Source organism: Streptomyces sp. NRRL WC-3742 (assembly GCF_000720635.1).
Lineage (GTDB): Bacteria > Actinomycetota > Actinomycetes > Streptomycetales > Streptomycetaceae > Kitasatospora.
The window spans coordinates 1-44,050 of the sequence record NZ_JOCF01000086.1 but is presented as its reverse complement, the minus strand read 5'-3'; the positions used below and the strand labels follow the sequence as shown (position 1 = coordinate 44,050).

At 72.8% G+C, this 44,050-nt stretch carries 35 protein-coding genes; 19 read left to right on the top strand and 16 right to left on the bottom strand.

Annotation, left to right across the window (positions count from 1 at the left end; all coding sequences use genetic code 11):
* Nucleotides 1-447 precede the first annotated feature (447 nt).
* Nucleotides 448-1,533, top strand: coding sequence for a peptidoglycan-binding protein (locus IH61_RS43485; protein WP_031077392.1), 1,086 nt, complete (start codon nucleotides 448-450; stop codon nucleotides 1,531-1,533).
* 62 nt (nucleotides 1,534-1,595) lie between these two features.
* Nucleotides 1,596-2,543, top strand: coding sequence for a DUF4331 family protein (locus tag IH61_RS0134790; protein WP_031077389.1), 948 nt, complete (start codon nucleotides 1,596-1,598; stop codon nucleotides 2,541-2,543).
* 73 nt (nucleotides 2,544-2,616) lie between these two features.
* On the opposite strand, the gene IH61_RS0134785 is transcribed toward IH61_RS0134790, so the two are convergent.
* Nucleotides 2,617-3,177: a carboxymuconolactone decarboxylase family protein gene (locus tag IH61_RS0134785; protein WP_031077387.1), complete on the bottom strand. Its 561-nt coding sequence runs from the start codon at nucleotides 3,175-3,177 to the stop codon at nucleotides 2,617-2,619.
* Between the two features lie 67 nt (nucleotides 3,178-3,244).
* On the opposite strand from IH61_RS0134785, the gene IH61_RS0134780 reads away from it, so the two are divergent.
* Nucleotides 3,245-3,610 (top strand): winged helix-turn-helix transcriptional regulator, encoded by a 366-nt coding sequence (locus tag IH61_RS0134780; RefSeq protein ID WP_031077385.1) that lies wholly within the window; start codon nucleotides 3,245-3,247, stop codon nucleotides 3,608-3,610.
* Nucleotides 3,611-3,619: 9 nt separating this feature from the next.
* Here IH61_RS0134780 and IH61_RS0134775 read toward each other — a convergent pair whose 3' ends face one another.
* Nucleotides 3,620-4,192, bottom strand: coding sequence for an AAA family ATPase (locus tag IH61_RS0134775; RefSeq protein ID WP_031077383.1), 573 nt, complete (start codon nucleotides 4,190-4,192; stop codon nucleotides 3,620-3,622).
* Nucleotides 4,193-4,478: 286 nt separating this feature from the next.
* Here IH61_RS0134775 and IH61_RS0134770 point away from each other — a divergent pair, with 286 nt between their 5' ends.
* Both IH61_RS0134770 and IH61_RS0134765 read left to right on the top strand, forming a co-directional pair.
* Entirely contained in the window at nucleotides 4,479-4,796 is a 318-nt protein-coding gene (locus IH61_RS0134770; RefSeq protein WP_031077381.1) for a heavy-metal-associated domain-containing protein, read from the top strand.
* Between the two features lie 135 nt (nucleotides 4,797-4,931).
* Nucleotides 4,932-5,213, top strand: a complete 282-nt coding sequence (locus IH61_RS0134765; protein ID WP_031077378.1) for a metal-sensitive transcriptional regulator — start codon at nucleotides 4,932-4,934, stop codon at nucleotides 5,211-5,213.
* A gap of 60 nt (nucleotides 5,214-5,273) precedes the next feature.
* Here IH61_RS0134765 and IH61_RS0134760 read toward each other — a convergent pair whose 3' ends face one another.
* Nucleotides 5,274-5,918, bottom strand: coding sequence for a TetR/AcrR family transcriptional regulator (locus tag IH61_RS0134760; protein ID WP_199823430.1), 645 nt, complete (start codon nucleotides 5,916-5,918; stop codon nucleotides 5,274-5,276).
* Nucleotides 5,919-6,001: 83 nt separating this feature from the next.
* On the opposite strand from IH61_RS0134760, the gene IH61_RS0134755 reads away from it, so the two are divergent.
* Nucleotides 6,002-7,573 (top strand): FAD-dependent monooxygenase, encoded by a 1,572-nt coding sequence (locus IH61_RS0134755; RefSeq protein ID WP_234327462.1) that lies wholly within the window; start codon nucleotides 6,002-6,004, stop codon nucleotides 7,571-7,573.
* Between the two features lie 12 nt (nucleotides 7,574-7,585).
* Here IH61_RS0134755 and IH61_RS0134750 read toward each other — a convergent pair whose 3' ends face one another.
* Nucleotides 7,586-8,008, bottom strand: coding sequence for a DUF4345 domain-containing protein (locus IH61_RS0134750; RefSeq protein ID WP_031077373.1), 423 nt, complete (start codon nucleotides 8,006-8,008; stop codon nucleotides 7,586-7,588).
* 114 nt (nucleotides 8,009-8,122) lie between these two features.
* Between IH61_RS0134750 and IH61_RS0134745 the strand changes: the two genes are divergently transcribed.
* Both IH61_RS0134745 and IH61_RS0134740 read left to right on the top strand, forming a co-directional pair.
* Complete coding sequence (locus IH61_RS0134745; RefSeq protein WP_051838558.1) at nucleotides 8,123-8,767, top strand: TetR/AcrR family transcriptional regulator; 645 nt, start codon at nucleotides 8,123-8,125, stop codon at nucleotides 8,765-8,767.
* A gap of 88 nt (nucleotides 8,768-8,855) precedes the next feature.
* Complete coding sequence (locus IH61_RS0134740) at nucleotides 8,856-10,022, top strand: cytochrome P450 (protein ID WP_031077369.1); 1,167 nt, start codon at nucleotides 8,856-8,858, stop codon at nucleotides 10,020-10,022.
* 115 nt (nucleotides 10,023-10,137) lie between these two features.
* On the opposite strand, the gene IH61_RS0134735 is transcribed toward IH61_RS0134740, so the two are convergent.
* Nucleotides 10,138-11,298, bottom strand: coding sequence for a Dyp-type peroxidase (locus IH61_RS0134735; protein ID WP_234327461.1), 1,161 nt, complete (start codon nucleotides 11,296-11,298; stop codon nucleotides 10,138-10,140).
* Between the two features lie 70 nt (nucleotides 11,299-11,368).
* Here IH61_RS0134735 and IH61_RS0134730 point away from each other — a divergent pair, with 70 nt between their 5' ends.
* Nucleotides 11,369-12,706 (top strand): right-handed parallel beta-helix repeat-containing protein, encoded by a 1,338-nt coding sequence (locus IH61_RS0134730; RefSeq protein WP_234327460.1) that lies wholly within the window; start codon nucleotides 11,369-11,371, stop codon nucleotides 12,704-12,706.
* Between the two features lie 54 nt (nucleotides 12,707-12,760).
* Here IH61_RS0134730 and IH61_RS0134725 read toward each other — a convergent pair whose 3' ends face one another.
* The gene (locus IH61_RS0134725; RefSeq protein WP_078911618.1) at nucleotides 12,761-15,097 is read right to left on the bottom strand and encodes an SdrD B-like domain-containing protein; all 2,337 of its coding nucleotides are present in this window, start codon (nucleotides 15,095-15,097) and stop codon (nucleotides 12,761-12,763) included.
* Nucleotides 15,098-15,474: 377 nt separating this feature from the next.
* Here IH61_RS0134725 and IH61_RS49205 point away from each other — a divergent pair, with 377 nt between their 5' ends.
* Together IH61_RS49205 and IH61_RS49200 are read left to right on the top strand one after the other, a co-directional pair.
* On the top strand, nucleotides 15,475-16,359 hold the full coding sequence (locus IH61_RS49205) for a polysaccharide lyase (RefSeq protein ID WP_234327459.1): 885 nt from the start codon (nucleotides 15,475-15,477) through the stop codon (nucleotides 16,357-16,359).
* Complete coding sequence (locus IH61_RS49200; protein ID WP_031077359.1) at nucleotides 16,356-17,084, top strand: sulfite exporter TauE/SafE family protein; 729 nt, start codon at nucleotides 16,356-16,358, stop codon at nucleotides 17,082-17,084. Before IH61_RS49205 ends, IH61_RS49200 begins: the two co-directional genes overlap by 4 nt.
* Nucleotides 17,085-17,162: 78 nt before the next feature.
* Here the strand turns inward: IH61_RS49200 and IH61_RS43480 are convergent, their stop codons facing one another.
* Nucleotides 17,163-21,581 carry a SpaA isopeptide-forming pilin-related protein gene (locus IH61_RS43480; RefSeq protein WP_234327458.1) on the bottom strand — a complete coding sequence of 1,473 codons (4,419 nt, stop codon included), beginning with the start codon at nucleotides 21,579-21,581 and terminating at the stop codon, nucleotides 17,163-17,165.
* 299 nt (nucleotides 21,582-21,880) lie between these two features.
* Here IH61_RS43480 and IH61_RS0134705 point away from each other — a divergent pair, with 299 nt between their 5' ends.
* Both IH61_RS0134705 and IH61_RS49795 read left to right on the top strand, forming a co-directional pair.
* Nucleotides 21,881-23,113, top strand: coding sequence for an MFS transporter (locus tag IH61_RS0134705; protein ID WP_158845615.1), 1,233 nt, complete (start codon nucleotides 21,881-21,883; stop codon nucleotides 23,111-23,113).
* Between the two features lie 181 nt (nucleotides 23,114-23,294).
* A complete protein-coding gene (locus IH61_RS49795) occupies nucleotides 23,295-26,006 on the top strand; it encodes an AfsR/SARP family transcriptional regulator (protein ID WP_031077353.1) in 2,712 nt (903 codons plus the stop codon).
* Nucleotides 26,007-26,091: 85 nt separating this feature from the next.
* On the opposite strand, the gene IH61_RS43475 is transcribed toward IH61_RS49795, so the two are convergent.
* From IH61_RS43475 to IH61_RS0134680, 4 genes are all read right to left on the bottom strand, one after another.
* Nucleotides 26,092-28,023 (bottom strand): putative Ig domain-containing protein, encoded by a 1,932-nt coding sequence (locus IH61_RS43475; protein ID WP_051838555.1) that lies wholly within the window; start codon nucleotides 28,021-28,023, stop codon nucleotides 26,092-26,094.
* 454 nt (nucleotides 28,024-28,477) lie between these two features.
* The gene (locus tag IH61_RS0134690) at nucleotides 28,478-29,317 is read right to left on the bottom strand and encodes a carbohydrate ABC transporter permease (protein ID WP_031077349.1); all 840 of its coding nucleotides are present in this window, start codon (nucleotides 29,315-29,317) and stop codon (nucleotides 28,478-28,480) included.
* Nucleotides 29,314-30,291 (bottom strand): carbohydrate ABC transporter permease, encoded by a 978-nt coding sequence (locus tag IH61_RS0134685; RefSeq protein ID WP_051838554.1) that lies wholly within the window; start codon nucleotides 30,289-30,291, stop codon nucleotides 29,314-29,316. The genes IH61_RS0134690 and IH61_RS0134685 overlap by 4 nt, the downstream gene beginning before the upstream one ends.
* The gene (locus IH61_RS0134680; protein WP_031077345.1) at nucleotides 30,269-31,555 is read right to left on the bottom strand and encodes an extracellular solute-binding protein; all 1,287 of its coding nucleotides are present in this window, start codon (nucleotides 31,553-31,555) and stop codon (nucleotides 30,269-30,271) included. Before IH61_RS0134680 ends, IH61_RS0134685 begins: the two co-directional genes overlap by 23 nt.
* Before the next feature lie 260 nt (nucleotides 31,556-31,815).
* Between IH61_RS0134680 and IH61_RS0134675 the strand changes: the two genes are divergently transcribed.
* Complete coding sequence (locus IH61_RS0134675) at nucleotides 31,816-32,979, top strand: serine/threonine protein kinase (RefSeq protein ID WP_031077343.1); 1,164 nt, start codon at nucleotides 31,816-31,818, stop codon at nucleotides 32,977-32,979.
* Nucleotides 32,980-33,001: 22 nt separating this feature from the next.
* Entirely contained in the window at nucleotides 33,002-33,712 is a 711-nt protein-coding gene (locus tag IH61_RS0134670) for an HAD family hydrolase (protein ID WP_031077341.1), read from the top strand.
* On the opposite strand, the gene IH61_RS0134665 is transcribed toward IH61_RS0134670, so the two are convergent.
* Nucleotides 33,678-35,213 carry a N,N-dimethylformamidase beta subunit family domain-containing protein gene (locus IH61_RS0134665; protein WP_234327456.1) on the bottom strand — a complete coding sequence of 512 codons (1,536 nt, stop codon included), beginning with the start codon at nucleotides 35,211-35,213 and terminating at the stop codon, nucleotides 33,678-33,680. The genes IH61_RS0134670 and IH61_RS0134665 overlap by 35 nt on opposite strands.
* A gap of 239 nt (nucleotides 35,214-35,452) precedes the next feature.
* Between IH61_RS0134665 and IH61_RS0134660 the strand changes: the two genes are divergently transcribed.
* Together IH61_RS0134660 and IH61_RS0134655 are read left to right on the top strand one after the other, a co-directional pair.
* Nucleotides 35,453-36,325, top strand: a complete 873-nt coding sequence (locus IH61_RS0134660; RefSeq protein WP_234327455.1) for a class I SAM-dependent methyltransferase — start codon at nucleotides 35,453-35,455, stop codon at nucleotides 36,323-36,325.
* Nucleotides 36,322-37,089 (top strand): GNAT family N-acetyltransferase, encoded by a 768-nt coding sequence (locus tag IH61_RS0134655; RefSeq protein ID WP_031077324.1) that lies wholly within the window; start codon nucleotides 36,322-36,324, stop codon nucleotides 37,087-37,089. Before IH61_RS0134660 ends, IH61_RS0134655 begins: the two co-directional genes overlap by 4 nt.
* Here the strand turns inward: IH61_RS0134655 and IH61_RS41920 are convergent.
* Nucleotides 37,064-38,188 carry a hypothetical protein gene (locus tag IH61_RS41920; protein ID WP_037973751.1) on the bottom strand — a complete coding sequence of 375 codons (1,125 nt, stop codon included), beginning with the start codon at nucleotides 38,186-38,188 and terminating at the stop codon, nucleotides 37,064-37,066. The two genes, IH61_RS0134655 and IH61_RS41920, sit on opposite strands and share 26 nt — an antisense overlap.
* A 220-nt stretch (nucleotides 38,189-38,408) precedes the next feature.
* Between IH61_RS41920 and IH61_RS0134645 the strand changes: the two genes are divergently transcribed.
* Entirely contained in the window at nucleotides 38,409-39,506 is a 1,098-nt protein-coding gene (locus IH61_RS0134645) for a radical SAM protein (protein ID WP_031077314.1), read from the top strand.
* Nucleotides 39,507-39,597: 91 nt separating this feature from the next.
* Here IH61_RS0134645 and IH61_RS0134640 read toward each other — a convergent pair whose 3' ends face one another.
* The 3 genes from IH61_RS0134640 to IH61_RS0134630 form a co-directional block, all read right to left on the bottom strand.
* Nucleotides 39,598-40,551 carry a mevalonate kinase gene (locus IH61_RS0134640; protein WP_234327454.1) on the bottom strand — a complete coding sequence of 318 codons (954 nt, stop codon included), beginning with the start codon at nucleotides 40,549-40,551 and terminating at the stop codon, nucleotides 39,598-39,600.
* A gap of 26 nt (nucleotides 40,552-40,577) precedes the next feature.
* Nucleotides 40,578-41,072: an NUDIX domain-containing protein gene (locus IH61_RS0134635; RefSeq protein ID WP_031077308.1), complete on the bottom strand. Its 495-nt coding sequence runs from the start codon at nucleotides 41,070-41,072 to the stop codon at nucleotides 40,578-40,580.
* Between the two features lie 74 nt (nucleotides 41,073-41,146).
* The gene (locus IH61_RS0134630; RefSeq protein ID WP_078911615.1) at nucleotides 41,147-42,253 is read right to left on the bottom strand and encodes an NAD-dependent epimerase/dehydratase family protein; all 1,107 of its coding nucleotides are present in this window, start codon (nucleotides 42,251-42,253) and stop codon (nucleotides 41,147-41,149) included.
* A gap of 250 nt (nucleotides 42,254-42,503) precedes the next feature.
* On the opposite strand from IH61_RS0134630, the gene IH61_RS49790 reads away from it, so the two are divergent.
* A partial coding sequence (locus IH61_RS49790) for a hypothetical protein (RefSeq protein ID WP_158845611.1) occupies nucleotides 42,504-44,050 on the top strand: 1,547 nt, incomplete at its 3' end.

Here is a 44,050-nt window from a genome sequence, read left to right as displayed (position 1 = left end):
GCCTTCACCCTGGCCACCCCGAGCACCGCCGTTCCCGCCGCCCCCCCCCCCCCCCCCCCCCCCCCCCCCCCCCCCCCCCCGGCCAACCCCCCACCCCCGCCCCCACCACCGGGCACGCCGAGCACGCCGAGCACCAGCACTGAACAGCCCCCCGTACGAGAAGTGCCGGGCGAACCCACCCACGGGATCGCCCGGCACTTCTCGTACGGTTCGGGCCCGGAACAGGGAGCCGTCCGTCACAGATGTCTCACACCCAAGTGGAAACGCGTCCCACACCGCAGGCCGGAGCCGTGGGACGCGTCCAGCGGCTGATGAGACGTCAGTTCACGCCCCGGGCGGACGGCGGAGTGCGGCACAGTTCCGAGTGAAGCTCGGTGATCACGAGCCGAACCCCGAGACCGAACCCCGACGAGACCGAACCCCGAGACCGGATCCGGAGACCCTCCTGTGCCTATCCTCCTGCCCACCCGCCGCCGGTTGTCGCTGGGCCTGGCCCTCGCGGCCGCGCTGACGGGCGTCGGCGCGTACACCGCCTCGTCCGCAGCCGCCACGGCCGCGCCGACCCCGATACCCCTCACCTCCCCGGCCTGCCCGGCCAACCTGCTGCAGGGCGAGTACGACGGCTGCGTCACCCAGCTCCAGTCGGAGCTCAACCTGACCGGCGCGACCCTCACCGTCGACGGGCAGTTCGGGCCGGCCACCGGCACCGCCGTCCGCAACTTCCAGACCTCGCACGCCCTGACCGCCGACGGCATCGTCGGCCCGGCCACCAAGTCCGCGCTCGACACCGCCGCGGCCGCCGCCTCCGGAACCGTGGACCTGCGCACCCAGTGCGGCGACCTGCGGACCGGCGCCACCGGCTCGTGCGCCTCGACCCTGCAGACCATGCTGAACACCTTCCACGCGGGCCACCTCGCCGTGGACGGGCAGTTCGGGCCGGCCACCGACACGGCCGTCCGCAACTTCCAGGCTTCGCACGCCCTGCCCATCGACGGGGTCGTGGGCGCCACCACCAAGACCGCCCTCTACACCGCCACCCCCGTCCCGCTGCCCAGCGGCCCCGTCGACCCCACCAAGGTCCTGAACGCGGCGAAGTCCTACCTGGGTGTCCCCTACGTGTGGGGCGGTGGCCACTCCATGCGCGGCGAGGGCCCCGGCCCCTCGCTCGGCACCTGCGACGGCTACACCGGCTCCATCCAGCCCTGCCCGGCCGACACCACCGCCGGTATGGACTGCTCCGGCCTGGTCCGGGCGGCCTACTGGTTCGGCGCCGGCATCGACCTCGCCAACGGCGGTGACACCAACCAGCAGACCCTGGACCGGCACCTCACCCCGATCACGGAGTCCGAGCGCCGGCCCGGCGACGTCGAGTACTTCGGGACGGACGCCCACACCACCCACCACGTGGTGCTCTACGCGGGCACCGACCCCGGCACCGGCGCGGACATGATGTACGAGGCGAAGGAGACGGGCTCCTACGTCCACTACGTCGGCCTGCACACCGGCGGGTTCTGGTACCGCGTCTCGGCCTGACCGGCCCAGCCGGGGGCCGCGGCACACTCATGCCCCGGCCCCCGGCTGCCGATGCTGCTGCCATGTCCCACCACCTCAGCGGACCCAACCTCCGCTCACCCCTCGGCGACGCCCGCCTCGACATGACGGACCTGTTCGCCTTCGCCGCCCCCGACGGCGGCCGGACCGTCCTGATCCTCAACGTCCACCCGCTCGCCACCGCCGGCGGCCAGGCGTTCCACCCCGACGCCGTCTACCGCGTCAACATCGACACCGACGGCGACCAGCGGGCCGACATCGCGTACAGCTTCGTCTTCTCGACCCCCGACGAGGACGGCCGCCAGAGCGCCTCCGTCTTCCGCGCCGCCGGCCCCGAGGCCCGCTCCCACGAAGCCGGCGGCCCGCAGATCATCGCCGACGCCCCCGTGCAACCGGGCGCCGAGGCCGGGGACTCCGGCACCTTCTACGCGGGCCTGCGCAGCGACCCGTTCTTCGCCGACCTGGACGGCATCGTCGCCAAGTTCCAGTGGACGGGCGTCGACTGGGGAGCCGACAAGAACGTCCCCGCCATCGTGCTGGCCGTGCCGAACGCCGACCTCGGCCCGAACCCCGAGATCGGTATCTGGGGCCGGGTCAGCCTCCGCCGGGACGGACAGCTCACCTCCGTCGACCGGGGCGCCCACCCCTCCCTCACCGCCTACTTCAACGCCGAGGACGTCAAGGACGCCTACAACGCCGGCGAACCCGCCGACGACTGGGCCACCTACCGCGAACCGTGGACCGCCGTCCTCGAACACTTCGGCGGCTACGACCGGCAATCCGCCGAAGAGGCCCTGCACACCGTCCTGCCCGACATCCTCCGCTACGACCGCACCAGGCCCGCCGCCTACCCCAACGGCCGCACCCTCACCGACGACGTCACCTCCGCCCGCCTCACCATGCTCACCAACGGCCAGGTCCCCACCGACCACATCGGCCCCCACACCGACCTCCTCCCCGCCTTCCCCTACCTCGGCCCACCCCACCTCTGACCCCGTGCGCCGCCCGGCCCGGTCCGGGCGGTGCACCACTGGTGCGGGCAGGATCAGCAGCCGTCCGGCGTGGTCACGGTGCCGGGAACGGGGCGGCCCAGGTCTCCTCCTCCAGCAGGAGCCCGCTGGCCAGGTAGGCGATGGTTCGGTACCAGCCGGCCAGCACGAGGAACTCCAGGAGTTGGGCATCGTCGTAGTGGGCGAGCAGGGCGTACCAGGCGGGGTGCGAGAGTTGCGCCGTGTCGTGCAGTTCGTCGACCGCGGCGAGCAGCGCCGCGTGGCGCGGCAGCCACTCGGCGCCGACCGCGGTGTCGACCTCCGTGGTGGCCCGGAGCTGCTCCCGGCTGAGTCCGGCCTGCTGGGCGAGGGTCGCGGCATGGACGCCCCACTCGTAGGCGCAGCCGGCGCGCGCGGTCACTCGGGCGATGACGATCTCACGATCGACGGCGGGGAGAAGCCCGTGCCCCAGCAGGCCGGAACCCAGAGCGAACATGCGCGAGGCCAGTTCCGGGTTGCGGTGCAGTACCCGGAACAGCATGAGCGGCTCGTGCGGCGCGCCGGGAGGCATCCAGCGGCGGAGCGCCCGGTCGATGGATTCGGGGTACGGCGGGCTCAGCGGCTCGATACGGGGCATGCTGCACCTCCTGCTTCGATTTTCGCACCACTATGATGCTTTGGAAACCGAAGCGCAAGGAGTGGGCATGGACACCAGAACACCTCGACCAGGCGCACCGGCACGAGGATCCGATTCGGGCCGTCCGGTCATGGCCGCACTCGACCTGCTCGGACGGCGGTGGACGCTGCGCGTCCTGTGGGAACTGAGTCAGTCCCCGGCAGGCTTTCGTGAACTGCAACGTCGCTGCGAGCGCATGTCCTCCAGCGTGCTCAGCACCCGGCTCAACGAACTGACCGATGCCCGCCTGCTCACCCTGCACGAGGACGCGTATCACCTCACCCGCCTCGGCGAGGCCCTCGTCGAGGCGCTCGGTCCGCTGAACGCCTGGAGCCGACAGTGGGCCGAGGAGATGGGCGGCGGGCAACTCCCGCAATCCCCGACAGCATCGTGAGCATCGCCGTCACCGTGACGGAGCGACGAGGAGGTAGGCGCCGCCCCTGAGGTCCTCCAGGATGCTGTCGGCGGTCGCCTCGGCGGTCATGGCGCTGGAGTCCAGGACGTTCCTCTCGTAGTCACCCAGGTCGCGGAACTGGTCGTGCATCGACCGGATCGGCCCGGGGTCGGTCAGGGCGTCGCCGGTGCGGCCGGCGGCGCGTTCCAGGGTGGTGTGTCGGTCCGGGCGCAGGACGACGTAGTTCAGCGGCAGTGCCCGCTCCTCGGCCGCGGCACGGAACAGGTCGACGAACCAGGGGCCGACGACGCCGTCGCAGATGACCTGGTAGCCGCCGGCGGCGTAGCCGAAGGCCGCCGCGACCAGTACCCGGAGGACCACCTGGTTCTGCTGGTGGGCCTCGGGCAGGTACGGCGGGATCGAGCCCTGCTTGATGCAGTGCCAGAAGTCGTCGCTGTGCAGGTGGACACTGGGCGTCAGGCGATCGGCCAGCAGCGCCGCCACGGTGCTCTTTCCGGCACCGGGTGGCCCCGTCAGCACGGTCACCTGACCGCCGAGAGGCTGGACGGCCGGTGGGTTCATGCCACCACCGTGCCACGACCGGCCGCCGCACCGCTCCCGAATTCGGCCCCGGCCCGCTCTCCGGGCCGGTCAGCGGTCGCCGCGCAACCGTCTCACCCGCACCGGGCCTCCATGCGCCCTGCCCCTTGCCCCTGCCCGGCCGACAGTGAGGCGCCCGTGCACGCTCCGCGGGGTTCGCCCGACCCTTGCAGGTACCCTAGGGGGGTATGGTATGTTCATCATGAAGCGGCCGCCCGGGCCACCCCGCCCGGCCGGCCCCGCACCCCGACCGCCAGAGGAGCACGCCATGACCGAGACCACCATCACCGTCGTCGAGTCCGCCGCCACCGAGGGCTCCTGCTGCGGCGGCGGCTCCTGCGGTACGGCCGCGGCTCCGGCCGCCACCGCCGCCGCCGAGCGAGCGGTGTTCCAGGTGAAGGGCATGACCTGCGGCCACTGCGTCACCGCGGTGACCGCCGAGCTGAAGAAGATCGCGGGCGTCGGCGAGGTCGCCGTGGACCTGGCCACCGGCCGGGTGACGGTCGACAGCGCCGCGCCGCTCGCGGACACCGAGGTCGCCGCCGCGATCGACGAGGCGGGCTACGACCTGGTCGGCCGCGCCTGAACGCCCGTACCCACCACGGCCGGTCCGGTCGGAGCACCCGTCAGCTCCGGCCCGGACCGGCCGTTTCGCCATACCCTCCCCCGGTAGAGTGAGGCCCACGGCCCACGCCCCACCGCACAGGAACCGGAGACGGCCATGGTCGGCTACAGCTCCCACAAGGACGACTTCCTCAAGCGCCTGCGCCGCATCGAGGGACAGATCCGCGGTCTGCAGCGCATGGTCGAGCAGGACGCCTACTGCATCGACGTCCTCACCCAGGTCTCCGCCGCCAGCCGCGCGCTGCAGTCCTTCGCGCTCCAACTCCTGGACGAGCACGTCGAATGCTGCGTCCGGGACGCCATCACCGAGGGCGGCCAGGAGGCCGGCGTCAAGATCCGCGAGGCCAACCAGGCGATCGCCCGCCTCGTCCGCTCCTAGGGCCCGCCTCAGCCGCCCGGCTACCCCTCGGAGGTATGCCGCCCCCCGCCCCTGCCGCCCCTATCGCCCCTGCCGCCGCCCCCGCCCCGGCGCCCCCAGGAGCGGGAGCACCGCCTCGTCGAGGATCTGCGCCACCGTCTCGTCCGACGGTACGACCGCGCTGAGCAGGAACTCGTCACGCACCAGGCTCAGCGGCATCGCGATCACGCGCGGGGTGAGCCGGGCCTGGTCGATCTCGCCGCGCTCGGCCGCGCGCCGCATCATCACCGCCAGGCCGTCCACCGGCCCCCGGGCGCCGATGACGTCGCGGAAGCGCGCCCGCAGCTCGGGCACGCGCAGCAGGTCGATCAGCAGACCGTGCACGGCGCCCTCCGGCAGGCCGTCGAAGCGGTGCAGCAGGGTGTGCAGGAACGCCAGCAGGTCCGCTCTCAACTCGCCGGTGTCCGGCGGCTCCTCGGAGTCCGGGAGGTCACGGGCGAGGGCGGCGAGGACCAGTTCCGCGCGGCCCGGCCAGCGGCGGTAGAGCACCGGCTTGCTCGTCCGGGCGCGGGTGGCGACGCCGTCCATGGTGAGCCGGTCGTAGCCGAGGTCGACGAGTTCGGCCCAGGCCGCGTCGAGGATCGCCCGTTCCAGTTCGCCGCCGTGCCGCCGCGGGGGCCGTTCGCCGTCGTCCGCCATGAAGTCCGCACCCGTCCTCGGAGACACGTTGCGTGTCTTGGTGACGGGAGTCTACAGTCGAGGCCAAGACACGTGCCGTATCTATCGGCCGGAGAGTCAGGGGGCCTGTCATGCGCACACCCATGTCCGCGACCACCACCACGTCCACCACCACGTCCACGTCCACGACCGACGTCCTGGTCGTCGGCGCCGGGCCGGTCGGCCTCGCGCTCGCGATCGGGCTGGCCCGCGCCGGGGTCGGGTGTCGGATCATCGAGCGCGAGCCGGAGTTCCGCGACCGCGGCGAGCGGGCCAAGGGGATCAACGCCCGCTCCCTGGAGGTCTTCGAGGACCTCGGCGTGGTCGAGCGGATGCTCGCCCTCGGCCGCACCGACCTGCGGGTGCGCACCTACCGCGGCGCCCGGGTCATCGGCGAGGCGGCCGCGTCCGACGCCACCCGGCCCACCCCGGACCGGCCGTACACCGACGCGCTGATGCTCGCCCAGCACCACACCGAGGCGGTGCTGCGCGAGCGGCTCGCCGAGTTCGGCGTGAAGGTCGAACTCGACTGCGAGCTGGTCGAGTTCACCCAGCACGAGGAGGCCGTGCACGCCACCGTCCGCCACGGCGGCGAGATCCGCACCCTGCGCGCCCGCTACCTGGTCGGCTGCGACGGCGGCCGCAGCACCGTGCGCAAGCAGGCAGGCTTCACCTTCCTCGGCGAGTCCTGGGACGAGGAGCGCTTCCTGCTCGCCTCCATGCGCGTGGAGGGCCTCGACCCCGACTTCCTGCACGTCTGGACGGACGAGAGGCTCGGCGCAGGCGCCTTCATCCTCGTGCCCATGCGGGCCGACGACATCTGGGCCGCCCACGCCTGGATCGACCCGGACGAGCAGGGCCGCACGCCCGCCCCCGACCTGGCGACCTTCGAGCGGCTCTTCGCCGAGCGCGCGGGCCTGCCCGGCGTCCGGCTGCACGAGCCGAGCTGGTCCACCGTCTGGCGCCCGACCGTACGGATGGTCGACCGCTACCGGGCCGGCCGGGTCTTCGTCGCCGGGGACTCCGCGCACTGCCAGTCGGCGGCGGGCGGCCAGGGCCTCAACACCGGGGTCCAGGACGCCGCCAACCTGGGCTGGAAGCTCGCCGCCGTACTGCGCGGCGCGCCCGACGCCCTGCTCGACAGCTACCAGGCCGAACGCCTGCCCGTCGCCGCCGGCGTACTCGCCGCCACCTCCGCCCAGCACCGGGCGCTGTTCACCGAGGGCGGCGGCCAGGCCCTCGCCCGGCAGTTCAGCCACCGCACCGCCTCCGGCGCCGACTTCACGGGCCTGTCCGTCGGCTACCGGGGCGGGCCGATCGGCCTCGACCTGGACGACAGCACCGGCATCCGCGCCGGAGACCGCGCCCCGGACGCGCCCGTCACCACCGCCTCCGGCACCCCGACCCGCCTGTTCGACCTCCTCCGGGGCCCGCACGCCACCCTGCTCGCCTTCGACGCCGACCTCCGGTTGCCCGAGCGCCCCGGCCTGCGGCAGGCCCGTCTGCGGGACCCGTCCGGGCACGCCGGGCGCGCGTACGGGCTCAGCGGCCCGGCGGTGGTCCTCGTCCGGCCGGACGGGTACGTGGCGCTGACCGGCTCGGAAGCCTCCGTGGCAGCGCGGCCGGAGGCGCTGGCCGAGGTGATGGCGGGCATCGGCCTCTGACGCTCCCGGGGGTCAGCGGGTGGCGGCGGCGGCCCGCCGGTCCGCATCCGCATCCGCATCCGCATCCGCATCTGCGTCCGCGAGCCACAAGTACACCGGGCCCAGGGCGAGTTCGATCACCATCAGGGCCACCTGGAAACCGTCCGGCCAGCCCTTCACCGCCACCGACAGCACCCGGGCGAGGCCGCCCAGCAGGAACACCCCGGCCAGCCACCGCACCGCCCAGGCGGGCACCGGCGACTGCCGCACCGTCCAGATCCAGGCGGCCCCGTACCCGGCGAAGATCGCGCCCATGAAGCGGCCGAAGCTGTCCGTGGTGGCGTCGGCGCCCGACTCGCCGGGGACGGCCGCGGCGCCGATCAGTACGTGCTCCAGTCCGATCGCCACGCACGCGACCCCCATTACCCATCCGAGCACCCTCAGGGCCCTGGCCATGTCCCACCGTCCGTTTCCTCGCTCGGTCGCTCGGTCGCTCGGCCGACGCTTGGTTGACACGTGTCTACCAAGCTAGCGCCCGCCGGTAGACACGTGTCAAGTAACGTGTGCCGCATGTCCGTTACCGAACGACGCCGCCGCCTCTCCCCCGACGAGCGCCGCGCCCAGCTGCTCGCCACCGGCGCCCGCCTGTTCGCCGAACGACCGTACGAGGAGGTGCTGATGGAGGAGATCGCCGAACGGGCCGGCGTCTCCCGCGCCCTGCTCTACCGGCACTTCCCCAGCAAGCCCGAGCTCTTCGCCGCCGTCTTCCGGCAGGCGTCCGCCGACCTGCTCGTCCGCACCCGGCTCGACCCCGGCGACAGCCTCGCCGAGCAGCTCGTCCAGGGCCTGGACGCCCACTTCGACTACTTCGTCGCCAACCGGCACGCCGTCCTCGCCGCCAACCGCCGGCTGGCCGGGGACGTGGTGATCCAGACGATCATCGCCGAGGAGCTGGACGAGCTGCGGGTACGGCTGCTCGGCGCGCTGCCGCTCGCGGACGAGGCGGCGCGGCCGGCGGCCTCCCAAGTCCTCAGCAGCTGGCTGGTGTTCGTCCGGGTGCTCGTCCTGGACTGGCTCGCCGAGGAGACGTGCAGCCGGGTCGAGCTGCGCGACGCCTGCGTCGGGGCCGTCCTCGGCGCGCTGGGGCCGTTCCTGTCGGACGGGAACGGGGCCGCCGGGGAGCGGTTCGGATACCATCGGGCGGTATCGGACTAGTCGGGCCAAGCCGACCCAATTCCCTCTAAACATATGATAGTTGAGGGAGTAGCCGGCGGACCGACGGAACGCCACCCCGAAGGGACCCATGTCCGCGACACTCCCTCCCCTCCACCGGCTGCCCGTGTCCCCCGCCCGGGCACCCCGGCCGACCACCCTGCCGGACGGCACGCCCGCGTGGCTGGTCACCCGGTACCACGACGTCAAACAGGCCCTCGGCGACCCGCGCCTCACCCGCGCCGACCTCGAGCAGGTCGGCACCATCGGCCCCACCGCCGAGGTCTCCGGCAACCCGGCCTCCCTGTTCAACCAGGACGGCCCCGCCCACCGGCGCCTGCGCGCCACCTTCCAGCGGGCCTTCACCCCGCGCGCCATCGCGGACTGGCGGCCGTGGGTCGCCGAGGCCGTCCAGCGGGCCGTCGACGCGCTGGTCGCGGCAGGGCCGCCCGCCGACCTGATCACCGCCTTCACCCGCCCGGTGCCCTTCGCCGTCACCGACCGGCTCACCGGGCTGGACGGGCTCGTGGACGAGGAACGGCTGCGGCGCTGGGCGCACGCCGTCCTCGCGCAGGGGGAGGACTCGGCGCCGGACCCGGACGGGGTCGCCGAGTTCTCGGCCTTCACGGCCGAGCTGATGGAGCGACGGCGGCGCGAACCCGGCGAGGACCTGGTCAGCCGGCTCGTCCGGGCCGCCGACGAGGACGGGGGCATCCCGGAGGAGTCCCTCGTCCACCTCGTCTGCGGGCTCGTCGCCAGCGGCAACGAGAGCATCACCGGCGCCCTCGGCAACGCCCTGCTCTACCTCCTCGGCGAACGCGCCGACCACTGGCCGCGCCTGGCCGACCCCGACACCGCCGAACGCACCGCCGAACGCCTCTGCCACTTCATCCCGCTCGGCGACGACGAGCACACGATCCGCCGCACCACCGCACCCCTCGACCTCGGCGGCGTCCCCATCCCGGGCGGCGCCGTCATCGCCCTCAGTCTCGGCAGCGCCAACCGCGACCCCGCCGTCCACCCGGACGGCCTCGACGCCGACCTCGCCCTACCGCTCACCGCGCCCACGCTGGCGTTCAGCGCCGGGCCGCACTACTGCGTGGGCGCGTGGCTGGTCCGGCTGGAGATGCGCGAGTCGCTGCGGCGCCTGGCCGCCGCACTCCCGGCGCTGCACCTCACCGCCGCCCCGGACGCACCGACGGCCTGGCGCCTGGGCACCACCACCCGCAGCCCGGCGAGCCTCCCGGCCGCCTGGTGACCGATCGGCGATCCCGGGACGCCCGGCACGCCCGGCACTACGGATGTAGTACCACTACGCAAGTAGTGGCACTACGCAAGTAGTGCCACTACATCCGTAGTAACGGCCCCGCCCGTCACCCCCACAGCCGCTCCCCCAGCGCCCCGCCCTGCGCCGCCCCCGGCAGGACGTACGCCACGGCCGAGGCCGTGTGCTCCAGGAACGGGTTCAGTGCGTCCTTCGCCGCCAGCCGGTTCTGGATGCGCGTGAACTGCCCCGGGTCCCGCATGAACGCGCAGAACAGCAGCCCCCGGTCCCCCGGCCCGTCGTCGTAGCTGTAGCCCCGCCGCAGGATGCGCGCGCCGCCGTCCAGCCGGGGGCTGCTCAGGCGCACGTGCGCCGTCGCGGGCAGGACGTACGAGCCGTCGGGGTTCTTGGTGTAGATGTCCGGCTCGTCGTGTTCGGCCGCCCCCGTCAGCGGGGCCCCGTCGCCGAGGCGGCGGCCCATCGCCCGATCGCGGCCCGCCTCCGGGAGAGCGGCGAAGCCCGCGACGTCCATCCGGATGCGCCGGTACACGAGGACCGTCCCGTGCTCGTGCGGCCCCGGCGCGCCCCACACCCACTGGCGGGCGTCGTTCTCGGCGGGGTTGGCCGTGCCGTCCTTGTAGCCGAAGAGGTTGCGCGGGGTGGTCCCGGCGGGGGTGCGCGGGAGGAAGCCGGACTGGGCCCACCGCAGCCCGCCGCCCTTGGCCGCCACCGCGCCCGTGAGCTGCTCGGTGAGTACGGAAAGCGGCCAGCGGTCCGCCGCGCACAGCTGGAGCACCAGGTCGCCGCCGCCGCGCGCCGGGTCGAGCCGGTCGCCGGGGAAGGCGGGCAGGTCGGCCAGGGCGGCCGGGACGCTGAGCCCGAGCCGTCCGGCGAGCCCCGGCCCGACCGCGACCAGGCTGCTGATCCGGGCGTCCGCACCGCCCGCGAGCCGCGGGTCGGCGGCCGTCCCTCCGACCGCCTCGGCGAGCAGCCGGGTGAGGTCCCCGAGCAGCGCCTTCAGCGCGGCCCGCCCGTCGGAGGTCGCCGCGGGCGCGAGGTCGAAGGCGAGCAGCTGTGTGGCGGGCTGCTGCGCGGCGGTGACCCCGGCCTGCCGCAGGCCGTGGAACGGCACCGGCGGCGACTCGGGCGGCGGCTCAGGCGCCGACCGCGCGACACCCGTGGTGTCCGCCCCGCGTACCATCGCCCCGACGCCCGCCCCGGCGCCGGCGGCGAGCAGCGCCCCACCCGCGAGCAGAGCCCTCCGGTCCACACCGCCCTCTTTCCGCGCCTTTCCGCTTTCGGCATGCATGGAGCACATTGGAGACGATAGAACACCTTTCATGCAAATTCTGATGTTTCGTCAACTCCGCACACGGACAAGCCTGCTGTGCCTGCTCGCCGCCGCCCTCGCGCTCACCGGCTGCTCCTCCTCCGGCTCCGGCCCCAGTTCCGACGCGAAACACCCGGACGGCACGGTTGTTCGGGTCCCGCAGAACTTCCCGACCGTTCAACAGGCCGTGGACGTCGCCCGCGAGGGCGACACCGTCCTGATCGCCCCGGGGACCTACCGCGAGAGCGTACGGATCACCAAGCCCCGCGTCGTCCTGCGCGGCAGCGACCGCAACACCGTGATCCTGGACGGCGGACTGCGTCTCGTCAACGGTGTCACCGTGACCGGCCCGGGCTCGGTGGTCGAGAACCTGACCGTGCACAACTACCTCGCCAACGGCGTGCTGTTCACCGGCGTCACCGACGAGCAGCTCCAGCAGCACGGTGCCGGCGGCTCCGCCTACAACCCGCTGGACACCGCCCGCTTCCCGGTCGTCCAGGGCTTCCGGGCATCGAGGGTGACCGCCTACGACAACGGCCTGTACGGCATCTACGCCTTCGACGCGCGCGGCGGCGTGATCGAGGACTCGTACGCCTCCGGGCAGGCCGACTCCGGCATCTACGTCGGCCAGTGCAAGCCCTGCGACACCCTGGTGCGCGGCAACACCGTCGAGCACAACGCGGTGGGCATCGAGATCACCAACGCCTCGGACAACCTCGTCTTCGCGGGCAACAGGGTGAGCGCCAACCGGGTCGGCATCACCGTCAACTCCAACGACCTGGAGGCGCTGGCCCCGCAGCACGGCGCCGTGATCGTCGGGAACGTGGTGACCGACAACAACGCCGCCGAGACCCCGCAGCAGGCGGACGGCGGTTTCGGCATCGGGATCGGCATCGGCGGCGGCACGGGCAACCAGGTGCAGCGCAACCTCGTCCAGGGCAACCGTGCGGCGGGCGTCATCGTCACCGACCCGCCGGGGCACCCGGCCGGCGGCAACCGGGTTGAGGGCAACCGGGTCACCGGCAACGGCACGGACCTGGTGCTGGCCTCCGCCGACCCGGGCAACTGCTTCACCGGCAACCAGCCCGCCGCCCAGAGCCCGGACGGCCTGGAGGGGCTCGCGGCCTGCGGCGCAGCGGGTCGTGGCCAGCTGACGCCCGGCCGCGCCACCGCCGTTCAGGCACCGCCCGGTGTGCCGTTCAGCCAGATCCCGGCGCCCCCGGCGCAGCCCTCCCTGCCGGACCCGAACGCCCCGGCCCGCCTGGCCACCGATCTGCCCGGCCCGGTCGACCCGGCGGCGTACGCGCTGCCGACCGACCCCTCGGCGGTGCCCGCACCGCCCAAGTGACGGCGACGGGCGGGCCCGTGGAACCCGGGCCCGCCCGCCGTCACTCACCGGCCGCTACCGGTGCCGCGCCCGACGCCTGCGCGCGGCCAGCACCAGCAGTGCGCCCGCGCCCGCCAGCGCGACGGCGCCCGCGACGGCCAGCGGCGTCCCCGGGCCCGCGCCGGTGGCCGGCAGCGAGCCGTGCGGCGCGGACGGCGTCGCGGGAGGCGGAGGCGACGCGCTGGGCGAGGGCCCACCCGGCGTGCCGCTCGGAGTCGGCGTGGGCGTCGAAGTAGGCGTGGGCGTCGGCGTCGGCGTGGGCGTCGGGATGAGCGTGTTGACCGCCGTCACGCACACCCCGTCCTCGAGGTTGTCCGCCGTGAGCACCAGCGGCCCGAACACCGCGCTGTCCGGTGCGGCGTAGCCCGGCGGCGGGCTCACCTCCTGCCAGTAGTACGTGCCCACGGTCCCGCTGCCGCCGCAGAGGCTCTCGGCGCCGGTGGTGCAGGGCTCGCCCACCTTGGTGTCGGGCTTGTCACCGCCCGTCTGGAGCCCGTCGGTGCCGTTGCTCTCCTTCCACAGCTGGAACTTCGCCCCCGCCAGCGGCTTCCCGTCCTGGTCGTGCTTGACGACCGTGAGCGCGCCCTCCTGTTGGCGGAACCCGAAGTCGTAGGTGTGGTCGTTCTCCCCGGGACCGCCGGTGGTCAGCGCCCGCTCGGCGTACTTCGAGTCGTCGAAGTAGTACTCCCCGCGCTTGGTCGTCCTCGCCGTGCCGACGAGCTTCCCCGACTCGTCGTACAGGTGGACGGTCGCGCCCTCCACCGGCTTCTGGCCGGGGAGTTGGACGCCCTTGCGCTCGGGGTCGTACCAGACCCGGTTGCCGATCTGCAGCGGCGCCCGGTCGCAGAGCACCTCGAGGTCGCCCATCGACGCGCCCTTGCCGAACGGCGGGATCGTCCCCCTCGGGTTGAGCTGCAGCCCGTACTTCGGGTCCCGCTTGCCGTCGCGCAGGAGGAACGCGGTGCCGTAGCCGAAGGCCGCGTTGTTCGGGTCGAACCCCGAGAGCGCGATCGAGCTCTCGACCTTCGACAGTGCCATCCCGGCCATGCCCGCGTTGCGGTGGCCGACCAGGCTGCTGGTGTCGAAGAACCGGGTGCCCCTGGGCGAGAGCCCGCAGCCGAGGTTGGTGTCGAGGACGTACGTGCCGTTGGCGAGGCACGCCTTGTTCAGGTCGCCGCCGGGCAGAACCCTGGCGAAGGAGGCGCCGGTCGGGTCGGCGGCCGACATGTCGCCGAAGCGGTCGCGGAAGGCGATCAGCATCGAGCCGTCGGTCTCGAAGGCGATCTCGCCCAACTCCGGTTCCGGGTTGGCGAGGTAGGTGGCGCAGCTCTGCCCGTTCTGGGCCGAGCAGACCCCGCCCAGGTACCCGAGGCCGTCCTGCAGCCCGAGCCCGAAGGGGCGCCAGTCCCCGGCCGCCGGGCAGCCCGGGTCGGGGATCGGGTGGACGGCCTTCGGTGCGGCGGCGGTCGCCGCGCTCGCGTCGTAGCGGTACAGCTTGCGGTCGTTGAGGTTGACGACGAAGAGGTCCTTGCCGTCCTCGGTGACCTTGATGCCGCCCAGGCTCTCCTTGCCCGCCGCGACCAGGAAGGCGTCGTCGCCGCCCGGACTGTGCCGCGTGGTACCGGCGTCGGGGACGGTGGTCCAGAGCCTGGTCGTCTTGGCGGCGGGGTCGGTGACGTAGATCGCGCCGGGCCCGCCGGGGCCGTAGGCGGTGGTGCGTTTGGCGGAGGCGGCGGAGAACACCCGCCTGTCGGCCCTGTTCCAGGCGATGCCGAAGAGGTTGCCGGTCTCGGCCTCGGTGGCGATGTCGGTGACGTGGACGTCCACGCCGTCCTGGCCGCGCGCGCCGTACGGGAAGGAGACCAGCGTGCGCGCCGACTCGCCTTCCCTGGGCGGGTGCTGACAGGTCGTCACCAGGGTGGCGTTCTTCTGGCAGTAGTCCCCGGGGCTCCAGAGACCGGTGGTGTAGGAGACCGCCTTCCCGCCGGAGAGGTCGACGAACTCCTCGTTGCTGGAGAGCTGGTTCGGCGCGCCGTCCAGCCCCTGGCGGGAGGCGAAGGCCGGGAACAGCACGCCCGGCTTCGGATTCACCACCTGCACCCGGTACCTGCCGCCCGCGAGTTCGGTTCCGGCCGGGCGCAGCGTCACCGTCCCGTCGGGGGCGGTGGTTCCCTCGATGCCCGTTCCCGTGTCGTCGGTGAGCTCGACCTTCACGCCGCCGATTCCCGGTTCCAGTGCGGGAGTCCACACCCCGCTGGTGTCGACGGCCCGGACCACCCGGACCGTGACCGTGCCGTCCCCCGCCCGGGGAAAGGCCGCCGGGGCCACCGCGAGCAGCCCTGCGCCGACCATCGCGGCTGCGGCGGTGGCACCCCAGGCGACCCGCCACGTCCGCCGTCTCGTCCCTGCTGCCCCTGTCGCCTCTGTCGCCTCTGTCGTCCCTGCCAAGACCTGACTCCCATCAACGGCGGGCATATGCCCGATCCGGACTGGAGTCCCCAGGACAGCGGAGTGCCGGTCGTTCACGTCCGATACTTCCGGCAGGTTCACTTGAGTGTGTGACAGGGATGAGCCGAAAATCGCATGAGGTTCGAATACGATCGCACATATTCGCTCATTCAGCGGCATCCACCCCGCGTCCCAGCGCCCGGGGAAAACCGGCTCCCGGCTCAACCACCCCATGGGGCATGATCGGTGCGGACTCGAACCCCGACCGAGGAGCCCGCCCCTTGAACCGCCCCGCGCGCACCGCCGCCCTCGCCGCCCTGGCCCTGCTCGCGGCCTCCGCCTGCACCGCCTCGCACGCCCACTCCCACTCGCAGACCTCGGCTGCCCCGGTCACCCCCGGCGCCACGGCCTGGCACGGCGGCTTCCGCGAGTTCGGCAGCGCGCAGTGGAAGCGCACCTGGGGCGCGGTGGACCAGGGCGCCTGGGGCGCGGCCGACTTCGCCGCCGTCGAGGACCCGTCCGCGCCCGGCGGCGCGGGGGCGCTCCAGGCGACGTACGGCGCCGGCTCCTCCGCCAACTCCTGCACCGACTGCCCCAACCCGGGCGGCGGCCAGTTCTACACCGACCTCAACGCCCTCGGCCTGCCCGCCCTCGCCCAGAGCCCCACCCTGGACCTCCGGTACGCCCTGAAGTTCCCCGCCGGCCGCGACTGGGGCAAGGCCGGCAAGCTCCCCGGCCTCTACGGCGGGAAGATCGGCGAGGAGTCCGGCGGCACCCACGGCTCGGGCTGGTCCACCCGGTACATGTGGCGCGGCGCCAAGGGCAGCCCGGACAACGCCGAGGTCTACCTCTACACCCCCACCAACTCCGGCCCCACCGGCTACGGCGTGGACGAGGGCCTCGGCGACTGGCACTTCCAGGCCGACGACCGCTGGCACACCGTCGAGCAGCTGATCGACCGCACCACCGGCGACATCACCGTCTGGTACGACGGCCGCCAGGTGCACCACGCCTCCGGCACGGCGAGCGGCATCGCGGGCCTGCCCTTCGGCGGCATCCTGTTCTCCACCTTCTACGGCGGCCACGACACCTCCTGGGGCCCCGCCACCGCCCAGCACGCCTGGTTCGCGGACTTCTCCCTCTCCACCGGCACCCAGCACCCGTGACCTGGCCCGCCGAAACCGCCCTCGGCCTGATCGTCTTCCTCGGCGCCTCCGTGCAGCGCCTCGCGGGCATCGGCTTCGCGCTCGTCGCGGCGCCCGTCCTGGTGCTGCTCCTGGGGCCGGGCGACGGGGTCACGCTCTCCAACGTCGCCGCGGGCGCCATCAGCGCGATCGGCCTGGCCGCCACCTGGCGGCAGCTGCGCCCCGGCGCGATGGTGCCGCTGATCGCGGCCGCCGCGTGCACGGTGCCGGCCGGTTCCTGGGTGGCGGCGCGGGTGGCGACTCCCCACCTGCTGCTCGGCATCGGCGCGTTGGTGAGCGCGGCCGTGCTGCTGGTGATCCGGGGCGTACGGGTCCCGGCGCTGCGCGGGGTGGGCGGGGCGGTGGCGGCGGGCGCGACCAGCGGGTTCATGAACTCGGCCGCCGGGGTGGGCGGCCCGGCCGTGTCGCTGTACGCGGTGAACACCGGCTGGACGGCCCGGGAGTTCGTGCCCAACGCGCAGCTGTACGGCGTGGTGGTGAACGCCCTCTCTCTGACGGTCAAGGGCGTCCCCCATCTCGCCGTCCCCGCCTGGGTGGTGACCGCCGGGGCCCTGACCGCCGGCACCGTCCTCGGGCACGCCCTGGCGGGCCGGGTCGAGGAACGGCAGGCGCGCCGGGTGGTCCTCGGCCTCGCCCTGGCCGGCGGGCTGGCGACCCTCGTCAAGGGCGTCTCCGGCCTGCTCTGACCCCCGTGGCCGCCGCACACGGGAGCGGGGCGGGAGCGCCGATGCGCTCCCGCCCCGCTTCCTGCTCGACCTACCGCATCACCCCTTGCGCCGGCGCCGCAGGCGGCTTCCGGCGAACACCAGCCCGCCACCGCCGAGCAGCAGCACCGCGCTGAGCACGCCGAGCGGGGTGAGCCCCACACCGGTCTCGGGCAGCGGGGGAACGGGCGGCGTCGGCGGCCGAGGCGGAACCGGGGGCTTCGCGTTGTCGACCGTCACGCTCGTCGACTGCGCCTCCCCCTCCTCGTTGGCGATCGTCACCCGGGTGTCCGCCTGCTGCGGCAGCACGTACCCCTCGGGTGCCGAGACCTCCTGCAGCCGGTACCGCCCGGCCGGGAGCGGCCCGAAGTGGCAGCCGCCCGCCGCGTCCGTGGTGCACGGGTCGCCGACCTCGGTGTCCCCGGACTCCTCCTCGCGCCACAGCTGGAACACCGCCCCCGCGAGCGGGGCGTGGCCGTCGGCGTCGCGCTTGAGCAGGTGCAGGTAGCCGGGCCTGGGCCGGTCGACGGCCGTGACCGAGGCGCCCTGCCGGACGTTGGCCGAGGTGAGCACCAGCGGCCCGAACACCGCCGGGTCCGGCAGCAGGAACCCGTCCGGCGCCTTGGTCTCCTGCCAGTAGTACGTCCCCAGGCCCACCGTCGCCGCGCACACCCCGGAGGCCGGGGTGGTGCACGGGTTGCCGACCCTGGTGTCCGCGTCCGTCTGGAGACCGGACTGGCCGTTGGCCTCGCGCCACAGCTGGAAGACCGCGCCCGCGAGCACCGTGCCGCCCGGATCGGTCTTCGTCACCGCGACCCGGCCGGTGAGCGGCTGGTCGGTGACGGAGACGGCGACGCCCTGCCGGAAGTTGTCGGAGGTCAGCACCAGCGGCCCGAACACGGCCGGGTCGGGCAGCTGGTACCCGTCCGGTGCGGTCAACTCCTCCCAGTAGTACGTCCCGAGGCCGACGGTCTCCGAGCAGGTGCCGGCCGCGGGCGTCGTGCAGGGCGAGCCCACCTTGGTGTCGCCGACGGCCGTGCGCCACAGCTGGAAGACGGCCCCCGCCAGCGCCCGGCCCTGCGGGTCGACCTTGGTGACGGACACCTGCCCGGTCATCGGCTGGTCCACCGCCGTGACGGAGACCCCCTGCCGGAAGTTGTCCGAGGTCAGCACCAGCGGCCCGAACACCGCCGGATCGGGCAGCAGGAACCCGTCCGGCGCCTTGGTCTCCTGCCAGTAGTACGTCCCCAGCCCCACCACCGCCGAGCACACCCCGGAGGCCGGGGTCGTGCACGGAGCCCCCTCCTTGGTGTCCCCGACGGCGTTGCGCCACAGCTGGAACACCGCGCCCGCCAGCGGCTTCCCGCCGGGATCGGTCTTGGTGACGGACACCTGCCCGGTCATGGGCTGGTCGACGGCCGTGACCGACACCCCCTGCCGGGAGTTCTCGACCGTCAGCACCAGCGGCCCGAAGACCGCCGGGTCCGGCAGCAGGAATCCGGCCGGGGCCGAGACCTCCTGCCAGTAGTAGGTGCCGGGGTCGACGCTCGCCGAGCACACCCCGGAGGCCGGGGTGGTGCACGGGTCGCCGACCTTGGTGTCCCCGACGGCGGTCCGCCAGAGCTGGAACACCGCCCCGGCGAGCGCCTGCCCCTTGGGGTCGGTCTTGACCACGGTGACGGTGCCGGGTGCGGGCCGGTTGACGGCCGTGACGGTGACGCCCTCGACGGCGTTCTCGGCGCTCAGCGCCAGCGGCCCGAACACCGCCGGGTCCGGCAGCAGGAACCCGTCCGGTGCCTTGGTCTCCTGCCAGTAGTACGTCCCCAGCCCCACCGTCGCCGCACACACCCCGGAGGCCGGGGTCGTACAGGCGGAGCCGACCATCGTGCCGCTGCCGCCGACGGCGTCCTTCCACAGCTGGAACACGGCCCCGGCCAGCGGCTTGCCGTCCGGGTCGGCCTTGGTGACGGACACCTGCCCGGTCATCGGCTGGTCGACCGCCGTGGTGCTCGCCCCGGTCCCGTAGTTCGCCATGGTGATGTCCAGCGGCCCGAACACCGCCGGATCGGGCAGCAGGAACCCGTCCGGCGCCTTGGTCTCCTGCCAGTAGTACGAACCGAGCCCCACCGTCGCCGTACACACCCCGGAGGCCGGGGTGGTGCACGGCGCACCGACCTTGGTGTCCGGGGCGGCACCGTCCGTCTGCAGCCCGGCGACGGAGTTGGACTCGCGCCACAGCTGGAAGGTGGCCCCGGCGAGCGGGTTGCCGCCGGGGTCGGTCTTGGTGACGCTCACCGGGCCCTGGGGCTGGTAGAACCCGAAGTCGTAGGTGTGGTTGTTCTCGCCGGGCCCGCCGGTGGTGAGGGTGATCTCGGGGTACGTCCCGCCGGGCGGCACCTTGCCGTCGTTGTCGATGAAGTCGTTGTCCCCGGCGTCGGCCTTGGTGACGACCCACTGGTACAGCGGGCCGCCGGGCGCGTAGTCGGCGGGCAGGTCGACCTTGACGGTGTACCGGGTGCGCGGCTTGAGGCCGCCGGTGACGTTGGTGTCGTCGAAGTAGTACTCGCCGCGCGGGGTGGTCCTCATGGTGCCGACGACCGTGCCGCCCTCGTCGTAGAGCCGCACGGTGGCGCCGGGTACGGGCTGCTCGCCCGGGTCCTGGATGCCGTTGCGGTTGACGTCGTACCAGACGCGGTTGCCGATCTGCAGCGGCGCCTCGTCGCAGAGCACCTCCAGGTCGGCCATCGAGCCGCCCTTGCCGAAGGTGGTCGTCAGCTGGTTGCCGAGCCCGGCCGCGCGGGTTCCGTCGCGGTTGGTCCAGGCCGTGCCGGCGGTGAAGATGGCGTCCGTCGGATCGATCGCGGAACTCGCGATCGTGGTCTCGACCTTGGACAGCGCGATGCCCGAGAACATCGCGTTGTTGTGGTAGGGCGTGCGGTGCTGGTCGTAGAACGTGGCGCCGCGCGTGGTGTTGCCGCAGCCGCCGTTCTCGTACATCACGAACAGGCCGTTCGCGCCGGGGCACGCCTTGGTCAGGGCGCCGCCGGAGGCCGGGGAGGCCAGCGCGGCGTTGCCGGCCTGGTAGCGCTGGTTCAGTCCGAGCTGGTCGGTGTACCGGTCGCGGAAGCTGAGGATCAGCGTGCCGTCGGTGTCCACCACGATGTCCGCGAGCATGGGCTCCGGGTTGGCGATGTTCCCCGCCCCGCAGGACGCGATGCCGTCCTGTGAGGTGGGGAGGGTGTCCTGCCACGGGTACCAGCCCGCGCCGGGGCAGACGGAGTCGCGGTTGGACCGCAGCCGGGGGTAGTCCAGCGCCTGGTCCAGGATGACCGGCCCGAAGGTGCCCGCGGCGGGGTCGAAGGTCCGTACGACGGCGCGCAGGTCCGACTTTCGCTGGGTCGACTCGCCGGAGCAGACGCCGCCCACGTAGACCACGCCGTCCTGGACCCCCAGGCCGTAGGGCCTCCAGTCACCGGCGGCGGGGCAGGGGGTTTCGGGGCCGGGGATGGCGTAGCTCGCCTTCGGCGCGGCCGCGGTCCTGCTCGTCGCGTCGTACCGGTACAGCTTCCGGTCGTTCAGGTTGACCACGTAGAGGTCGGCGCCGTCCTCGGACACCTCCACGTCCCCCAGCGACTCCTTGGCGACGGCGGGGGCGAACCCGAGGTCCATGTCCGTGGCGAAGTCGTGGGCCGTGGTCCCGGCGTCGGGGACCGTCGTGAACAGCGTGGTCGCGTTGGTCGCCCGGTCGGTCAGGTAGACGGCGCCCGGCCCGGAGGGGCCGTAGCCCGAGGCGCGGTGCGCGTGGGCGCCGCTGAAGATCCACTTCTTCTGCTTGCTGTACCCGATGCCGTACAGCGCGCCCGTCTGGGCCTTGGTCGCGAGGTTGGTCGTCCGGTTCTCGACGCCGCGCGCGTCGTACGGGAACGACACCATGGTCCGCGCCGTTGCCGGCTCGCTGGGCGTCACGTCGCCGCGCAGGCAGGCGGTGACCAGTGTGGCGTTCTTCTGGCAGTAGTCGCCGGGATTCCAGAGCCCCGTGGTGTACGAAACGTTCTTTCCGCCGGAGAGGTCGACGAACTCCTCGGTGCTGCTCAGTTTGGTGGGTCCGCCGGTGATGCCGCCCTGGCGGTCGGCGAAGGCGGAGAACAGCACGCCGGGCTTCGGGTTGACGACCTGTACGCGGTAGGTGCCGCCGCTGAGGCTGCTCGCTCCGGCGTCGAGGGTGACGGTGCCGTCCGCGGCGGTCTGCCCGCTGATCGTGGCGCCGGCGTCGTCGGTGAGGTTCACGGTCACCCCGGACATGCCGGGCTCCAGGGCGGCGCCCTGCCAGGTGCCGTCGGCGGTGACCTTGCGGACCACCCGCACCGTCACGGAACCGTCCCCGGACTGCGCGTCCGCGGAGGTGGCGAGCGCGCCCAGGTAGCCGCCGCACAGTGCGAGCACCGTGGTGAGGGCCGCTAGGCGCCGTCTGGTCTGCACGGTGGAGTCCCGCCTTTCGTGAGGTGAGTCCGACGAGGAGTGATTTTCTGGTCGGCACACCACCCGAAACGCGCAACGCGGCCGGAATTCCGCCGCATCTCCTCCATATCTCAGCCCATTGGCCCCGGACCAATGGAACATTGACGCCAACATAAATCGGACAATAACTAAGCATTGCCTCCCATCAGACAAGCGCCTCGGGAGGCGGGGTGAAGGGTCGGCGGACGAACCCCCGGACTTCTGAAAGGGGTCTGCGAAAGCCCTCCCTGCCGCTGAGGCGGCCATGCCATACTGCACCGGTGACGTCAACGAGCCTGGACACCCCACCCCGAAGCACGGCCCAACTGGGCAGGAAGTTCCACCTGTTGTGGTCCGCCTCGACCGTGTCCTCGATCGGCGACGGCATGCGGGACGCGGCGCTGCCCCTGCTCGCGGCGACGCTCTCGGACTCACCCGCGGCGGTCGCCCTCGTCAAGGCCGCCGCCACCCTCCCCTGGCTCGTGATGTCCCTCCACGGCGGCGTCATCGCCGACCGCTACGACCGCCGGCGATTGATGTGGACCATCGACTTCGCACGCGGTGCGATCGTCCTCGCATTCGCCTGCTGGGCCTTTCTCGCCACGCCCCCGCTGGCCGTCCTCGCCGTGCTCGCCTTCGTTCTCGGCTGCGGCGAGACGATATTCGTGAACGCCTCCACCTCCGCCCTGCCCGACGTCGTGCGGCAGGACCAGCTGGACACCGCGAACGGGCGGATGCACGGCAGCATCATCGTCGGCGGCAACCTGCTCGGCCCCACCATCGGCACCGCGCTGTTCGCCGCGGCCGTCTGGTTCCCCTTCGGCCTCGACGGCGCCTCCTTCCTCGTCGCCGCCCTGCTGGTCGCCGCCACCGGCCGCTCCGGCCGGGTCGCCCCGCGCAGCGACCGCCGGATGTCCACCGAGATCCGCGAGGGTGTGCGCTGGCTCCTGGACAACCGCGAGGTGCGGCTGCTCACCCTCGTCTCCGCCCTCGGCGCCATGTCCTTCTTCATGGCGAACACCATGCTCGTCCTCCTCGTCACCCGGACCCTGGACGCCCCGGCCACGGTGTACGGCCTCGTCCTGGCCGCCAGCGCCATCGGCGGCACCGCCGCCAGCGCCCTCGCCGGCCGGCTGGCGCTGCACATGGGCCGGGGGCTGCGGATCGCGCTCGCCTTCGCCCTGATGGGCGCCGCCTGGGTCGGCATCGGCCTCTCCCCCAACTGGGAGGCGGCCGCGGCCCTCCACCTCGTCGCGGGCTTCGGCCTGGTGATCTGGAACGTGCAGGCCACCTCGCTGCGCCAGCAGGCGGTGCCCAAGGAGCTGCTCGGCCGGGTCAACAGCTGCTACATGATGCTCAGCCGACTCGGCATCATCGTCGGGACGGCGCTGAGCGGTTGGATCGCGGCCGCCTCGGAGGTCCGGGTGCCGATCGTGCTCGGCGGAACGGTCCTGCTGGTCTGCCTGCTGCTGGTGCCGCGGCTGGCCCGGCTGGAGTCGGCGGGCGAGCGCTGAGTGACGCAGGCCACGTCCACCTGTGTGCAACCTGGAAGCCTGCTGAGTACGTCAACCTGTTGTTCATGTCATCGGTCTACCTTTCATCGGTCCACCTTCGACCTGTCGGTGACTGGCATATAGCCACTGACTGGCCTATAGTCGCGGGCCTATCGTTCGGTGAGCAGCGGGGTGGCACGGGGTGGAGTTCCGGGTTCTGGGCGCGGTGGCGGCGGTCACGCCGGACGGCCGTGACCTGCCGGTCGGGCCCGTCAAGCGCCGCAGCCTGCTCGCCATGCTCGCCCTCCACGCCGGCGCGCCCGTCACCGTCGACCAGCTGACCGGGGCCCTCTGGGAGACCGACCCGCCCCGGCACTCGCGCACCGTCGTCCAGGGCCACGTCTCCCAGCTGCGCACCCTCCTGACCGAGGGCGACGCGGCCGCGCACGGCGTCGAGCTCCTCACCGAGGGCAGCGCCTACCTGCTGCGCACGCCCCCGCTGGCCGTCGACGCCCACCGCTTCGAGCACCTGCTGCGCCGCGCCCGCTCCGGCGCCCCGCCCGCCGAGGCCGTCGCCGTCCTCGACGAGGCCCTCGCCCTGTGGCGCGGCCCCGCGCTCGCCGGCACCACCGCCAGCCCGGCGCTGGAGAGCGCCGCCCACGGCCTGGCGGAGCTGCGCCTGGCCGCCGTCGAGGAGCTGGCGCAGGCCCACGGACTGCTCGGCGACCACGGCGCGGCCGCCCGGGTGCTGCGCGCCGAGGTCGCCAGGGACCCGCTGCGCGAGCGGCTGGTCATCGCCCTGCTGCAGTCCCTCGGCCGGGCCGGGCGCCGCTCGGAGGCGCTGGACCTGTTCCGCCGCACCCGGCGCACCCTTGCCGAGGAGCTCGGCGTCGACCCGTGCCCCGAACTGGCCGCCGCCCACGCGGCGCTGCTGCACACCCCGGCGCCGCCCGCCGCACCGGACAGGGCCGAGCAGGTCGCGCCGCCCGTCCCGGTCCCCACCCAGTCGGACGGCACCGCCACCGCGCCCCCGCCCGTCCTCGCCCCGCACCTGTTCCCCCGGCGCCCGCGCGGGTTCTCCGGCCGGAAGGACGAGCTGGAGGCGCTGGACCGGGCCACCTCCTCCCCCGGCGCGCTCGCCGTCGTCACCGGCAGCGCCGGCGTCGGCAAGACCGCCCTGGCCGGGTACTGGGCCCACCGGCGCCAGGGCGACTTCCCGGACGGCCGGCTCTTCGTCGACCTCTGCGGCTACAGCCCGATCCCCGCCCGGGACACCGGCGCCGTCCTGCGCGAGCTGCTGCTCGCCCTCGGCGTGCCCGCCGAGCAGATGCCCGGCTCGTACCAGGGCATGAGCGCCCTCTACCGCGAACTCACCTACGGGCGGCGGATGCTGCTGGTGCTCGACAACGCCCGGCACTCCAACCAGGTCCGCCCGCTGCTGCCCGAGGGCGACGGCTGCGTCACCGTCGTCACCAGCCGCGACCGCCTCGCCGGGCTCGTCGCCTCCGACGCCGCCCGGCTGGTGCCCGTCGCCGAGCTCTGCCCGCCGCGCGCCATCACCCTGCTCTCCGACACCCTCGGCCCCGACCTCGTGGCCGCCGAGCCCGAGGCGTCCGCCAGACTGGCCTCCCTCTGCGACGGGCTGCCGCTCGCCCTGCGCCTGGCCGCCGCGCGCATCGCCAGCTGCCCGGCCCGGGGCATCGCCGCCCTGGCCGACGAACTCGCCGACGAGCAGCGCCGGTTGAGCCTGCTCAACGTCGAGGACACCAGCATCGCCGCAACCCTGGGCCTGACCGTCGAGCACCTGGCCGAGCCCGCCCGCCGGATGTTCCACCGCCTGGGCACCCACACCGGCACCACCCTGGACAGCCGCACCGCCGCCGCCATCGCCGGCTGCCGGCTCGACCGGGCCATCGAGGCCCTCGACCAGCTCGCCGCCGCCCACCTGATCACCGAGACCGGCCAGGACGCCTACACCCTGCACGACCTCGTCCGGCTCTACGCCCGCAGCCTGCCCGCCGAGGGCGACACCGACGCCCTGCCCCGCCTCCTCGACCACCTGCTCGGCACCCTGCTCGCCGCCAGCGCCGCCGCCGAGCCGGGCAGCGAGCCCTGCTGCGTCCCGCCGCCGGGCGCCCGCCGGCCCGCCGAGGTGCGGCCGTTCCCGGACCGCGCCACCGCCCTGGCCTGGTACGCCGCCGAGCGCGACACCCTGCGCGGCGCAGTGGAGGCGGCCGTCGCGGTCGGGCTCAACGACCGGGCCTGGCGGCTCGTGCTGCTGCAGTGGCCGCTGATCGTCTGGCAGGTCCGGGACGGCTGGGCGCCGCTGCTCGAACAGGGCCTCGCCGCCGCCGAGGCCGACCACGACCACGGCGCCCAGTCCCGCGCCCGGGCCCTGCTCGGCTGGGTGCTCACCGAGGAGGGCCGGCACGAGGAGGCCCTCGCCCAGCTGGAGCTCGCCCCCGACCTCGCCGCCCGGGCCGGGGACGTCACCGGCGAGGCCGTCGCCCTGATCAACCTGGCCGTGGCCCTCGTCCGGGGCGACCGGCTCGCCCGCGTCCACGGCCTGCTCACCCGCGCCCTCGCCCTCACCGAGCGCGGCGGCCGCCGCGACCTCACCGCGCTGGCCCGCCAGCACCTGGCCGAGCACTGCCTGGCCGTGGGCGCCTTCGTCGAGGCCGCCTACCACGCCTCCCGGGGCCTGGCCCTGGCCGAGCCGCCCTTCCCGGCCCTGCGCCACGTCGTGCTGCACACCCTGTACGGCCGCGCCCTCGCCGCCACCGGCCAGCCCGAGCAGGCGCAGCACCACCTCTCCGAGGCACTGCGCACCGCCCGTACCCACGACTACGCCGAGGGCGAGTCCGCCGCCCTGGCCGCCCTCGCGGCCCTCCCGGCGACCGCTACGGCGGTCTAACGCGTGTCTGCCGGGGCCGTGACGGGCACGACGTCGGCCCCGGCGCCGCAGGAGGCGGTGCCGGGGCCGATGGTCGCGCGGGTGCTCAGCTCTCGCGGGCCGAGGTGTCGTCGATCAGGAAGGCGGTGGTCGGGCTCGTGCCGGTCTCGTGGGAGACGAGCTTCAGGCCGACCGTGGTCCCCCAGCCGAGCTGGCCGATGACCGAGGAGAGGTCGACCGACTGGTACTGGTAGCCGCCGGTGGCGTTCTGGCTGGTCCAGGTCCTCAGCGTGCCGATCGGCTGCCCCGTGTACTGGTTGATCGCCACCAGGGACAGCGTGTCGGGCGCGGAGGCGGAGGTGTTGGTGGACTCGACGTCCAGCCAGAAGGAGAAGGTGGCCTGCCCGTAGCCCGGGTAGGTGTTCAGGTACGCGGTGATGGAGTCGTCCGTCCCGGTGTTCTGGCCGAGCCAGGCGTACCAGGAGCCGGAGTGCGGCGCGTGCAGGCTGGACGGGGTGATGGTGTTGTACCCCGACGGGCTCCAGGCGTCCGTCATCACGGTGTGGTTGACGTCGGCCGAGCCGTTCTCGAAACCGGCGTCGGTGAGCTGCTCGATCGTGCCGCAGCCCGACCCGCCGGAGGCGCTGAGGTTCTCCCAGAAGCCGGTGGACGCCGCCTTGCCCGCGCTGTCCGTCGCCGTCACGGTGATCCGCTGGTAGCCGCTGGTCGCGGCGGCGGTGCCGGAGATCACGCCGCTGTGCGCGTCGATGGCCAGCCCCTGCGGCAGCCCGGTGGCGCTGTAGGTGAGGGCCGAACCGGTGCCGGACACGCCCACCGCCGGGATCGACAGCGGTTGCCCGGCCTTGTCGGTCCGGTCGCACATGGTGCTCACCGAGACCGGCGGGCTCGACACGACCGGGTCCGAACCGACGCACAGGTGGTCGGAGTTGGACCACAGGGTCTGCAGCGGGAAGCTGCCCGTCGACAGGTTCTCGAAGAACAGCCCGCCGTTGGAGCCCTTCGGGATCCAGGCGCACTTGTCGCCGACCTCCTGGCCGGTGGCGTCGGTCCAGCCGCCCGGGGTGTTCGGGTCGGTCACCGTCTCCGCGTACTCGTGGCCGCCGATGATCCCGTAGCCGTCCAGCCGGCCCCGCGGGGTGTTCTCGCCGAACCAGTTGGTGCCGCAGCCGGCCACGTCCGACAGGTACGGCATGTTGGTGTAGGCGAGTTGGCCGTACGGCGAGCGCTGGAAGTCGTGCCAGGCGCAGTAGCCCAGCTCCTTCCACTTGTCCGGGTCGGTGCCCTGCGGCGAGTCGATGATGTACTGGACGTTGCGGTTCTGCGCCTCCGTCAGATTGCCGAAGTGCTTGGCGGCGGCCAGCGCCTCGGCACCGAGCTGCGGCTCGGTGGCGGCCTGCGGCGCGGGGGCGGCGTTGTCCACCCAGACGCCCGCGAGGACGCTCCCCGCCTGCGGGTACGGGATGTGCGCGGACCCGGCCGGGCACTGGACGGATCCGGTGGCGATGCCCTCGCAGTACTGGGTCAGCACGGCGCTCCAGCCGTCACCGGCGCTGCCGAGGCCCTTGAAGAAGTCCTGCTGGTACGGCGCGGCCTGGTCCGGGTCCCCGGTCGTCGTGACGTCACCGGTCGAGTTCGTCGACGGGGTGCCCCACTGGGAGCCCCAGAGCACCAGGTAGACCTTGGGCGCGCCGATCACCACACCGGTCGACTCCTGGCCGCCCTTGTAGGTGACCTGGAGGTCGTACTCGTTCGCGACGTTGCCGTCGCCGTTCTTGCCGGTGCCCGGGTCGGCGCCGTCCACCAGCTCGGGAGCCTTCTTGCCCCCGGTGTTCGCGGTGGCGACCGGGCCGGTCCTGGCTGCCTTGGCACGGTGCGGGCCGGACTTCTGCGGGGCTGCGGCCGTCTTCGGGGTGCCCGGCTGGGCGACCACGGTGACGGCCTGCGGTGCGTGGGAGTCGGCCATCGCGGACAGCGGGCTGCTCAGCGCGGCGCCGGACAGCGCGGCCGCGAGTGCCACCGCGGCGGTTCGTCGGCCGCGCCGGGCCCTTTCGGGCAGGCGGGATCGGAATCTGATCACAGGTCGGGTTCCGTCTCTCGTGACGTGGGGGGAGGAACGCAGGGCGCGGCGCGCACGCGGAGTCGACTGATCGCCGACGGATCGCGGCGGGGGACGGGGAACCGGATCTCACCCGGGCGCCGCTGTGCAATGCGCCATATGATATTTCACTGATGGGCGCGCACAAGGGTCCGCGCGCGGTGCCCGACAGCGCCGCCCACCCGCGGGCGGACCGCCCGACCGCGGTCCGGCCACTCCCCCGTACGGCGCCGTGCCTGCCCCACCCGGCCCGGTCGCCCACGCACCGAAGCCGTCGGCACCGGCGCGCCGACTCCCCGGACGGGCACGGATTTTAACTGCGCCTTACCCGAGCCGACCTCGTCTTGGCACTCCGCCCCAGGGACGGCGGCCGCGCTCAGCCTCGGACGGCGCCCGTGGCGAGACCGGCGGCGATCCGGCGCTGGACGAGGAGGAAGGCGACGACCACGGGCAGGGCGGTCAGGGTGGCGCCGGCCATGAGCCCGCCGTAGTCGGTGCCGAAGCTGGTCTGGAAGGAGACCAGCCAGATGGGCAGGGTGCGCTTGTCGTTGCTGGAGAGCAGGACGTAGGCGAGGACGTACTCGTTCCACGCCTGGACCAGCCCGAAGATCGAGGTGGCGACGAGCCCGGGGGCGAGCAGCGGCAGGGTGACGCGCCGGAACGCGCCGAGCCGTCCGCAGCCGTCCACCATCGCGGCCTCCTCCAGCTCCGGGGGGATGGCGACGATGAACCCGCGCAGCATCCACACGGTGAAGGGGAGCGCGAAGGCGAGGTAGGTGAGGATGACGCCGGTCAGGGTGTCGGTCAGGGCGAGGTCGTTGAGCAGCAGGTAGACGGGGATGACGAGGGCGATCAGCGGGATGGTCTGGACGCACAGCAGGACGAGGATCAGCGCCCGGCGCCCGGCGAAGGCGAACCGGGCGACGGCGAAGGCCGCGAGGGTGCCGACGAGCAGGGAGATCACCACCGTGCCGACGCCGATGAGGACGCTGGAGCGCACGTTGTCCCAGAAGGTGTCGGAGCCCATCGCCCGGCGGAAGTTGTCCAGGGTGAACGTGCCGGGCCAGAACTCTGGTGGCACGTGCAGGATCTGGCTCGCGGGCCGGAAGGCCGTCAGGACCATCCAGTAGACGGGGAAGGCCATGACGGCGGCGCCGATCAGCCCGGCGGTGTTCGCGAGGCGGCGGTTGCGGCGGCGCCGGCTGTCGGTGGTCATTCGACCTCTCCCGTCCGGAGGATCTGGCGCAGGTAGACGGCGGAGCCGACGAGGAGCAGCAGCACGGTGAGGATGGCGATGGCGGCTCCCGCGCTGTAGCGGTTGACGGCGAAGGACTCGATGAAGGAGTAGACGCCGAGCAGGTAGTAGTCGCGTTCGGGCTGGCCGCCGCGCATCAGCCAGATCTGGCTGAACACGCCGAAGTCCCAGATCGCCGACAGGGCCGCGACCACCACGAACAGCGGTCTGATCATCGGGAAGGTGACGTGGCGGAAGACCTGCGGTCCTCTGGCGCCGTCGACGCGGGCGGCCTCCTCCAGTTCGGGGGGCACCTGGACGACCGCCGCGTGCAGGGTGATGGCGGCGAAGGGGATCGCCCCCCAGACCACGACGGCGACGATGACGGCGTAGCCCTCCCAGGGGTTGTTGAACCAGTTGTGGCCGCGGAAGTCCGAGCCGGTGAGTTCGCCGAGCGCCCAGTTGGCGACGCCGTAGTCGGCGTCGGTGAGCCAGCGGAACACCGAGGCGGCGACCATGAACGGCATGGCCCACACGGCGACGAGAACGCCGACGATGATCACCCGCACCCAGCGGGAGACGGTGCGCAGCAGCATCGCGAAGCCCAGCCCGCCGAGCATGGTGAGCCCCGCGCAGACCGCGGCGAAGGCCACGGTGCGGGCGACGACCACCCAGAAGAAGCCGTCGGAGAGGACGGCCCGGTACTGGTCGAGGCCGACCCAGGCCGGGGATTCGCCGGAGAAGAGCTCCTTGCGGGTCATGTCCTTGAAGGAGAGCAGGACCATGTCGAGCAGCGGGTAGCCCAGGACCAGCAGCAGGGTGCCGATCATGGGCGCGATCAGCAGGTACGGGGTGGCCCGCTTGGCCACCCGCCGCCGGCCGGGGGCGCCGCCCGTGCGCACGGGGGTGCGCACGGCGGGCTCCACGGCCTCGTCAGTTCTTGTTGATGACGGCATCGATGCGCCCGTCCGCCGTCCTGGTGGCGTCCTCCACCGAGTGCTTGCCGGTGGCGATGTCCTCCAGCATCTCCTGGAGGATGTTGGCCTTCTCCACGGCGACCCAGCCGGGGGCCTGCGGGGTGACCCAGCCTCGGGCGGCGGCCTTCGCGGCGGGCCCGTTGACGCCCTTGGCGTCGACGTCGCCGAGTTGCGCGGTGTTGTTGGGCAGGGCGTTGGCCTTGATCAGGCGCTGCTGGGAGGTCCGGTCGGTGAAGAGCTTGATCCACTCCTGGGCGAGGTCCTTGTTCCTGGACTTCGCGGGGACGGCGAGTTCGGAGCCGCCGAGGAAGGGCGGCAGCGGTCCGCCGGAGGGGCCGGGGAAGGCGAAGGAGGCGAACTTGCCCTTGAGCTCCGGGTTGCCGCCGGACTGCGGGTCGGCGGCGGCGTCGGCCTCCCAGGTGTTGCCGTAGAAGACGCCGACCTTGCCCTGGCCGACGACGGCGGGCTCGTCGCCGTTGTCCTTGGAGCGGTCGCCGACGTAGTAGGAGTCGATCAGGCCCTTCCAGGCTTTCAGCCCTTCGACGGACTTGGGGCCGGAGAGGGCGCTCTGCCAATGGCCGTCCTTCTTGACGGCGATCTCGCCGCCGGTGTCCTTGACGAAGGCGAGGGCGGCGTACCAGTAGCGGCCGGGCATGTAGAGCGCGGAGAACGCCTTGTCCCCGGCGCCGTACCTGGCCTTGAGCGCGTCGAGGGCGGCGATCAGCTCCGGGTAGGTGTCGGGGGCTTTCGCCACTGCGGCCTGCTGGAACAGGTCCGTGCGGTAGATGCCGACGCGGGCACCGACGTAGTAGGGCACGCAGTAGGTCTTGCCGTTGTACTCGCAGGGTTCACGCAGGGCGCCCAGCCATTCACCCGCGTGGTCGAACTTCGAGGGGTCCACGGGCGCGAAGGCGTCGTTGACGATGTAGTTGACCGTCTCGCTGTTGCCCATCTCGATGACGTCGGGCACGTCGTGGCCGGCCAGGGCGGCGTCCACCTTCAGGTTCTTGGTGGTCCACTGCTGGTACTCGACCGAGACGTCCGTGCCCGGATGTGCCTGCTTGAAACGGGTGTTGACGGATTCCACCAGATCCGGCCAGCTCTCCTGGGCGTCGACGGTCAGCCAGACCGTGAGCTTCCCGGAGCCCTTGGAGCTGCCGGAGCCGCTCGAACACCCGGCCGCTGCCGCGGCCACCGCCAGGGTGGCGGCCGCCGCGACGACGCCTCGTAATCTTCTTGTCATGCCTGCTCCTCAATCCCGCCGACTGACGGTCGCAATTACCCAAGGGATGGTCAACTCACGCTGCTGGTACCGACTTTCGGCCATCACCGGCATCACCACACGACTGACGACACATCAGTTCACTGGTCTAGACACGTGGGGTTATACCTTCCGGGGCATAGATTGCCGCCACCCCCATCAACCCCGACAATGACGCAAAGGTCACCACCGGCAATCGAGCCACTCTTGACGGTCACCACCCCCGCAGGCACGGTGGCGGCATGACCGAGCTCAGTGCGCAGACCACGGACGCCAACGAACGACCCCTCAAGGTCAACTCCTGGAACGGCTGGGACCCGCTACGGCACGTGATCGTCGGCCGCGCCGACGGCACCATGGTCCAGGCACCCGAACTCGCCGTCCGCCGGGACTACCCCGACGACGGATTCCCGCTGGGCACCTACGGGCCGATGCCCGAGGACATGACCGCCGCGGCCAACGAGGAGCTCGACAACTTCGCCGAACTGCTGCGCAGGCGCGGCATCCGGGTCGACCGGCCCACCCCCATCGACTTCAGCGCCCCCGTCTCCACCCCCGAGTGGACGCAGGACTCCATGTTCGGCTGCATGCCGCCCCGGGACCTGCTGCTCACCGTGGGCAACGAGGTCCTCGAAGCGACCATGTCCTACCGCAGCCGGTGGTTCGAGTACCTCTGCTACCGGCCCGTCCTGCAGAAGCTCTTCGAGGCCGACGAGAAGATGCGCTGGGAGGCCGCGCCCAAGCCGCGCCTGACCGATGCCTCCTTCAACCCCGGGTTCTGGGACGTCTTCAACTCCCAGACCACGGAAGAGCAGTTGGCCCGCGTACGCGACTACGACCTGGTCCTCACCGAGGCCGAGCCGCTCTTCGACGCGGCCGACGTGGCCCGCTTCGGCAAGGACCTCTTCGTCCAGCTCTCCTTCGTCACCAACCGCAGCGGCTACGACTGGCTCAAGCGGCACTACCCCGAGCACCGCGTCCACGCGGTGACCTCCACCAACACCCACCCCCTGCACATCGACTCCACCTGGGTGCCGCTGCGCCCGGGCCTGGTGCTGCACTGCGGCGAGCGGCTCGCCGACCCGGAGCTGATGGAGTTCTTCAAGCTCAACGACTGGGAGATCGTGGAGGCGGTGCAGCCCGCGAGCTGGGACCACCCGCCGAAGCTCTCCTTCTGCAGCCCGTGGCTGGCGGCCAACATGCTCAACCTCGACCACAACACCCTGTGCGTGGAGGAGAACGAGGTCCGCCTCTCCGAGCAGCTCTCCTCCTACGGCTTCGAGATCGTGCCGGTGCCGTTCCGCGCGGTCGGCCCCTTCGGCGGCGGGCTGCACTGCTCCACCGTCGACATCGAGCGCGAGGGCGGGATGGAGGACTACTTCCCCCGGCGGTACGGGAAGTACTGACGAGAGCCTCCGGCAGGCTCTCGTGGCGCGCACCCGGGGCGTGATCTTCGACTTCTACGGAACGCTCGTCCGCATGGTCGCCCCCCTGCCGCCCAGCCACGCGTCGGTCTTCGACCGGCACGGGCTGGGCGTCCAGGGCGCCCGCTGGGGCGACCAGTGGTCCGTCGGCCCGGCCGACGGGGAGGAGCACACGGCCCACTCGGCCAGCGAACAGGCGTACCACACCTGGGAGTTGGACCGGCTGAAGACCAGGGCCAGGGGCTGCGGCGTACCCGCCGAGCAGCTCGAGGGCCTCGCGGCCGACCTCGACGCCGCCACCAAGGACATGCGCCTGGCGGTGTACGAGGACGTCCGCGCGACGCTCGCGGACCTTCGACGGCGCGGGCAGACGGTGGCGCTGTGCTCCAACTGGTTCTGGGACCTGGAGGGGGCCGTCGCCGCCGTCGGTCTCACCGGACTGTTCGACGTGGTGGTCACCTCGGCCCAAGCCGGGGCCCGCAAGCCACACCCCCTCATCTACCGTACGGCGCTGGAGGGTTGCGGCCTGCGGGCGGAGGAGGCCCTGTTCGTCGGGGACGCCTGGGGCCCCGACGTCGAGGGCCCGCTGGCCGCCGGCATGCGGGCCGCGCACCTGTGCCGTCCGGACGGCGCGGTGGACTTCGGCGAGGCCCCGCCGCTGCGCGACGGGGCCGCCCGGATCACCTCCCTGCGGGCCCTGACCGCCCTGCTGTAGGGGCTGCAGGGGCTGTAGGGACCGGTTCACGGTGGCGCAGCCGGTCGAGCAGGTTGCGGGTGACCTGCTCGACCGCCGCGTCCTGCCCCCGGCCGACGACGGTCGGCCAGTCGGTGGTCCCGGCCGTGAAGACGGTGCCGCCGCGGGTGTACAGGCCCATGGTGGCGGCGCGCGGGCCGGTACCGCCGGGCTCGCGTTCGGGGCAGTTCCAGTGGCTCCACCTCATGGTGTGGAAGTCCTCGTTGACCGGGCGCAGCACGTACAGGCCCAGGATGAGGAAGGAGTCGGGGGTGCCGTCCGCGCCGGTGGCCCGGGCGACGCCGTCGGCGTCGTAGGCGAAGGCGGCGCCGTCGCACTCGTACCCGATGAGCGGGGTGCCGGCGCCGAGCGCGTCGGCGGGGCCGCCGTCGGAGCCGTCACGCAGGCCCGTGCCCCGGTAGATCCAGTGGTCGGCGTGCTGGACGGTGTAGCCGTCCAGGGGCCGGTCGCCGGGCCATTCTCCGGGCCACATACCGCCGTTGCGGAAACTCACCCCGGTGAGGGAATTCTCGGGTTCGCCGACGCCCTCGGGTTTGTCGGCCCACCAGAGGTCCGTCGCCGGGAGGTGGGGGTAGACCCCTGCGACGTGGTGGTCGGTGTCGGAGACGAATGCCGTGTCCCCGTCGGTGAGATGAACGCGCCACCAGCAGGTGTTGGCGCTCAGGAAGGCCACGTTTCCGCCGCCCTCGACGAAGGATTCCACCCGGGCGCGCATGGCGGCGCTCCAGTATTCGTCGTGGCCGACGCTCAGCAGCAGATCGTAGGCGTCCAGGAGTTCCCGGTCCCGGTGCAGATCGAGGTCGGTGCAGTATTCGACCTCGTACCCGTTGCGTTCCAGCCAGGCGATGAACGGGGCGTCCCAGTGGGCCAGGTCGATGATGCCGCCGGGGCGGCGCATGCTCAGCTTGTGGCCGCGCGGGCCGGTGTCGGTGCCGTCGGCGCCGTCACGGTAGACGGGGTTGTCGTAGAGGCTGGCGGCGCGTTCGGCGGCGGGGTGGTCGGCGCGGTTGTAGGCGTGCCGGGTGAAGCTGGACTTCTTGTACAGGATGCGGGAACGGGTGCCCGGCCGTACGGGCCTGACCACGAAGAACTCCCGCTCGGGGCCCTCCAGGGTGTCGGCGTCCAGGGCCGGTTCCTCCGCTCCCCGTTCGACGAACAGCGCCACGTAGATGCCCGGCGCCCAGTCCTCGGGGACGGCGTACGCGTACGGCGGCCAGTCCCAGTCCCTCGCCGGGTCGGCGTGGCCGGGCACGCCGTCCGGGTGCGGTGGCGGCGGCCGGTGGACGCCCGTCAGCCACGGCGTCCGGGCGACGAACTCCACCTCCCGGCCGAGCCGGTGGAAGCTGAGCCGGAAGGCTTCCGCGTCCGTCGAGACGTGGAAGTCCAGCGTTTCCCCCGCGATGACGCTCTCCCTGCCGAAATAGCCCTCGATCACACCGTCCCCCAGGATTTGTCCGTTCACCCGAATGAGCGGACGGTCACGTTACCCCGCGCGCCACCTCCCGTTCCACGGGCCGGAGTTCGGCCAAGGATCACGCCTTTCCGGACAAGCCGTTCCGGAAACGTCTGCCGCTCCCCGGGCCCGGGTAGCGGAATTCGGGTTTCACCGCACCACTTTCAGCGCACCACTTTCAGCGCGCCAGGTTCACCGCACCACGTTCACCGCACGACTTCCTGCCACCGCCTGCCGAGGGGAATCGGATGGACGACCGGATCGACAACCGGATGGACAGCAGGCTGCACGTTCGCGAACTGATCCTGGGGATCGAGGGATTGGCGCTCCTGCGCAACGCCGTCGACGGCGACGAGGCTTTCCTGAAGGCCCGCGTCGAGGAGATCCGCAGGTTCGTCACCCAGGACGAGCAGCCGATGCCCGACGCCGACGCGGCGGTGAGTGAACTGGACCTCGCCACCGGCTACGCGGAGTGGGCCGAGCGGTACGACACGCTGCCCAGCTCCTTCATCCAGGTCGAGGAGCCGGTCGTCCACGGCATCCTCGACACGCTGCCCGCCGGGATCGCGCTCGACGCGGCCTGCGGCACCGGCCGCCAGACCGCCACCCTGCTCGCCCGCGGCCACCGCGTCATCGGGGTGGACCAGTCGCCCCAGATGATCGACCAGGCGCGCCGGCACTCCCCCGAGGCCGAGTACCGCCTCGGCCTGCTGGAGGCGCTGCCGCTGGAGGACGACTCCGTCGACGTGGCCGTCTGCTCCATGGCCATGACCCACCAGGACGAACTCACCACGGCCTTCGGCGAGTTGGCCCGCGTCGTCCGCCCCGGCGGGCGGATCGTCGTCACCGACCTGCACCCCTTCGTCATCGCCCTGCAGGGCCAGTGCGTCTTCGTGCGCGGCCCGGGCAGCCTCGGCTTCGTCCGCAACAGGCTCCACCTGCCCGGCGCGTACCTGGCCGCCATCGCGGCGGCGGGCCTGACACTGCGCGCCTGCCACGAGCCGGTGTTCAACGGCAGCCTGGCGCCCGGAGGTTACGAGGAGTTCGTGGCCGACGCCGCCCGCGCCGCCTGGGCGGGCCTGCCGCTGATGGTCGTCTGGGACGCGGAGGTGCCGGCATGACGGACCGGGGCCCGCACTGGACCACCGTGCGCCACAGCGAGCGCCCCGAGCTCTGGGACCGCATCCCGGAGGACTTCGCCGGCGTCGTGCCCGAGTACAACCTCCACGGCGACATCGGCGACCTCTACTGGGACCGGATGTTCAAGGAGTTCCCGGAGTACCAGTTCCTGCTCTACGACGAGCGGGCCGACGCCGTCCTCGGCACCGGCCGCTCGCTCCCCCGCGCCTGGGACGGCACGCCCGCCGGGCTCGGGAACGGGCTGGACGAGTCCATCGCGGCGGCCTTCACCGAACGCGAGGCCGGGATCGCGCCGACGGCCCTGTGCGCCCTCGGCGTGGAGGTCTCCCCGGCGCACCAGGGCCGGGGCCTGTCCAAGGTCCTGCTGCGGGAGCTGGCCGTCGTGGCACGCGCCGCCGGGCTGGACACCGTCATCGTGCCCGTCCGGCCGACCCACAAGGAGCTGTACCCGACGATCCCGATCGAGCGCTACGCCGCGTGGACGCGCGAGGACGGCTCGCCCTTCGACCCCTGGGTGCGCACCCAGGTCAAGGTCGGCGGCGTCCTCGCGCACGGCACGGCGCAGTCCTCGCGGATCACCGGCACGGTCGCCGAGTGGGAGTCCTGGACGGGCCTGGAGTTCCCCGAGGACGGCGACTACGTCTTCCCCCACGGTCTCGCGCCCGTCCACATCGACCGGGAGCGAGACCTGGGCACCTACTGGGAGCCGGGCGTGTGGATCACCCACGACGCCCGAGTTCACTGAGGAGCGAACTCCCGCAGCTGATCGCACTCCAGGCGTACTCGGTGAGCAGCGCCGCCTGGCCGGGGGTCACCCCGGGGCGCTGCTCGGCGGGCAGGCTGGCCAGGCCCAGGGTGGAGACGGCCCGGACGCGCAGCCGCTCCTGCTCGGGCCCGGCCGAGGCGCGCGGGCGGTCCGCCCCGAGCCGGCCCGCCACGGCCTCGGCCTGGGCGCCGAGGAGCACGGCGTGCAGCCACAGCTCCTCGGCGTACCGGTCGCCGAAGGCGTCGGCGACAGCCCGTACGGCCTCGGCGGGGCGGTGGGAAGCCTCGAGCCCGCGCAGCGCCTCCTCGCTCATGCCGGTGTGCGGGAGCGCCTCCCGCCAGGGAATGTGGGCGGAGGACTCGGTGCCCCAGGAGAGCTGGAGGTAGCCCTCGCCGTTGCGCATGTACGGCAGCCAGTCGGGCCGCTCCAGCACCGGGCCGTGGGCGAGCAGCGGCCGGGCGGTGGCCTCGTCGACGGGGCAGGCGGCCTTGCGCACGCCCTGGGAGGCGTGTCCGTTGATGGAGCTGGTGCCGGTGTGCTCGGTCACGTTCGGCACCGCCAGCAGCGCCATCCGCCCGCCCGGGCGCAGGAAGGCGGAGAGCACCTCGTCGTCGTGGCGGTCGGTGCTGCGGCGGCCGAACTCCCGGTAGCGCGCGGCCATTTCGACGGGCAGGCAGACGGCCAGGGTGGGGGTGAACTCCTGCGGCACGCCGCGCACCCAGGCCGCGCCGGCCAGGGCCGCCAGGCGGGAGAGCGCGCCGTTGCGGGCGTGCCAGTTGGTGTAGAAGACCAGCGCGTCCTCGGGGAAGCGGGCCGCCGCCCTGGTCACCAGGTCGATCAGGTCGGCGGGGGCGGCCACGTCGTCCTGGACCATCAGGTGGTGGGTGGCGGTCGCCTCCGCCTGCCCCCAGGCCACCAGCGCCGTGCGCAGCGCGGACGGGCCGGCGTCCGGGTCCGGGTCCACGGCGAGGTTGCCGACTCCGAGCCGGGCCGCCAGCTCCTCGGCCTGCGCCCGGCGCACCGGGTGGGTCATCACGGAGGCGCTGACGCGGGGTGTGGCGGCGGATGCGGCACTCATCGGGTGCTCCTTCGTCGTACGGCGCGGTGGCGGGTGAGGTCGTCCGGTGATCGATCGTGGCAGATTCCGAATGGGCGGTTTGCGCAGGGATTGGGAATCGGCCGGAAAAGGCCCCTCGGAAATCGGCCAGGAACGCAAGGTGTCCGGAACTCGATGCCTACTCCCGGCCTTTACGGGCAGGGTAGGAGAAGCCTGTTTGCCCGTCCAACGAAGGAGAACCATGGGTGCCGATCGTCTCGACCTGGTCTCCAAGCTTTACCAACCGTCGAGCTGGCCGAGAATTCTGGAGGTTGCGTCGGGTGCCCGTTCCCGTGCCCCGCTCGTCGTCGATCTCGATCCGACTACTTTCTGCGACCTGGCATGCCCGGAGTGCATCAGCGGAAAACTCCTGAACCAGGGCCGTTTCACCGCGGACCGTCTGTCCGAACTCGCCGGGGAACTGGTGGAGATGTCCGTCCGGGCGGTCATCCTCATCGGTGGCGGGGAACCGCTCGCCCATTCCGGGACCAAGCGGGTGCTGCGCGTCCTCGGGGAGGCCGGCATAGCGATCGGCGTGGTCACCAACGGCACGCTGATCAGGCAGAACCTCGACGAACTGGCCGCCTACGCCTCCTGGGTGCGCGTCTCGATGGACGCCGGCACCAAGGCGACGTACGGCGTTTTCCGGCCCGACCGCAAGGGCGCCAGCGTCTTCGACAAGGTGGTCGCCAACATGCGGCTGCTCGCCGAGGCGAAAAGCGGAGCGCTCGGTTACTCGTTCCTCCTCATGTCCCGCCGGGAAGCGGACGGGAATACCGTCAGCAATCACCACGAGGTGCTCACCGCCGCCGAATTGGCATATGACATCGGATGCGATTACTTCGAGGTCAAGGCCATGTTCGACGACGATCACCACATCGTCCCGGTCGCCGATTCCCTGCTCGCCTCCGTCGAGGACCAGCTGGCGCAAGCCGCCCGTCTGGAGAGCGAAACATTCCAGATCGTCAACTCCTCCACCCTGCATTCTCTGCGCAACCACCGCGGCCCGGTGCAGCCGAAGGACTACGAACGGTGCCGTATCGCCGAATTGCGCACACTGGTGACGCCGTCCGGGGTCTACGCGTGCTCGTACCACCGCGGGAACGAGAAGGCGAAGATCGGCGACGCCGTCACCCAGAGCCTCGCCGAGATCTGGCGCGACTCCGACCGCGGCCTGGTGAACCCGAGCTCCGACTGCCGGTTCCACTGCGCCCGCCACGCCTCCAACCTGGAGCTGGAGAGGATCGGCGAGGGCAACGGCGCCCCCGTCCTCGACTCCGACTACGACCCCTTCATCTGACCCGGGACGGCTGAACGTCCGCACGCCTGAACGACGAAGGCGCCGCCGGTCCCCCGAACTCGGGAGGACCGGCGGCGCCGCCTCGATGCTTCTAGAGCCTGAACCCCGCCGCCCGTACGGGCATCACCCGCACGTCGGGGTGGCCCTCGTAGGCGGTGCGCAGCCGGGCGGCGGTCGCCTCCGCCTCGTCCGCCGGGCAGACGCCCACCAGGGCCCCGCCGCCGCCGGCGCCGCTGAGCTTGAGGGGCAGGCCCACGCGGTCGCCGGCGAGGTGCCTGAGGCGCTCCAGGAACGGCGTGGACATCGCCTGGTAGTCCCGCATCGCCACGTGGGCCCGGCCCATCGCGTCCCCGAGGGCGGTGAGGTCGCGGGCGCCGAGGGCCTTCCACACCTCCGCGGAGGCGGCGTCGGCGGTGGCCATGTAGTCGGCGAGCTTCGGGTCCCCGTCGGCGAGCTGCGCCCGGACGATGCGGATGTGGTCGCCGGTGGACTTGGCGGTGGCGGAGTCCACCACCAGGACCGTCCAGTCCTCCGGGAAAAGGGCCCGCTCGCGGATGACGGGCAGCCCGGTGGTGCGGCCCTCCAGCAGCAGCGCGCCGCCCTGGATCACGGCCGTCTGGTCCATCCCGCCGCCGTTGAAGACGAGGAACTCGAAGTGGTACGCCCAGTGGCTGACGGTCTCCACATCGACCTCGGCGGAGCGGCCGCAGGCCGCGAGGTACGCCTCGAAGAGGGCGACGATCAGCGCCGTGGAGGAGGACAGCCCGCTGGCGGCCGGGGCGTCGCTGCCGACCCGTACGGCGGGCGCCCGCTCCGGGAGGCCGGGCAGCCGGGCGCGCAGGTACGCCCACACCTCCCGCGCCCAGCCGCCGGTGCTCCCGGGCCCGTCCGCCCTGCCGGAGGGGAGCACCTCCACCGTGGTCGTCAGGTCGAGCGCCACGCTGACCGAGCGGCCGCCCAGCCAGTCCAGGTCCTCCCCGGACAGGCAGGCCCGGCAGGGCACCACCGCGCGGACCGGGTTCCGAACCGGCAGGGATCGGCTCATCGGGTCCGGGCTCATCGGGTCCGGGCTCATCGGGCCTGGAACCTCCCCGTCTCGCGGAAGACCTCGTACAGCTCCAGCACGGCGGCCGTGGCCCGGTACAGCGGCTCCGGCGGGTCCTTCGGGTCGAAGAACCCCGCCCGTAGCACCTCGTCCGCCCCGGGTCGGACCGTCCCGGTCCAGCGGTGCGCGGCGAAGCAGAGCGCGAAGCACTGGGCCACGTCGCCGCCCGGGTAGGTGAGGGTGTGGAGTCCGGGGTCGGAGAAGGAGGCGAAGGGGACGAGGTCCGCCTCCTCGACGTGCAGGCCCGTCTCCTCCTCCAACTCCCGTGCGGCGGTGGCGGCGAAGGTGTCCCCCTCCTCGCAGGCTCCGGCGGGAAGCTCCCAGAGGCCGTTGTCACTGCGCTTCTGGAGCAGACAGCGCCCCTGGTCGTCCAGGACGAGAACCTGGGCGCCGGGCAGCAGGAGCAACTGGCTCCCCACCTTCTGACGCAGCTTCCACACGTACGAGCCGACGTAACTCACGTACTCTCCCTACCTGTTGGGCCCGGACTGGCTCAGACGGACCGGCTCAGACGGACCGGCTCAGACGGACCGGCTCAGGCGCTACGGTCGGCCGCCGTGGCGCGCAGCCACTCCGGGACGGCCTGCGGGTTGGCCTTCAGCCAGCGTACGTACCGCTCGACGCCCTCGCGGACGTCGATGCGCGGGGTGAAGCGCAGGAGTTCGCGCATCCGCTCGGTGGCGGCGTAGCCGCCCAGCGGGTCGCCCTCCGGGAGCGGGGTGACGATCTGGCGCGAGCCCGGGTAGTGCGGTGAGATCAGGTCGGCCACGTCGCGCACCGAAGTGGGCTGTCCGGTACCGACGTTGATGATCTGTCCGGCCGCCTTGGGCTCGACGAGGGCGAGCACGGTCGCCGCCGCGATGTCGTCCACGTGGACGAGGTCGCGGACCTGGACGCCGCCGCCGTTGAGGTGGATCGGCAGGCCGAGGTGGGCGTGCATGGACATCCACGCGACCATCCACGAGTGGCTGCCGGGCTTGGGGATCTGCGGGTCCCCGTAGACCGAGAAGTAGCGCAGCACGGTGAACTCGGGCCTGTCCGGCGCGGCCAGCATCAGCCGGGCCTGGTGCTCGGCCCAGAGCTTGGTGTTGGCGTAGACCGAGACGGGCACGAGGGGCTGGTCCTCGCGGAAGACCTGCGGGCCGGTGACGCCCGGGTCGCCGTTGCCGTAGACGGCGGCCGAGGAGATGAACACCAGCCGGCGCACCTCGGAGGCGGCGATCTCCTCTAGCACGGTCTCGGTGCCGCGCACGTTCGCCTCGAAGGCCACGTCGGGGTGGCGGGTGCAGGCGGCGACGTCGGCGTACGCGGCGGCGTGGATCACGTAGTCGGCGCCCTTGACGACGCTCCGCACGGTCTCCCGGTCGCAGATGTCGCCGACGGCCAACTCGGCGCCGAGGCGGTCGAGTCCGAACAGCTCGCGGACGTCCTCGGGGTACGCGTCGAGGCGGTCCAGCACGGTGACGGCGGCGCCGGCCCGGCGCGCCAGGGCGACGACGCGGCTTCCGACCAGTCCGCCTCCGCCCGTGACGGCGACGCGGGCGTCCCGTAGTTGACTCAGGCGCTGCAGTAACGATTCTTCGGATGCGGCGCCCTGGGATTCGGACCCCAGGGATGCTGCCTGCACGCTGGGCGCGTTCATCGGTTCCCCTCCGGTTTCTGCGCGGGAGCGGTGGCCCGGACAGCATGCTTTTGCTTCACAGGGGACGACAAGGGTGCCTTTTCGGCCCTCCTGACATGTCATCAAGACGCCTTTGTTTCAAGGTCGAAGCCGCCTGGTAGCTTCCCTGCGCGGCCCGAACGGGCGCGGAACGGACGCGGAACGGACGCTTCCGTCCGACCGCCCCGGCGGAGCGCGGCCACCCACGCCCGAGGAGACGCGGAGCACCGTGATGCCTGGAACCAGCTCGACCCGCCACCGGATGAGCGGTTCGGTGATGACCCATCCCAAGCGGCTCGACGCGGCCCGCAGGATCGCCGCCGACGCCCCGCCCGGCGCCCTGTCCGTGGTCGTCGACCCGGACCCGACCGGCCGGCCCTCCGTGCTGCGCACCGCCCTGGCCGCCTGGTCGGCGATCGGGGAGGGGGCCACCCACCACCTCGTCGTCCAGGACGACATGATCCTCTCCGACGGCTTCTTCGAGCGCGCCCACCGGGCCGTCGAGGCGATGCCGGACGCCGCGCTCGCCCTCTTCGCCCTCTGGGACTCCCGCAACGGCGCGGCCGCCCGCTTCGCCGCCCTCTCCGGCGCCCGCTGGGTGGGCGCGGTCGGCGAGTACTTCCCGTGCGTGGCCATCATCCTGCCGCGCGCCGTCGCCGCCGGGTACGTCGAGTACGCGAGCCGCCACCTCTTCGCGTGGCCCGACGACATCCTGATGGACCGCTACCTGCGCGCCGCCGGCGTCCCCCGCTTCGTCGCCGTGCCCAACCTCGCCGAGCACGACGACCAGGGCAGCATCTCCGGCAACGCCTTCCGCGGCCCGCGCCGCTCCGTCTGCTTCCTCCCCACCGACCAACCCGGCGACGAGGAACACCATCTGACGGACCTTCAGGTAATCCCCTACTTCAAGTACGGCATCGCCCGCTGCGACGTCCGCCAACCCGGCCCCGGCCGCCCCCGCTGGCTGCACATCGACTGCGAGCAGTACCTGGAGGGCCGGGGCGTCCCCGTCTCCTCCCTCCGCTCCCGCCTCCCCCGCTCCACCGGCGCCGTCGACCCGCAGATCGCCTGGGGCACCTGGCTGACGGCGTACACCACGGGCCTCGTCCATCACGAACTGCCCGTCCTCGGCGAGCCCGAGCCCGCCGTCCTCGACGAGTGCCTCGCCACCCTCGGCATCGGCGGCATCGCCCAGAACGGCACCGCCGAGGAGATCGCCGCCCTCCGCGACGGCCTCGCCGAGCTCACCCGCCAGGGCCTCCTCGCCGGCCGGGAGGACGCCCCCGGCCCGGCCCGCCGCCGCCACCGGCCCTCCCCCACCGTCGCCGTCCTCGGCGCCGACACCCCCCTCGGCGAACACCTCGCCCGCGGCCTCGCCGACCACGGCCACCACCTCGTCGAGGCCACCGCCTCACCGGACGCCGTCGTCGAACTCCCCGCCGCCGACGGCCCCCTCCTCATCCACCGCCCCTCCGCCGAGCCGCTGACCCTCCACCTCGGAGACCTCTACGGCCCGGGCACCTCCCGCCACACCCCCATCGGCCGCATGGTCTGGAGCGCCCTGCGCAGCCACCCCGTCGTCATCGACGGCGACCCGGACGCCCCCCTCCACCCGCTCCACGTCAAGGACCTGCTCTCCGCCCTCTCCCTCCTCCTCCAGACCCCGCCCGCCGCCACCGCCCTCACCCTCACGCTCACCGACGAGAAGCCCCTCACCACCCGCGACCTCGCCGAAACCGTCCACCGCGTCGTCCGCCCCGTCCCCGTCGACCTCACCCC

Bases quoted from the DNA above. Each gene is read 5' to 3' on its own strand.
- IH61_RS0134790 (WP_031077389.1), top strand. From the start codon at position 1,596: ATGTCCCACCACCTCAGCGGACCCAACCTCCGCTCACCCCTCGGCGAC.
- IH61_RS0134785 (WP_031077387.1), bottom strand. From the start codon at position 3,177: ATGCCCCGTATCGAGCCGCTGAGCCCGCCGTACCCCGAATCCATCGAC.
- IH61_RS0134780 (WP_031077385.1), top strand. From the start codon at position 3,245: ATGGACACCAGAACACCTCGACCAGGCGCACCGGCACGAGGATCCGAT.
- IH61_RS0134775 (WP_031077383.1), bottom strand. From the start codon at position 4,192: ATGAACCCACCGGCCGTCCAGCCTCTCGGCGGTCAGGTGACCGTGCTG.
- IH61_RS0134770 (WP_031077381.1), top strand. From the start codon at position 4,479: ATGACCGAGACCACCATCACCGTCGTCGAGTCCGCCGCCACCGAGGGC.
- IH61_RS0134765 (WP_031077378.1), top strand. From the start codon at position 4,932: ATGGTCGGCTACAGCTCCCACAAGGACGACTTCCTCAAGCGCCTGCGC.
- IH61_RS0134755 (WP_234327462.1), top strand. From the start codon at position 6,002: ATGCGCACACCCATGTCCGCGACCACCACCACGTCCACCACCACGTCC.
- IH61_RS0134750 (WP_031077373.1), bottom strand. From the start codon at position 8,008: ATGGCCAGGGCCCTGAGGGTGCTCGGATGGGTAATGGGGGTCGCGTGC.
- IH61_RS0134745 (WP_051838558.1), top strand. From the start codon at position 8,123: ATGTCCGTTACCGAACGACGCCGCCGCCTCTCCCCCGACGAGCGCCGC.
- IH61_RS0134740 (WP_031077369.1), top strand. From the start codon at position 8,856: ATGTCCGCGACACTCCCTCCCCTCCACCGGCTGCCCGTGTCCCCCGCC.
- IH61_RS0134730 (WP_234327460.1), top strand. From the start codon at position 11,369: ATGCAAATTCTGATGTTTCGTCAACTCCGCACACGGACAAGCCTGCTG.
- IH61_RS0134725 (WP_078911618.1), bottom strand. From the start codon at position 15,097: ATGGTCGGCGCAGGGCTGCTCGCGGTGGCCCCGGCGGCCTTTCCCCGG.
- IH61_RS0134690 (WP_031077349.1), bottom strand. From the start codon at position 29,317: ATGACCACCGACAGCCGGCGCCGCCGCAACCGCCGCCTCGCGAACACC.
- IH61_RS0134685 (WP_051838554.1), bottom strand. From the start codon at position 30,291: ATGCCGTCATCAACAAGAACTGACGAGGCCGTGGAGCCCGCCGTGCGC.
- IH61_RS0134680 (WP_031077345.1), bottom strand. From the start codon at position 31,555: ATGACAAGAAGATTACGAGGCGTCGTCGCGGCGGCCGCCACCCTGGCG.
- IH61_RS0134675 (WP_031077343.1), top strand. From the start codon at position 31,816: ATGACCGAGCTCAGTGCGCAGACCACGGACGCCAACGAACGACCCCTC.
- IH61_RS0134660 (WP_234327455.1), top strand. From the start codon at position 35,453: ATGGACGACCGGATCGACAACCGGATGGACAGCAGGCTGCACGTTCGC.
- IH61_RS0134655 (WP_031077324.1), top strand. From the start codon at position 36,322: ATGACGGACCGGGGCCCGCACTGGACCACCGTGCGCCACAGCGAGCGC.
- IH61_RS41920 (WP_037973751.1), bottom strand. From the start codon at position 38,188: ATGAGTGCCGCATCCGCCGCCACACCCCGCGTCAGCGCCTCCGTGATG.
- IH61_RS0134645 (WP_031077314.1), top strand. From the start codon at position 38,409: ATGGGTGCCGATCGTCTCGACCTGGTCTCCAAGCTTTACCAACCGTCG.
- IH61_RS0134640 (WP_234327454.1), bottom strand. From the start codon at position 40,551: ATGAGCCGATCCCTGCCGGTTCGGAACCCGGTCCGCGCGGTGGTGCCC.
- IH61_RS0134630 (WP_078911615.1), bottom strand. From the start codon at position 42,253: ATGAACGCGCCCAGCGTGCAGGCAGCATCCCTGGGGTCCGAATCCCAG.